The sequence below is a fragment of the Amycolatopsis sp. NPDC114478 genome, assembly GCF_055633805.1.
The window spans coordinates 217763-259028 of sequence record NZ_JBVKDO010000014.1 but is presented as its reverse complement, the minus strand read 5'-3'; the positions used below and the strand labels follow the sequence as shown (position 1 = coordinate 259028).

The window sequence follows — 41266 nt, the reverse complement described above, 5'->3', positions numbered from 1 at the left end:
CACAACTCGTCCGGCACCAGCCGCTGCGACAACTCGTCCATCACAGGCCAAGATCATGCCCGCACCTCAACCAACATCCAAGTGAGACACGCTCTGAACCAGCAGGCCGCGCACGGCGGCGTCGCCCGCCTCACGGCGGGCTATTGCTGGCGGTGGAGCGACCCGGTCGGGGAAGGAGGCGAACGGCACCTCGTCGACGACGTCCACATCGGATCCTGGAAACGGCCCTGGAACGCGAAGTCCGAGGGCAAGCGGGCGGTGCCGGGCGTTCCCGAATCGGACTTCTGGGCGACCGACAGCCGCGGCTTCGGTCAGGTCGGCTGCATCTACACCGCCCAGGGCTTCGAATACGACTGGTCCGGAGTCATCTTCGGCCCGGACCTGGTGCGCCGCGACGGAATGTGGGTGCCCAGCCGATCCGACTCGAAGGACCCGTCGGTCAAGCGCGCCGACGACCTGCACTTCGCCTCGCTGATCAAGAACACCTACAAGGTCCTGCTCACCCGGGGTATGCGCGGGACGGCCATCCACTCGACGGACCGGGAGACGCAGGAGTTCCTCGAGGAAATGACCAGCTAACCCGGTTCCTCCCGGGCAGCCGGTTCCACCCAGCGCGCGCCGTAGGCCATCCCCGGCGTGAGCCGGTGGAACTGCATGTGCAGCTCCCCGGTCGGATCGACCTCGCACCGCCGTCCCCGGAAGCCCGGGTCCGAGGCGTCGCGCTGGAAGGCCCCCTCCAGCGCCCAAACCTCACGAGGCTTGTCGGGTCCGAACCGGACCCGCAAGTCGAACAGCTCGCAGAAGTGCCGGGGCACGCAAACCATGCACGGACGCAACACCGCCGGCCGGAACAGGACAGCCAGCTCCCACGTCTCCCCGCGGGCGAGCGGCCTGGGCAGCCGCAGCTCGAACCCCCGCCGGTCGGTCGCCTCCATGCCCCGGTCCACCAGCGTCCCACCGTAGAACACCGTCGCCGACAGGTCCTCGCAGCCGGCCGGAAGCGACACCGCGAGCTCGAGCGAACTCACCCCGTCCTGGTCTGCGACCACCCGGCGTCGCTCCAGCACGGAAGGCTGCGGCTGGTCCAAGACCATCGCCACGGCGAGCGACACCGTGTGCCAGCTGTCGGCCGGAGAGGCGGGGCGAGCGTCCACCGACCCCGCCGCCAGCTCCGCCAGCAGGTCGATCGCCTCGTCCACGCGACGCCGGACCGTGCGCGGGTCGCGGTCGACGCGCATCGCCGCCCAGCGAACCCGGTCCTGGTACAGCGGCTGGTGAGCCTCCGCGTTGATCGCGAAGGCCGCCAACGCCGCCAGGCGAAGGTCCTCGGGCAGGTGCGACGCCAGTTCGGTCAGGCGCCCCGCCACCTTGGCGCGGATCGCCACCAGACCGTCATCCTCCGCAACCGCACAGGCCAACCGGAGGACCGGCCCGACCCGCTCCTCGACCCGGCCCTGCAGGCCACGTCCTTTGCGGAGGGTCTTCAGCTCCTGGACCAGCTCGGTTTGCCCGCTCACGGTCGGTCTCCTTCAGTGCGTTTCCATGACGTCTCCTTTCCGAACAGGGTGCGGGCAGCCGGTGGACGTGAAGTGGACAGAACGTGCATCACCGAGGCGATCAGCGCCGTCCCCACGCGGATACCGTCGCGGCCGAGGTACGTGCGGAACGTGCCGATGCGGCCGAGCGCGTCCGCGTCCGCGTCACCGACACCGAACGCCACGACGTGGGGGCGCCGCGCCCACGTCGGGTCGGTCAGCGAGGCGAACGCCGCCGGCCAGGTCACCGGATCGGTCGGCTGTCCGTCGGACAGGAAGAACACCACCGGACGATGGACCCGAAGGCGGTGCCGCTCGAGGGCGACGACGTCGCGCTCGACGACCTCGCGCAGGAAGGCGAACGCCGGCCCGAAGTTGGTCCCGGCGCACGCACGGGGAGGAGGGAGCTCGGCAAGCTCGTCCATCGGCAGCAGCGACTGCACAACGTGCGGGGTCTCCCCGAAGCTGACCACGCTGCAGAGCACCCTGTCGGTGACCGATGCGTCGGCGTGGACCGCGCCGCGGAACTCCCGCAACCCGGTGTTCAGCTCATCGATGTGATCGGCCATCGAAAGCGACACATCGCAAGCGACGTAGCACGGCAACACATCGGACCCCATCCCGGTTTCTCCTTCACGCCCCTGGTTCACCGGCGCAGCGTGGCAAGCCCGCGTGTATCGAACGTGGAAGAAATGCGGATTTTCGAAACCCTTACGGCCGATTGCGCGATGTCAATTGCGGACAGCAAGCTGACGCGGGGAGGCTGCGTGGAGTTTCGGATGCTCGGCCCGCTGGAGGCGTGGCAAGACGGCGCCCCGGTGCAGCTGGGTGACCAGCAGCAGCGGTTCGTCCTCGTCGTGCTGCTCCTGCACGCCAACAGGCCGGTGACTCCCGCCCGGCTCACCGAGATCGTCTGGCCCGGCCGGGAGATCAAGCCCACCCTGGTGCGCAGCTACATCAAGCGACTGCGCGACGTCGTGCAGGACGTCGGCGACGTGGGCATCGAGACGACCCCTACCGGCTACCTGCTGCGGGTCGGCGAGGACCAGCTCGACACCGTGCGGTTCGACCGGCTGCGGGCCGAAGCAGCCGCAGCCCTCCCCGGCGACCCGCACCGAGCGATCACCCTCCTACGTGAGGCTGTCGGCCTCTGGCGAGGGAAGTTCCTCGAAGACATCGACATCGACCGGGTCGGTGGCGCCGAGGTGATCTCACCGGACGAAAGCTATGCCGATGTGGTCGGCGACCTGGCCGAACTCGAGCTGGAGTCCGGCGATCACCGACCGGCGCGCGACCGGCTGCGGCCGCTCGTCCAAGCCGACCCGGCCAGCCAGAAGCACGCCGAGCTGCTGATGCGCGCATTGCTCGCCGGCGGCGACCGGATGGCTGCCCTGCGCGTCTTCCACGCCACCCTCGACGCCCTCGCCGCCGCGCGCATGGAGCCCGGGCCCGTGCTGCGCAAGCTCGCCGCGCGAGCGGAACAAGGCGATCCGCCCAGCTCTCTGCCGTCGCGGCCTGGCGGGTTCACCGGCCGCGCCGCGGAGCTCGCCGCGATCGAGGCGGCCGCGGTAGCCGGCCGCCGCGCTGTCTGGATCAGCGGCGCACCCGGCGTCGGCAAGTCCGGCCTGGCGATCGAAGCGGCCCATCGGCTGCGCGACCGCTTCCCCGACGGACAGCTCTCTGCCCGCCTGAACGGGTTCACGCCCGGTGTGGCCGCGGTCGACGTCGGTGACGCCCTGACCGAGCTGCTGATCGACCTCGGTGTGCCGGCCGAGCAGATCCCGGCCACCGTGGGCCGCAAGGTCACGCTCTACCAGATGACATTGTGGGGCACCCGCACGCTGATCGTGCTGGACAACGCCGCGTCTGCGGAGCAGATCCGGCCGTTGCTCCCCGAGGCCGAGGGGTGCCTGACGATCGTCACCAGCCGGCGGACGGGTGACCCGGACACCGGGGACCACCTCCGGCTCTCGCCGCTGCCACCCGGCGAAGCGGCCGAGCTGTTCCACACGCTGACCGACCCGCCACGGGTCCGCGGCCGTACGGCCGAAGTGGCCGCGATCGTCCGGCGGTGCGGCTTCCTCCCGATGCCCATCCGCGTGGCTGCCGCGCTGTTCCGGCGGCACGACCAGTGGCCGTTGGGACACCTGCTCCGCCTGCTCGACGAAAGCGGGCCCTGGGGCGCGGACAACGGCGAAACCGACGGCACCGCTGCCGTCCGGGTGTCGTACCAGCAGCTCGGTGAGCCCCAACGCGCCTTGTTCCGGCTGCTCGGCAGCATGCCCGGCCCGGATCTCGACGTCGCCGGCGGGGCGGCCCTCGCCGGCTGCGACGTCACTGAGGCGCGAATGCTGCTCGACGACCTTCACGAGGTGAGCCTCCTCGAGGAGGCCGCGCCGGAGCGGTACCTCATGCTGGATCCGCTCAAGGAGTTCGCCGCGGTCGAGCCGCCGCCCGACCAGGCTGCCGCAGTGGTGCGGCTGCTCGACTTCTACCTGGTCACGCTGGCCGCCGCCGTGGGCGCCGCCTACCCGTTCGACCGGGCTCAGCTCCCCGCGACGGACCGGTCCAGTCCCGTGACGCGGCTCTTCCTCGACGCGGACAGCGGCTTGCGGTGGATCGCCGCCGAGCGGGACAACCTCGTCGCTGCGATCCACTACGCAGCACGGCACGACCTACCCGAGCACACTTGGCGGCTGGCCGTGCTGCTGTGGCGCTACTTCAACACGACGAACCAGTTCGAGGACTGGATCAGCACCCTCGAACTCGCGTGGAAGACCGTCTCGGCCGATCCGGGCAACGACTACGGCCAGGCCCACGTGCTGCTGCGGCTGGCCACCGCGCACGACCGGCGCGGGCAGCTCTCGGAAGCGCTGGAGCTGGCTGCGCAGGCGTTGCCGAAATGGCATCGCCTCGGTGACCAGGGGGGCGAGGCGGCGACGTTGTGCGCACTCGCCATCCCCACGATGGAACTCGGCCGGCACGACCAGGCGATGGCACACCTCGAGGTCGCGCTGATCAAGTACGAGCAGAGTGAGGACCGGCGAGGCGAGGCCCACGCGCTGAGCATGCTCGGCTACCTCAACGAGCTGCATGGCAACCTCGACGTCGCGCTGGACCAGCACCGATCCGCGGCACGGACGCTGCGCGAGATCCGGCACGTGCAGGGCCTCGCGCACACCCTCAACAACCTCGGGTCGGTTCAAGAGCGGCTGGGTCAGCTGTCCGAGGCGCTGGCCAGCTACACCGACGCGCACGCTCACGCCGTCGAAGTCGGCGACCGCTGTGTCGAAGCCTACGCACTGAACAACATCGGCAACGTGCACCGGCAACGCGGCCGGTTTCCCGAAGCCGTGCGCTACCACGACAAGGCCAGGGAGGTGGCGGCGAACGTGCCGGACGCCGACCTGCGCACCCAGCTCTACCTCGACCGCGGCGCGACCGCACTGGCCATGGGTGCTCGGCAGGACGCGCTCACCGCCTGCCAAGCGGCTTTGGACTTGGCCGACGGCGCCGGGAACCGGGCGTACCAGGCCCGAGCGCACCGCGGGGTCGCGGAGACGCTGCACGCGTTGGGCAACCACGAAGGTGCCGTCACCCATTGGGCCGCGGCCGAAAGCGAGTTCGCCGCGCTCGACCTGCCGGAGGCCGCGCAGGTCCGCGACGAACGCGCTGCTCTGGAGTGCGCTTGCGGCCCCCGGTGAAGTCAGTGCCGGTGCAGTACGCGGCTGAGCTCGGGGTAGATCTCCCGGACGGTCTGGTGGGTGCGCCACCTGCTGAGGCACCGGCTCAGCTCCCGCAGGTCGGCGCGCACCGTCGCGGAGTCGACCTGCGCCGCGTCGCCGATCGTCCCGGCCAGGGTCCGGCAGCTTTCGTCGATTTCGCCATCCAACGCGTGGGCGAGGGACTGCCGGACGCCGAACCTCGCCCTCGTGCGGCGGTTGGTCGTCGGCACCCGCGACAGCTCCGCGTCCAGCATGGCCGCCGCCTCACCGGCCTGACCGAGGTCGGCGAGTGACCAACCGCGGGCCAGCGCGAGCGGATCCGGCGCGGTCGAACCCAGCACGGGGTAGCCGGAGTCGTCCACAGTGGATGAATAAAGCGGACCGGCCGCGCGGTCCATCGCCCGCTCGAAAGCCGCCAGGTCGCCGGCGAGCGCATGGCCCTGTGCCTCTCTCCGGGCGGCCAAGCCGAACGTTCGCGAACCGGCCCGGCCGAGCTTCTGCGCCTGCTGAGCGAGGTCGATGGTGCTGATCGCGTCCTGCCGGTACAGTGCCAGTCCAGCCTCCCGAACGTAGGCGTAGCTGACGATGTCACGATCTCCGGCGATCCGGGCCAGCTCCGAAGCGTGCCGGGTCCACGTCAGCGCGTCCTGGTCGTTGCCGGCCTCTTGACTCAGCCACCCGGTGTACTCGGCCATTCGGGCCGCGAGCAGCAGCAGCCGCGACCGCAGAGGCTCGGGATTCCCTCTACCCAGGGCATGGACCGTATTGGTTTGGGTGACGAGCGACTCGAGGATCACCGCGGGACTGGTCTGCATGCCGAGCGTGCGCAAGTGCTCGAAGGACGCGCTCAGCCCGGTCACGACGTGCTCGTCGAGGATCGGCCGCGGACCGCTCGCCAGTGCGATGCCGAGGACCGCGCCTGCGCCGCCCGTCAGCATCTGGCGGCGGTCCAGCGTATTCACGGCCTGCGTTTGCGCCTGTGTCTCACGCGCCGAGTCGATCAGCGCGCCACCGGCGTCCAGCACCCGGTCGCAGATCCGCGCGAGCATGGCGTTCGGTGGCTTGAGGTCGTTTTCGATCTTGCTGATGTAGCTCTTGCTGTAGTTGACCCGCTTGGCCAGCTCACCCAACGAGATCCCGGCAGCCGCCCGGAATTCCCGCAATGACGCACCGAATGTCCCGGCCATGCCGACCTCCATTTCCACTACATCCGAGTACACCATTTCCGCGCCTTCCACGCAATTGCCGGGCCGGTCGTGAACCTGTCACGACCGGCCCGGCGATCGTCACCCGTGCCAGGGGTTGCCGTCGGTGCCCGCCGGCGGCGGGTTGGTGGTGCTGCTGGCCGGCGGCGTACCGCCGGCGCCGTCGGCGTACGCCGAGGTGGAACCGATCACCGGAGCCGCCGCGACGATGCAGAGCGCGAGCACGGGACCGCCGATTTTGGCCAGCTTCTTGGGCAAGGACATGACGAATCCTCCTTGATGAGGGTGATTGTTCAGGGCGTTTGCCGGAATTCCGGGCCCTGCAATCAGGATTCGTCATCGACGTTTTACCGACAAGGAGTTGACCGTTTCCCACGGGATCGGTCAACAGTGCACAAAAAGAAAAGGCCGCGTTCCCCTCGGAACGCGGCCTTTCCGTCAGCGGCCGTTGCGGGCCCGGTCGAGTACCTCTTCCAGGCGCAACGGGCTGGGTGGGTGGTGACTCAGGCAGAGCGGAGCCCGCATCATGCGGAACCCGAACGTCTCGCCGGTGACGTAGAACTGCCCGCGTTCCAGCCGCGAGATGTCCCCGACGCTGCTGCCCTTGGCCCTCGCCATCTCGTTCGCCGCAGCGACCTGCGCCGGACTGTTCAGGCGGCCGAAGAACTGCGTCGTCGCGTTACCCGTGACCTGGTTGTGCAAGCCCTTCGGCGCCTGCGTTGCCAGCAGCAGGCCGAGGCCGTACTTACGAGCCTGCGAGGCGAGCAGGATGGTGCTCTGCGTGCTGGCCGTCCAGCCGCCGGACGGTGCGATCGTCTGGGCTTCGTCCATCACGAACAACCCGCCGAGGGGCCGGTCGGCCGCGGGGTGGCGCTTGATCCACGCGAACACCTCCAACTGCAGCTGGCTCACGAAGCCCTGCCGCTGCTCTTCGGACGGCAGCCCGACGAAGCTGACCACCGACAGCCTGGCCCGCTTGCCCGGCGACGGCGTCAGCAGGACGGCGGGGTCCGCGGGTTCGCCAGAGCCGCCGAGCAGTGGATCGTTGACCATCGCGGCCCGCAGCGTCTCGGCCAGGTCGGCAGCGGTCTTGGTGCCGGTGGCGAGCTTGCTGACCCCGATCGGCAGCTCGGCGAGCAGGTCGACAAACCCGGACAGGCTGCGGGACTCCTTCCGCGCGTAGTGCGTGAGCGCTTCGCGCAGCACAGCCTGCCCCCGCACAGCCGCCTTCGCACCACCGGCGACCCGGGCGTGCGGCACGAGCCGGGCCACCGCTGCCTCGACGGCCGCGGTGAACTCGTCTTCGTCGTCCCGGACGCCGGCGAAGTCCGGCAGCGGGTGAAAGCTGAGCGGCCGCCCGCCGGCCCGTCCCGGAGTCCAGATGACCACCTCCGTGTTGGCGAGGTAATCGGCGGCGCTCTGCGCGTCCCCGGGTCGCCAGCCGTCGGGCGCTGCCGGCCAGGCATCACCGAGCCGCGCGAGATCGTTGTTCGGATCGAGGACGATGGCGGACACGCCGTGCAGCGCGCACTCCTCGATGATGCGGCGTAGAAGAACAGTTTTGCCGGTCCCGGAACCGGCGAAAATCACCGCGTGCTTACGGAGGGACTCGAGCTCGATACGGATCTCGCCATCGAGGCCGAGGGTGAACTCGCCGAGCTGCTGCTCGGCTGTCTCGGCCTGCATTGGCGGCTGTTCCGTCAACGCAGGCGGCTTTTGACTCTCGGGTGACTTCTCCGGTGCCGGCGGTGGCCGGGTCTCCCGCTGGTTGCCGCGCGGCTGTCCCGCGTCGGGCAAGATCTGGCGCAGGAGGCCGGTCTTGCTCGCGGGCTTGCGGGACACCAGCCAGTTCAGCAGCTCGTAACTCTGCTTCGTGAGCATCTGGCTGAGGGCCCAGAACGCCCGGACGTCGTCCTCCTTGATCTCGACCCGAGGGCTGCCCGCGCGTGCCAAGTCGCCGACCAGCACGCGGGTCTTGCCTCCGGTCCAGCCCTTCGAACCGTGGTGGAGCAGCACCAGGTGCCGGTTTCGCACGCCGTCCCGGATCCCGGCGGCTTCCCTGGCGTCCCGTATCCGGCGCAGGATGCCGTTGCCGTGCCGAGGGGCGATGGCGCGGAACGCCCAGCGCTCGGCGATGTCCCGCTCTTCGTCTATGGTTCGGCGCAGACCGGCGTGCAGGTCGCCTGCCACGTCCGGAGGCTCGGTCTCCCACGACTTGTCGTCGTTGCCGACTTCGGTGATCCACGAGCGCAAGCCGGCGTGCAGCAGCTCCGGCATGATGTCGTCCTCGGTGTGCTGGTTCAGCGCGGCACTGACGTCGGCGCTCCTCCACAGCTCCTCGAACTGGCGGTCGAACTCCGCGAAATAGCCCGGCTCCGCTTGGACCCGCGGCGGGAGCACGACGAGATCGATCGGCTTCTCGTCGAACGAACCGAGCTCTCGGATCTCTCCGTTGAGGCACGCCTCGGCATGCTCCTGCACGCGCCTCAGCAGCTGCCTTGGCGTGTAGCTCAGCCACGATTCACCGAACGCACTGGGTGCGACCGGCCACGTGGGATGAGGCGGCGTGAAGCCCGCGCGGTCGTAGATCGTCGTCAGCCACTTCGCCACCAGTGCCTGGCCGAGCCGCGGATCGGCGATGGCACCGAGCAGCGGCGTCCTGGTGAACCGGTCGGATACCGTGGCGGTCACCACCGAGTTCAGCAGGCTCCAGGTGTCCGGCAAGCAGGCGACTATGGACAGCGTCCGTCGGGTCGTTTCCCTCAACTGCATCAAGCCGTCGGCGATGAGCGTGAGCTCGCCGGCCAGCTCCGCGTCCACCTGGTCGCCGAGCGCCGTGTGGGCCTTGTTGACGAGCGAGTCGAGCTGGTCGATCGCCACCACGCTGTGCCCGGTGAGCGCGAGCACCCGCGAAAGTTCCGCGACGAGGGCGCGGTGGGGCTTCGGATGCGGGTGGATGCCCCACGTCTGACGCTCGCCGCCGGTCCCTTCCACGACCCCGGTGAGGTAGTCGGTGCCGATCTTCATCTGCTTGCTGTCGATCGCGGAATACAGCACGAGCGCGCGGATCGTGTCCGCGCACTCGACCGCGACCTGGGCATCGATCCGCCGGAGGGCTGCGACGAAACCGTGCAGGTCGTCGACGGTCAGCGGTGTGCGCCCGAGAACGGCCGCGGCGACCGGCTCAGGCGGCTTCGCCTCATCGCACAACCGCTGCAGCAGCTTGGTCAGCTGGAGTTCGCCGTCGTCGTCTTTCCGCCACAGTTCGCTGCGCACGGCACGGGCGACGTCTTCCCAGAACGCGGCACCGGTCGTGAGGTCGATCAGGAAGAAGTAGCCACCGTCCCGTTGCACGGCCTGCCTCACCCGGCCGAGCAGGTGAGTCTTGCCCACTCCCTTCTGCCCTTGGAGGGTGAGTCCGATCGGACTCGGCCCCCGACTCGCTTTCGCGTCGGCCATGCTCGAGAAAATGCGCTGCTCGGCCCGCGTGTGCAGACCCTCGACGTGGAACGGCGACACGGCCCAGACGTCGTCCGGGGTTTCAGCGGAGTTGAACCGCACTGCGGCGAGCGCTTGGCGCAGTTCTTCGGTCATGATTCCTCGATCGCCACGAGGTGCTTGTCTTCGCTGCCGATCCGGATCGCGGCCGCGTGGTCGGCGTCGGTGAGAGCCTTGCTGTTGGCCGACTGCGCGAGGTGGACCAGACCGGTCCGGGTCATCGCCAGGAGCACCTTGTCGACTTCGCCCTTCTCCGCTCCGTTGAGCTTGGGACGCAGCTTGGCCAGCCTCACCCAGTCCTGAGGCTCGTCGGACAGTTCCGTGTAGGCCACCCGGATCAACGATTCGAGGTCGTCCGGCTCGAACACGTCGGTGAGACGAATCTCGTTCTTTCGCAGGTATTTGACGATGCCGCGCAACCACTCAAAGATGACCCTGGCCAAGGCACCGGCCCGTGGCGGCGTCTCGATGTGCTCCAGCGCCGACTCGCACCACTCGACTCCGGCCGGGGTGATCTCGTGCACCAGCCGGTTGTTCTCCTTGCGGGTGACCAGCAGCCCGGCCTTGTTCAGCTTCCCCCGGCCGGATGGGGTCAGATTGATCCCGTAGTCGTTCCTGAGCGTCGTGTTGGGCAGCTCCTTTTTGCCGACGAGCGCGAGCAGCGTCGCCTGCTCGTGCGTTCCGTACCTTTCCGCCATTCCGCACTCCTCACTTGGTGAACACGTCGATCCGGCGGTCGAGCCGGGCGACCAGCACGTCGATCCGGCCGCGTAGCCCGGCCGGCGCCGCGATCCGGGTCCCGTTCGCCCGGACTTCGTTCAGCAGCTCCAAGTCGACCGTCAAATCCTTGAGGGACGCCAGGTCGCCGTCGTCCAGCGCTGTGGTCATGTCACGGACGGTCTGCTCGACGATGGCCCACCGGCCTTGGTGGGCCAGCTCGTCGGGCACCTTGCGCAATGCCGCCGCAGCGTCCTGCAGCGCGACCTGGTCGGCGTCGGTGCGGCTCGAGGGGCCGTCCGCGATGATGTCGTACAGCTGCTGTGCCACCTGCCGCGTCCGCGTGTTCGCGTCCAGCACGAAGAGCCGGAGGTTTCGCAGGAAAGGGGGCAGTTGCTCGCGATCGGTCCGGCTCGTGAGCACGCAGAACAGCTGCCGGTCTCCGGTGTCGAGTGCGTGCCGGAGGAACCGCTCGGCTTCTGTTGCCTGCCAGCGGCTCACCTCGCCGTCGACCACCAGGCAGAGGTGTTCGGCCGGGTCGCTGTTCTGCTCGAGGAACTCGGGGTCCCCCGACAACGAGCGGTCGACCCGCAAGCCGAGCTCCCGCAGCTCCGCGATGAACTGGTTGGCGATCCGCTGCGCTGGGCGCGGGCTCGACACGAGCAGGTCCAAGCTGTACGACTGACGGTGCGAGCGAGCCGCAGCGACGTACGCGTCCCGGTTGTCGGCGAGCAGCGCGGTGCGGTCGAACTGGTGCGCAAGTACTGCGGCGACCGTCTCCAGCGAGTAGGAGACCTGGTCCGCCGACGGCGCGGACTCCTCCATCACCGGCAACTGTTCGCCGAAGCTCCAGTAGGACACGTACGGGACGGTGACGTGCCGGAGCATCTGCTCCTGCGACACGGTTTTGTCCAGCCAGTTCCGGAACAACGGCGAGGTGGCTTCCGCACACCGTTCTTGCCAGGCCTCCGCCCGTTCGTACTCGACGCGGTTGTCGAGGCGGGACAGGACCGGCAGCACCAAGTGCGGCTGCCGGTCGTACGGCAGCCGGTCGCGGGCGAGGTCGGCCAGCCGGGCGATGTCAACGACGCCGTTGACGCTCTGCTGGTTCGCGGTGAACAGCAAGACCAGCCAATCGGGCAGGTGGGCGGTGCAGATGCCGCCGCTGTCCGAGATCCCCGTGCGGCTGTCGATCAGCACGAAGTCGTAGTTCGCGGTCCACTCGGCCCGGCATCGCTCCAGGAACTCGGCGAAGCCGCGGCGGTACAGGTCTTCCCAGTCGAGGCTTTGCACACGGCCGGTGTATTTCGCGTCGTCACGTCCGGCGGCGAGCAACTCCACCGAACCGTTCTCCGCGAGCTCCAGCGGAACCGCGTAGTCGCGCGGGTGGTCGGCGCCGGCCAGGAAGTCGTCGGCGAGGTCGATCACTCCGCCTCGCGGCGTACTCGCCAGCAGGGGCCGGAAGTAGTGGTGAAGTCCCGGCGCTTCGAGATCCCAGTCGACGGCGAGCACGCGATGGCCCCACCGGGCGAGGAGCACGGCGACGTTCGCCAACGTGAAGCTGCGTCCGACGCCGCCTTTGTAGGAGTAGAACGTGACGACGGTGCCGGTCATGAGCCGAACCTCGGAATCAGCGGCGGCGGCATCAGCACCGGCTCGGGGCGCTCCACGTCCGGCCAGTCCGGCTGCCACGGCGGCACCTGCCTGATCAGCTCCGACAGATCCCGCGCGAGCTCGAGAACCGTGTGGTGGAACAGCGGCCAGTCACGGCTCTCCTGGAACACGGGTTCGGGCATGGACAGCTTTTTGAAGTCCCACCAGGACCGCCGTAGTCCCTCTTCCTCGGGAAAATTCTCCGAATCCGAATACAGGATCGGATAGATGAGGCCCTGCGGACGTTCCGGGCTCGCCAGCCCCAGCTGTCTTTCCCGGGCGCGCATGCTGCGGAGCTCCGCCATGCACCAAGCCGACTGGAAGTAGCGCGGCGTGAGCACGGCGATCATGATCTTGCTGCGGCGCAGCGCCTTCTCCAACGCGGCGGGCCAGTCGACCGCCCGCTCCATCGCCTTGTCCATGAAGATCTTCGGCGCGGACGTCATGTGGTCCGTCAGACAGTCTTCGACCTTCGGATAGAAATGGTTCTTCAGCCATTTCGGAGCACTTCCGTGACGACTGTAGCTGATGAAGACGTCGTACTCGTAGGCGGACACGCGGATGATGATAAGCAGCCAGAAGAGCCCCACACCAGGACAAAAAAGTGGTCAGTTCTCAGTGGATTGTCCAAAAAGAGGGTAAAAAGTGGACATGATCCTAAGCGGTGGCCGCGATCGACATGCCGACGAGCAGGACAGCACCGGCCACGGCGAGGGACGTCGTGGTTGTCGTCGCGTTCAGGAGGGCGCCCAGGACCGCTACGCCCAGGACCGCGCCCGTCTGGCGGGACGCGTTCAGGGCGCCGCCCGCCATTCCCGCCAGCTCACGCGGTGCCGAGCCGACCACCGCGGTCAACAGCGAGGGATCGCCAGCGAGACCCCGAAGCCCAGCAGCGCCAACGCGACCACTGACAAAGCGGGGAAGAATGCCTGGAGCAGCACACCGGACGCCATCAGCAGGAAACCCGAAATCGCCGGGAGCCGCGGGCCGATCCGGGCCACCAACCGGCCCGTGAAGATCGGGTTGAACGCCGTCGGGATCGTCAACGGCAGGAATGCCAGCCCCGTTGTCGACGGTGAATAACCACGCGATTGCTGGAAATAGAGCGACAGCACGAACAACACGCCCGACAACCCGAAGTTCACGATCGCGCCCGCCAGGAGGTTCCGGGACAGCAACGACATCGGCAGCATCGCGTCCGGACGCCGTTGCGACGCCACGAACACCGCTGCCGCCGCCAGGAACACCGGCAGCAGCCAGAACGCCGACTCCACCAGGGCGTACGTCAATGTCGACAAAGCGACCACGGCCGATACCTGGCCCACCCAGTCGACCCGGCCCGGCTTGGGCGGCGTCGGCGGAGCCGTCCGGGACAACGCCAGCGCGACCAGTGCCACCGGGACGTTCACCAGGAAGATCGCGCGCCACCCGAAGGCCTGCGTCAGGACGCCGCCCAGCAGCGGGCCCGCCACCAGGCCCGTTCCGCTCACCGCCGCCCACACGCCCATTGCCCTCGCCCGGGCCGCCGCGACCGGGTAGGCCGTCGCGATCAGCGACAGCGAGGACGGCACCAGCAGCGCGCCCGCCACGCCGAGCAACGCGCGCAGGGCGATCAGCGCGGCCGGCGACGGGGAAACCGCGGACAGCAAGGACAACGCGCCGAACGACAGCAAGCCGGCGCGGAACACGCGGCGGGCGCCGAAGCGGTCCGACCACGCTCCGGCCGTCAACAGGAATGCCGCGAACGTCAGCGTGTAGCCGTTGGAAATCCATTGCTGGTCCGGCAAAGACGGCGACAGGGACGGCAACGCCACCGTCACGATCGTCGTGTCCAGCATGACCAGGAAGTAGCCCAGCGAGAGGCCCGTGAGAAGTCTTGCCACACCAGGAAGCCTGGACGCTCCGTGACACCGGCGGAAGCGGGGAGTTACGATGGCGGGTATCGGGAACGCCGATGGGGGATCTCATGGAACTGCGCCACCTGCGCACCTTCCGCGTCGTCGCGCGGACGCTCAACCTCACGCGGGCCGCCGCCGAACTGCACTACGCGCAGTCCAGCGTCACCGAACAGATCCAGGCCCTCGAAGCCGAACTCGGGGCGAAGCTCTTCGACCGCGGCAACCGGACGCTCACCGCCGCCGGGAAACGCCTCGTCGGGTACGCCGACCAGGTGCTGGAACTCGTCGAGGAAGCCAAGGCCGCCGTCGACGACGAACGCGGCGAACCCGACGGCGACCTGACCATCGGCGCGCTCGAAACCCTCTGCGCGCACTGGGTTCCCGGCATTCTCAGCGACTACCGGACCCGGTGGCCGCGCGTCAGGCTGACCCTCAAGGAGGGTGGCCGCGGCGAGCTGTACCAAAGCGTCCGAGAGTCCGAAGTGGACGTTTGCTTCACGTTCGGCGACCCACCACGGGACCCGACTTTCGCGACCCGGAAGGTCGGCGAAACACCGCTCGCCGTCATCGTGCCACCCGGCCACCCCTTGACAGCGAAGGAAGAAATCCGTACCGAAGACCTCCGCGGGGTCGGGTTCCTCGCAACCCCGAAGGGCTGCGGCTTCCGGGAAATGCTGGACCGGATCGACGGACCGGTCATCGACACCGAGGTCGGCAGCCTCGCCGCCCTCGGCCGGTGCGTCGCCGCCGGGATGGGGTGCGGGATCGTGCCCGCTCTGGTCGACCACCCCGGCGCCGTCGCCGTTCCGCTGGCCGGCGAGACCACCGACGTCACCATGACGTGGCGACGACGCGACGAGCACAAACCCGGCATCGCCGCGCTGCTCGCTAGCGCTTGACCACGGCCAGACCGTCCGCCACCACGACTCCGTTGTGGACGACCGTCCGGTCCTTGCCCCGGTCCATCACCGCGCTGGCCGGCGTTTCGCCGTCGACCAGGACCAGGTCCGCTCGATCGCCGACCGCCAGGCCGGGGCGATCGGAAACGCCGGCCAGGCGGGGGACGTCGTGGCTCATGATCGACGCCCCACCCATCGTGGGCACGGCCACAGCCAGCTCGATGTGCTCGTCAGGGCGGAAGCCGCGGGTGAACGCCAGCTGCCACGTCCGGTCCAGCAGGTCGCAGTTGCCGTACGGGCTCCAGTAGTCCCGCTGGCCGTCCTCGCCGAGTCCGATGCGGACACCCGAAGAAACCAAGTCCAAAAGGGACAGTTGACCGGCCGCGGACGGCGCCACGGTGGTCATCGCGATGTCCAGCGCGGCGAAGTCGTCGATGACCCGGCGGCTGACCGACTCGGAGATCGAGCCCAGGTCGTACGCGTCGCGCCGGACCGCATTGCCGCGTCCAGCAGCTCGAGCGTGCCCGGTTCCCGCAGGATGCCCGCCTGCGCGAACGCCATCACCTGTACCTCTGCCTGAGAGGCGAACTTCTCCCGCGCGGCCAGGACCGCGTCGAGCTTCTCCAGCCGGCAGTCGACGTCGACCTGCGCGTAGCTGCGGACGCGAGTCGTGCCGTGGGCGATCATCCGCTCGAGCGTTCCCGCGACGCACTCGGGCAGCGGGACCTCCGCCGACCGCCAGTTCTCCCGGTCGTTCGTCATCATCGCCACCACGCCCGGGCCGCCGGTGTGCGGCCGGAACGGCAGCCCGATCCGCGTCGAGTCCAGGTGCACGTGGACGTCGCTGAACGCCGGGAACAGCAACCGGCCCCGACCGTCCAAAGAGGCCGGCCCCGGCGAGTGCGGACGGACTGCCGCGATCCGGTCACCGCTCAGCTCGACGTCACTGCGCTCGCCGCCCCAGGGGCGGACATCACTGATCAACACGACAGATACGCTACTTGCCGAGCGCGTCCACACCGGCCTGGGCGAACGCCTCGTCCTGCGCCCCGGACGGCGCGCCGGCGACCCCCACCGCCGCGATCGGCGTGGAACCCGCGGTCACCGGGACCGCGCCGGCCAGGAACAGGGTGCCGTCGATGTCCTTCAGCGTCGGGGTCTGCTGCAGGCGGCCGGCCAGTTCGGACGTCTTCGCGTTCCACGACACCGCCGTGAACGCCTTCTCCTGCGCCGAACTGTAGGACTGCGGGCCCGCGCCGTCGCCGCGCAGGGTCAGGATGGTGTTGCCGTCGCGGTCCACCACGGCGACCGAGACGTGCTGGCCGGCCTTGCCGGCGGCGTCCAAAGCGGCCTGCGCGGCCTTCGACGCGGCAGCGATCGACAGGTGCGACGTCTGGATGACACCCTTGGGCGTGGCCGGGGCGGCGGTGGCCGGGACAGCGGCGAACGAAACAGCGCCGACGGCGGCGAGCCCGGCGACGGCGGCGGCGATGCGGATGCGGGTCGAGTTCATGGTTTGCTCCTCGTCATCAAGCGGTTCGACGACTCCAGCTTCAGCCCGGAACCGGGTGGATCCGGTCGGCGTCCCGGCTGACACCGGGGTCATCCGATCGGCTGATGCGTGGCCTCCGGACCGGGTCGACGCTGGTGCCGGACGAGGAAGGAGCCAGCATGGAAGGCATGGAAGACGCCGACGCGCGATGGCTCGCCGCCGCCATGCATTCGGCGTTCCTCCTGCTGGTGCTCGGCTCGGCCGTCCGGTTCCTCACGCGCCACGACGGCACTCCCCTGGCACCGTGGGTGCTCGGGTTCACCGCCGCGCTGGTCGTCGCGTACGGCGCCGGCCTGTTCGTCGACCGGCACCTCGCCTGGCTGACCGTGGTCCTGGCGCTTTGGGTCGTGCTGGTGGTGCTCGCCCCCAGCTTCGCGTGGTCGGCGATCCCGCTGCTGGTCACCGGCCTGCGCACGCTGCCGACCGGGCAGGCGCTCGCGCTGGTCGCCGTGATCACGGCGCTCGTGGTCGTCTCGCAGAACCGGCTCGCCGACGGCTTCGACCCCAACCTCACCATCGTGCCGATCGCGATCGCCGTGGTCACCGCCGCGGTGATCACCTACATGCGCCGCCAGGCCGACCGGCTGAGCGAGTCGGAACGACGCGCCGGCGTGCTGGCCGAACGCGGCCGCGTGTCCCGGGAAATCCACGACGCGCTCGCGCAGAGCCTGTCCAGCCAGGCGATGCTGCTGCAGGCCGCCGACCAGGCGTGGGACCGGCCCGAGCTGGCCCGCGAACACCTCCGCGCCGCCGAGCGCGTCGGCGCGGCGAACCTTTCCGAAGCGCGGCGGCTCGTGCAGGACCTGGCGCCCGCCGACCTCGCCGACGCCACGGTCGAAGAGGCGTTGCGGGCCGTGGCCGGCCGGGCCGGGGTGCCGGTCGAGGTCCGTGTCGACGGCGCCGAGCCGCCACTTCCGCAGCGCGTCCAGTCCACTTTGGTGCGCATCGCCCAAGGCGCGCTGGCCAACGCGCGCGAGCACGCGGACGCCGGCCACGTCGTCCTGACCCTCACCTACCTCGACGACCAGGTCGTGCTCGACGTCGCCGACGACGGCCGGGGCTTCCTCGAAGCGGCGCCCTCCGACGGGAACCGCGGGCACGGGCTCCCGGCCATGCGCGTCCGGGCCCAGCAGCTCGGTGGCAGGCTGACCGTGGAGTCCGCGCCCGGCCAGGGCACGGTGATCTCGGCCGCGATCCCCTTGGAGACCTCGTGACGATCGGTGACAACCAGGGCTCCGCCCTGGGCCCGGGGCTCCACCACCCGGAACCGCCGACGAGCATCCGGGTCCTGGTGTGCGACGACCACGCCGTGGTGCGCGCCGGACTGCGCGCGCTGCTGGCCGGCGCGGACGGCATCGACATCGTCGGCGAGAGCGCGAGCGGGGAGGAAGCCGTCGCGACCGCCGCCGCCCTGCGCCCGGACGTCGTGCTGATGGACATCCAGCTCGGCGACGGCATCGACGGGATCGAGGCGACCCGGCGGATCCGGAGCACCCCCAGCGCGCCCCGGATCCTCGTCCTGACCACGTACGACACCGACGCGGACATCAGCCGCGCGATCGCCGCCGGGGCGACCGGCTACCTCCTGAAAGCCGGGTCCGCCACCGAGCTGTACGCGGCGATCGAGGCGGCCGCGGCCGGGCGCACGGCGGTGTCCCCGCCGGTCGCCGACCGGATGATGGCCCAGCTGCGCGCCCCGCGGCCGTCGCTCACCGGCCGCGAACGCGACATCCTCCGCCAGCTCGCCCAGGGCCTGGGCAACAAGGAGATAGCCCGCGCGCTGTTCATCAGCGAGGCGACGGTCAAGACCCACCTGAGCCGGATTTACGCGAAGCTTGGAGTCGACACCCGCGCGGAAGCGGTCGCCGTGGCCAAGGAACAGCGCCTGCTGGACTGATCGGGGATTGTCCAAGATGGACAGATCCTCTTCGGACAGTTCCAGGGTGAACGCCGGGGCGATCGGCTGGGCCGCCGCCGGCGCGGGACAAGGGCGTGAAAGTGACCGACCTCCCGCCGCCCGGTTACTGCGCGAAGCCGGTGGTTGAGGTCTTCTCAAACGCCCATCGAGGTGGAAAGCTGCTGTCCGAACGACGGGCCTGACCAAAGGTCCGCTTCTGACAACGTTGTCACCCTCCGGGAGGTGCGCCCATGTGGTCGCAGAGCAGACGGATGGCCGCCGCGGTGGCCGTGGGGGTGGTGGTCGCCGGCCTGGCGCCCGCCGTCGCGCAGGCCGCGCCCGCGCCGGCCGATCCGATCGGGCTGGTCAACCCGTTCGTCGGCACGCAGAACTTCGGCAACACGTTCCCCGGCGCGAGCGCGCCCTTCGGCATGGTGCAGGTCAGCCCGGACACCGGCGGTCAGGGCGGCTACGACTACCTGCAGAACGCGATCTACGGCTTCAGCCAGACGCACCTGTCCGGAGTCGGCTGCGGCGTCATGGGCGAGCTGCCGATCATGCCGACGACCGGCGCCGTCGACAACGTTGACAAGGACGCCTACAAGTCCGAGTACAGCCACGACGACGAGCACGCCGAGCCGGGCTACTACCGCGTCGGGCTCAAGAAGTACGGCGTGAACGCCGAGCTCACGGCGACCGCGCGCACCGGCTGGCAGCGCTACACGTTCCCCTCGACCGGGCAGGCGAACGTCCTGTTCAACACCGGTCAGGCCAACCAGTCCGTCAAGGACTCCGAGATCCACGTCGTCGGCGACCGGACGCTCGAAGGCCGCGTCCGCGCGGGCGGGTTCTGCGCCGGCCACGACGAGCACACCGTCTACTTCACGGCGACGTTCGACCGGCCGTTCAGCTCGTTCGGCACCTGGCGCGGCTCGACGCGCACCGACGGCGGCCGCGACGCCGCGGGCACCGGGAACAACGGCGCCTGGGCGAGCTTCGACGCGACCACCGACCACGACGTCGTGCTCAAGGTCGGCCTGTCCTACACCGGGCTCGACGGCGCGCGGAAGAACCTGGCGGCGGAGACGTCGAGCAGCTTCGACTTCGACTCGACGCGGGCGGCGCTGCACCAGCAGTGGGTCGACAAGCTGGGCGCGATCAAGATCGGCGGCGGCACCACCGACCGGCAGACGGCGTTCTACACCGCGCTCTACCACGCGCAGCTGCACCCGAACCTGGCCGGCGACACCGATGGCAGCTACACCGGCTTCGACGGCAAGGTGCACACCGCGAGCGGCTACACGCCGTACCAGAACTTCTCGCTCTGGGACACCTACCGGCCGCAGAACCAGCTGCTCGAAATGCTCGAACCGCAGGTCGCGCGCGATGTCGCGCTGTCCGTCGTGGCCATCGGCCGCGACGGCGGGTGGCTGCCGCGCTGGGCGCTGGCCGGGAGCGAAACCAACATCATGACTGGCGACCCGGTGACGCCGTTCCTCGTCGAGGCGTGGTCGAAGGGCCTGCTGGCCGGGCACGAAGAAGAGGCGTACGCGCTGCTCAAGAAGAACGCGACGAGCACGCCGCCCGCCGACTCGCCGTACAACGGCCGCTCCGGCGTCAACTACTACAACGACCGCGGGTACATCCCGAGCGGCCTGGAGCTCGGCAAGGACTGCGCGGCCAAGGGCGGCGACAACGACTGTGAGCACCCGGCGTCCGCGACCATGGAGTACTCGGCGGCCGACGCGGCGCTGGCGTTGATGGCCCGCGGGCTCGGCCACGGCGCCGACGCGAAGATGTTCGCCGACCGCGGGCAGTGGTACAAGAACCTCTGGGACTCCTCGATCCAGCAGTTCCGCCCGCGCACGACCGAGGGCACGTTCCTCACGCCGTACAACCCGGTCGACGCCGACCACCAGTTCCACGAGGGCGGCGCGTACCAGTACCAGTGGCTCGTGCCGCAGGACCCGGCCGGGCTCGTCTCGCTGATGGGCGGCAAGAAGACGACGGAGAAGCGGCTCGACTCCTTCTTCGCCTACGACAACCTGCTGAAGGATCCGGCCGGCACCGCGCGCAACGACTGGATCTCCAGCCCGTACGACTACTACGGCAAGGCGACCTACAACCCGAACAACGAGCCCGACCTGCTCGCGCCGTACATGTACCTGTGGGCGGGCGCGCCGGCCAAGACGGCGACCGTCGTCCGCGCGGCGATGACGTTGTTCACCACCGGCCCGGACGGCATGACCGGCAACGACGACCTCGGCACGATGTCGGCCTGGTACGTCTTCTCCTCGCTCGGGCTGTACCCGACGATGAGCGGCGCGAACTTCCTCGCGCTGTCGAGCCCGCAGTTCGAGTCGGCGACCGTCCGGATCGGACAGTACGGCCGGTCGCAGGGCGGCACGCTGACCGTGAACGCGCCGGGTGCTTCCGACGCGAACCGGTACGTGCAGAGCGTTTCGCTCAACGGCCGGAACGTCCGGGAAACGTCCCTCGACTGGTCCGCTGTGGCGCACGGCGGCGTCCTGAACCACAAGCTCGGGTCGAAGCCGTCTTCGTGGGGCACGGGTTCGGAGCCGCCGTCGGTGAACAACGCCGCCGGTGACCCGCGGCGGCACGTCGACGCGTCGCTGCGGCAGACGTCCGTCGTGATCCCGGCGGGCGCGGCGCAGCAGGTGCACCTCGACCTGGACGTCCTCGCGCAGAACCCGGCGCTGCAGCCGGTGACGGTTTCCGCGACCGCGCCGGCGGGCTGGAAGGTCCAGGTCCAGCCGGTCGACCTGATCTGGTCGGGGCGGCTGCCGGCGCAGAAGACGGTGCCGATCACGGTGACCGTGCCGGCTGGGACCGCGCTCGGGACGTACCCGGTGCAGGTCAAGGTGTCCGGGCTGGGCGCGAACAGCGTTTCCCGGTCGGCCACGGTCGAGGTCCGGACGCCGTCGGCTTGCGCGTCTTCGGGCACGTCGTGCGCGGTCGACCTGGGCCGCGACTACAACCACGACGGCACGGCGACGGTGGCGTCGTCGTCGGAGGGCAACTTCGACGGCGGCGGCTGGAGCTACGACGCGTCGCTCCTGCCGGCGGCGGGCCCGGTGACCTGGGACGGCGTCACGTACGCGGCTCCGGACGCTTCGGGGACTTCGCTCAACTTCGTGGAGGCCCGCGGGCAGTCGCTGCTGCTCCCGGCGGGTCAGCACGCGGCGTTGAAGCTGGTCGGGTCGTCGCACAACGGCCCGGTGTCGACGACGCTGACGGCGCACTACACCGACGGCACGAGCGCCGACCTCGCGGCGACGTTCGCCGACTGGGCCGGCTCGGGCGCGTCGGTGGTGCTCGACATGCCGCACCGCATCAAGGCGGGCAGCGGGGTCGACGGGCCGCCGGTCCGGCTGTTCGGCATCTCGGCGGCGCTGGATTCCGCCAAGACGCTGCAGTCGGTGAGCCTGCCGAACGACCCGCGGGTCGAGATCTACGCGCTCACCCTGGCGTGATGGTCCGGTTCGCCGGGTCCGTCCCGGCGAACCGCTCCACCAGGTCAGGGAAGCCGAACACCGTGATCCGCGCGATGCCGCCCTTGCCGAGGGTCAGGACCGCGATGCCGAACGGCTCGCCGCGGTACCAGGCCGCCGCCGCGGGCTGGCCGTTCGCCCGGGTCGGCGTCATGTGCCACTCGCCCGGCTCGCCCATTACGTGTCGCAAGAACGCGACACAAGTCGTCTTTCCGGCGAACCACGACCGGGACGGCACCGGCTCGATCACCGCGTCGTCGCGCAGGATCTGCTCCAGCGCCGCCAGGTCCGAGTTCATGAACGCGCTTATGTAGCGGTTCAGGAGTTCGCGTTGATCGGGCTCGGTCAGCTCGCCGACTTCGCCGCCCGCGTCGAGGGTCGCGCGGGCCCGTTGGAGCATGCTCTTCACCGCCGCGACCGACGTGCCCAGCAGCTCGGCGACCTCGGCCGCGGGGAACGCCAGCACCTCGCGCAGGATCAGCACCGCGCGCTGGCGCGGCGGGAGCAGCTGCAGTCCGGCGATCAGGGCGAGCCGGACGCCGTCGCGGGCCACGGCGATCTCCGCCGGGTCGTCCGACTCCGCCGTGACCAAGGCGTCGGGGATCGGCCGCGGCCACTGGTCGCCGGGCTCGGCCGGGACCGGCGGGGCATCGGGGTCGGCCGCCGGCGCGCCCAGCCCGGACGGCAGCGGCCGCCGTCCCCGCTGCTCCAGCGCGGTCAGGCAGGCGTTCGTCGCGATCCGGTAGAGCCACGACCGCAGCGACGAACGGCCTTCGAAGCGGTCGTACGCCCGGAAGGCGCGCAGGTAGGTCTCCTGCACGACGTCCTCGGCCTCGTCCGGCGTGCCGAGCATGCGGTAGCAGTGGGCCAGCAGCTCACGCCGGTAGGGCTCGAAATCCACGGTCACACTCTGGCCGACCGGCGCGGTGAGCGAAAGGAATCGGTCAGGGCGGACTTCGGGTGACTGCGGTGGCCGGCCGCGGCTCGGCTGGCGTCAGGCGACGATGCGCGGCTCGGACGCCAGCCTCGACAACGCCTCCGTGAGCCGCCGGGCCGCGACGTTCCACTCCTCAAGCGCGCTGCCCCGGCCCAACGCCGCCGTTCGCAGCGATCGTCTCAGCTCCGGGTCCGCGTACCAGCGGTGCAGCGCGTCCGCCAGCGCGAACGGGTCGTTCGGCTCCACCAGTACCCCCGGCATCTCGCCGTCCGCGTCTACGCCGAGCGCGTCGTACACCCCGCCCACCTCGGTGGCCAGTACCGGGATGCCGCGGGCCAGCGCCTGCGCGATGCACATCCCCGACGTCGGCGCGCGCGCCGGGATGACCAGCAGGTCCGCCGCGTTGTAGGCCGCGCCTAGATCCACCGCGTCGCCGGTGAGGGTGATCCGGCCGCCGAGGCCGAGCCGCTCGATCGACCAGCCGAGCTCGTCGACGTACCCCGGTTCCACCTCGAGCGAGCCCGTCATTACGCACGACAGCGCCAGGTGGTCGACCTCGCCGAGGGCTTGGACCAGCAGGTCCTGGCCGTTGCGGCGGGTGACGTCGCCGACGCAGAGCAGGCGGGAGACGCCGTCCGCGCCCGCGGCGAGCGGCGCCGCGTCGGTGCCGGGCTTGGCCACGTAGACGCGGCCCGGGTCGAGGTCATGGCGGTCGATCAGCAGCCGGGCCAGCCACGGGCTGGTCGCGACGACCATCCCGGCCATTCGCAGCGTCTCGCGCTCGCACGCGTCCAGCTCCGCCGCGTGCGCCGGGTCGAGGCCCGGCTCGTCGGCCAGGGCCTGGTGCACCAGCACGGCCAGCCGCAGCCGCCGCGCGTGCGGCACGACGATCTCGGGCACGCCGGACGCGATCACGCCGTCGAGCAGCACGACCGTCCGGTCCGGCAACGCGGCCAGGGACCGGGCCAGGCGACGGCGGGCCGTCGCGTCGGGCGTCGGCCAGTCGCCGGCGATCGGCAGCTCCAGCACGGGCTGGCCGACGGCGGGCAGGTTCTGGCACATGCGCTTGTCGTACGTGTCCGCCGCCGGCGGCACGGCCGGGAGGAGGAACACCATCGGGTCGGCAGGCCTCATCGCTCAACCTCCAGCGGGATCGACGGCGGGACGCCTCAACCGTCACACGCGGCCTGGAGCTGAACGGTTCAATTCTGGGCGTCGATCATCCAAGTGCCGTTCACCTGCACCATGGTGAAGGTGTCGTTCTCGGCCTGACCGCCGTTGTAGAGGACCCGCGCGGTGACCCGGTTCGGGCCGGCGTCCTTCACGTTGGTCGCCTCCACCGACTTGAACTGCTTCCACCAGTTCACATACCGCTCGTACGTCTGGTGGCGCGACGCCCTGAAGTTGTCCGTGAGCAGCTTCCACGCCTCCGCCGGGTTGTTCGGCAGCAGCGAGTAGTAGGCGGACAGGGCCTGGGCGGCGCTCTGGGTCGACGACACCGGCGAAACCGGCGGCGACGTCGGCGGCGTCGTGGTCGACGGAGGCTGCGAAGCCGAAGTCGCGGGGGACGGCGTCGTCGAAGGTGTCGCCGATGCGGAGGTCGACGTCTGCGGCGCCGCGGGCGGGGCGGCGTTGTCCTGCGGCGGCTGCTGGCGCACGACCAGCAGGATCGCGACGACGACCGCGATGCACAGCAGCGCCGCGCCGGCCCCGACGGCGATCAGGCCTTTGCGCGCGCCCGGTGTCACCGCCGCGACCTCGCCACCCGGCGGGACGGCGACCGTGGCCGGCACGGTCGCCACCGCGGACACCGAGGCGGCCTCCGTCTCCGGGATCGTCTCCGCGAGCACCGACTCGCCGGGCTCCGCGTCCGGCAGCAGCGCCCGCAGCTCCTGCTCGACCTCGTCCATCGACGGCCGGTCGGCCGGCTCGGTCGCGAGCATCCGCAGCAGCAGCGGGGTCAGCCGGCCCGCCTTCTCCGGCGGCTCGATCTCCCCGCTGGACGCCTTGTAGAGCAAGGCGATCGGGTTGTCCGCCGTGCCGAACGGCGACTTGCCCTCGACCGCCGCGTAGAGCGTGGCGCCGAGGGAGAAGACGTCGGCGGCGAAGCTCGCGTCCTCGCCGCGGGCCACTTCGGGCGCGAGGTAGGCGGGCGTGCCGGCGATCTCGCCGGTGGCCGTCAGCTTGACGTCACCGATCGCGCGGGAGATGCCGAAGTCGGTGATCTTCGCCGTGCCGTCCTCGGACACGAGGATGTTCGCCGGCTTCACGTCGCGGTGCACGATCCCGACGCGGTGCGCGCCGGCCAGCGCCGAGCTGATCTGCGCGCCGACGCGGACGGCGTCGTCCACCGACGCCGGCTCCTCGCCGATGACGATGGCGAAACTCTTGGACGGCAGGTATTCCATGATCAACCACGGCCGGTCCTCCTCTTCGAGGACGGCGAACACGGTGATCGCGTGGGAATGCTGGAGCCGGGCGGCGATCCGCGCCTCGCGCATCGCGCGGTTCTTCGCCTCTTCGGTGCGCGTCTCGTCGTGGTCGTGCGGGAGCAGGAGTTCCTTGATCGCCACGGTGCGGTCGAGCATTTCGTCCTGCGCCCGCCACACCGTGCCCATCGCGCCGCCGCCGATCGGCTCCAGCAGCCGGTACCGATCGCGGATCCGGCGACTTTCCACGAGCATCCACCATTCTCAAAAAGTGTGCCGACGAGATCCGGCCAGCATGCCAGGATCATCCGCCGGCCGGTACCAACGTAGCCGAAAACCTTGGACGGGCAGCGCAATCGCGCGCTGTGGCGCTGCCCACCGTGTACCCCGGAATCTTAACGAACAACCCCGTACGCGCGATCAAGTGCGTCCACGATCTCCTTGCGCAGCCCCGCGGCGACCGCGATCGTCGACGACGAACCGACCGTGTGCTCGCTGCCGTCGCGGTCCACGACGGCCCCGCCGGCCTCGCGCACGAGCAGCACGCCGGCCATGGTGTCCCACGGGTTGTTGGACAGGATCAGTGCGGCATCGAGCTTTCCGTCCGCCACCCAGGAGAGGTCGATCGCCGCGGTGCCGAGCATCCGGATCTTCTGCGCCCGCGCGCCGAGGTCCGACAGCAAACGCAGCCGGGTCGCGTTCTTCTCCTCCGCCAGCCGGCCGATCGCGAAGTCGCCGACGGCGATCATGGCGTCGGACATTTCCGTCGCGGCCGACGCGCCGACGCGCTCTCCGTTCGCGAAAGCACCTTCGCCGCGCGCGGCGGTGTAGGTGACACCGAGGTACGGCAGGGCGATCGCGGCGACCGTGCTGTGCTCGCCGTCCACCAGAGCCAAGGAAATCCCGCAGAGTGGAATTCCACGGGCGAAGTTCGCGGTGCCGTCGATCGGGTCGAGCGCCCACCAGCGGCCGCCGGCGTCACCGCTGCGGCCGCGCTCCTCGCCGAGGACGCCGATCTCCGGCGTCTCCGCGGTGAGGAACTCCCGCAGCGCGTCCTCCACCGCCGTGTCGACGTCGGTCACCAGGTCGCGATCGCCTTTCGCGGAAACGGAAAAGCTCGGGCGCGACCGGACGATCTCCGTCGCCTTCGCCACGGCTTCGCGCGCGACGTCGAGTAGTGCGGCATGCTCGCTCATGACTCCAACCTAAGTGAAGGGACGTGCTCATGACCGACCTCTTCCCGCTCGCCACCAGCGTCGACGAGCAGGAGCGGGACGCGGGGGTCGCGGTGCTGCCGGTCGGCAGCTTCGAGCAGCACGGCGCCCATCTCCCCCTCTCCACCGACACGGTCATCGCGGCGACGCTCGCGAAGGCCGTCGCCGGCTCCTACCCCGTCCTCCACCTGCCGCCGATCACGATCTCCTGCTCGCACGAGCACGCGGGGTGGGCCGGCACGGTGAGCATCTCGGCCCGCACGCTGCACGCCCTGGTCACCGACGTCGCCGCGTCGCTGAAGGCGTCCGGGATCGAGCGGCTCGTGCTGGTCAACGGGCACGGCGGCAACTACGTACTGTCCAATGTGGTCCAGGAGGCGGCCGGCGCGATGGCGCTGTTCCCCGGCGTCGCGGACTGGCAGGCGGCGCACACCGCGGCCGGCCTGCGGACGTCGCTGGACGACGACATGCACGCCGGCGAGCTGGAGACGTCGATCCTGCTGCACGCCCACCCGCACCTGGTCCGGCCGGGCCACGCGGACGCCGACCACGTCACCGACCGGGACCACCTGCTGACGCTGGGCCTGCGGGCGTACACGGAGTCGGGGGTGGTCGGCCGCCCGTCGCTGGCGACCGCGGCGAAGGGGCACGTCGTGCTGGACACGCTGGTCCAGCGCTTCGCCGGCGTCCTCGAGGCGCTAGGCGCCGGATAGATGCGGGAGCAGGTGGTCCATCCGCTCGGCTTTCGTGCGCAGGTACCGCAGGCTCTCCGGGTTCGGCGGAACCAGCAGCGGGACCCGCTCGCTGATCCGGATTCCGTAGCGGGTGAGCTGCTCGACCTTGCGCGGGTTGTTCGACAGCAGCCGCACCGACCGGACGCCGAGGTCGGTCAGGATGCCCGCCGCCGCGTGGTAGTCGCGGGCGTCGACCGGCAGGCCCTGTGCCACGTTCGCGTCGACCGTGTCGAGGCCCTCGTCCTGCTGCAGCCGCATCGCCTCGAGCTTCGCGAGCAGGCCGATCCCGCGGCCCTCGTGGCCCTGGACGTAGACCACCACGCCCGCGCCCTCCTCGACGATCCGGTCCAGCGCGGCCGCCAGCTGGTCGCCGCACTCGCAGTGGGTCGAGCCGAAGACGTCGCCGGTCAGGCACTCGCTGTGCACCCGGACCAGTGCGCCGAGCGGGGCGACGTCGCCGTGGACCAGCGCGACCTGCTCGGTGCCGGTGCGGTCGAGGTAGCCGACCGCCCGGAACGTCCCGTGCCGGGTCGGCAGCCGGGTTTCGACGACCCGCTCGACCACGGCCCGGCGCGGCAGATCCCCGAGGATTTCGCTTGCGGTCATGTCTGCAACCCCACTTCCGATTCGATCCCGGCGGCGGCCGCGGTGCGCGGAGCAGGCACGACACCGGTGTGCGGAGCGCGGGCCACGCGGAACCCGGCGACGCTCCGGACGAGCAGGACACCGGCGCCCGGCAGGCTCGCGACCAGCGTGAGCACGCCGTAGACGACAGCGACGGTGACACCTTGGGCGGCGCCCAGACCGGCCGCGCCGAAGAGCAGGGCGCAGACGCCCTCGCGCGGGCCGAAGCCGCCGACGTTGAGCGGGAGGCCCATCGCGAGCAGCGCGAGGACCATCAGGGGCACGAGCTGCCACACCGGCGCGTCGACCCCGGCGACGCGGGCGGCGACGACGAACAGCGCCAGGTGCCCGGCCAGCGTCGCGGCCGACAGGAAGCCCACGCCGGGCCAGGTCTCGCGGGTGAACAGGCCGAGCCGCAGGTCGGCGAGGGTGACGGCGAAGCCGCGGCGGAACTTAGAGGGGCTGTGGATCCAGCGTCCGCCGAACACCCGGCCGGCGACGACCGCGGCGACGGCGGCCAGCACGACGACCACCCCGGTGACCGTCACGACCTCGCGGAACGCACCCGGCACGACGTCCGGTGAAACCAGCACGACGGCGACCGCGGACGCGATCAGCACGAGCTGCCCGGCGGTGCGCTCCAGGACGACGGCGCGCACGCCGCGCGGCACGTCACCCGAGTCGCGGCCGTGCTGCACCGCGCGGTGGACGTCGCCGAGGACGCCCGCGGGCAGCACGCCGTTGAGGAACAGCGCGCGGTAGTAGTCGGCGACGGCGGTGCGCAGCGAAAGCCGCAGGCCGAGCCGCGTGGCGACGATCTGCCAGCGGCCCGCGCTGAACAACGTCGTCGCGAAGCCGATGACCAGGGCGGCGAGCACGCCGGGCACGCTGATCCGGCCGAGGCCGTCGAGGAACGCGGCGCTCCCGAGCTGCCAGACGAGGACGCCGAGGATGGCGAAGGCGCCGAAGATCCGCAGCCAGGCCAGCGCGCGCTTCACGCCGCCACCTCCCGGCTCGGCGGCAGGACCAGCAGGTCGCCGTGGTGGATCACCGCGCGCAGCTCGCCGGCGCGCGCCATCTCGAGCCGGCGCTGGAGGTAGACGTCGGCGACCGGACGCAGCTCCGGCAGCTGCTCGACGGCGGCGCCGACCCAGCCTTCGAGCCACTGCCGCTGCAGTTCCGCCTGGTCCGGGCCGAGCCGCCAAGCGCTTTCGGCGCGCCGGACCGTGGCGCCGAGCCGGCCGAACGCGGTCGCGGCGACGTCCAGCGCGTTCGGGCCGAGCAGCCGGCGGCCGCCGGTGATCCGGCGCTGGTGGGCGTTGAACGCGGCGGCGATCGCGGGGTCGAGCGGGTCGGCGGGCGAGAGCTCCACCCGGCCGGTCACCGAGAGCATCAGCAGCGCCGCGCAGCCGGCCTCGACGACCGCCTGAGCCAAGGCCGTGACCTCGTCCCGGGTCAGCAGGTCGAGCAGGGCGGACGCGGTGACCAGCGACGTCCCGGCGAGGTCGGCGGCCCGCAACGCGGTGACGTCCCGCTGCTCGGCGACGACGTCGACGGGGCTGCCGTCCAGCGCCGTGGCCGGCAGGGCGGCGCGGGCGCGGGTCAGCAGCTCGGTGTCGTGGTCGTGCAGGATCCAGTGCTGCGTGCCGGGCAGCCGTGCGGCCAGCCAGCGGCCGAGCGAGCCGGTGCCGCAGCCGAGGTCGCGGACGGTGAAGTCCTCGGGCAGGTGCGCGCGCAGCGGCTCGAGCAGCTCGGTGGCGCGGGCGGCGGCGTCGGCGGGTTCGCGCAGGTACAGCCACTCGGGGGCGAACGCGGCAGTGCTGGTTGATTCGCTCGCAGGCTCACTCATGCCGCCGCCTCCTGCCGCTGCAGGATGTCGGCGATCCGGCGGGCGGTGTCGTCCCAGCTGGTCAGCGTCCCGCGGCGCAGCTTCGCCGAGGCGCGCAATCGCGTCCGCAGGTCGGGCTCGGTGAGCCAGCGGCGCAGGGCGGCGCCGAGCGCCTCGACGTCGTCGCCGGGCACGAGCAGGCCCGGCACCGAGCCGTCCGGGGCGACGCCGACGGTGTCGGGCAGCGCGTCGACGTCGGTGGTCAGCACCGGCACGCCGCGGGCGAGGGCCTCGGTGACGACCATGCCGAAGGTCTCGGCGCGCGAAGGCAGCACGAGCAGGTCGGCGGTGTGGTAGGTCGCGGCCAGCGCCGCGCCCGTCCGGGGGCCGGTGAGCGTGAAGCGGGCGCCGAGCCGGTGCTCGCGCAGCCGCTCGACGTACTTCGTCTCGCGGCGGATCCCGCCGACGCACTCGCAGGTCCAGCGCAGGTCGGCGACGGTTTCGAGGGCCTGGGCGAGCAGGCCCTGGCCCTTGCGCGGGGTCACGGTGGCCACGCAGACCAGCCGGGACATCCCGTCGGTGCCGACGGCGGGCGGCGCGGGGTCGACGCCCGGCGGCACGGCGTGCACGCGGTGCGGGGCGAGGCCGTGGTGCTCGACCAGCCGGCGCGCGGCCCATTCGCTGGTCGCGACGACCGAGCTCGCGGCCTGGAGCGTGTCGCGCTCGAGGGCGTCGAGCTCGGCGGCGAGCGCGGGCGGCAAGCCGGTCTCGTCGGCCAGCGGCAGGTGCACCAGCACCGACAGCGAGAGCCGGCGCGCCTGCGGGACGATCACCTCGGGCACGCCGCAGGCGACCAGGCCGTCGAGCAGGACCGCGGACCCGGTGGGCAGCGCGGACAGCAGGTGGCCGAGGACCGCGCGGGCCTCGGTGTCCGGGCGCGGCCAGGTGCCGGAGACGGCGATCTCGTGGACGTCGAAACCCGCCTCGACCAGGCGATCGCACATCCGCCGGTCGTAGGTGTTGCCGCCGCTCGGGACCGACGCGTCGTCGATGTCCCCGGGGAGGACCACGTACAGGCTGGTCACAGCGCACGCTCGTAACTCGCCCAGGCGACGTGCGATTCCTTCAGCGAGACGGCGATGCCTTCGAGGCCGCGCGCGCCTTCGCCGAGGCGTCCGGCGTGGACGGCGTCGGCGAGGCGGTCGGCGATGACCTTGGCGAGGAACTCGGTCGAGGTGTTGATGCCCTTGAACACCGGCTCGTCGTCGAGGTTGCGGTAGTTCAGGTCGCTCAGCACCGCCCCGAGCTCTTCCGTGGCCTTGCCGATGTCGACGACGATGTTGTCCTCGTCGAGCTCGGCGCGGCGGAAGGTCGCATCCACCACGAAGGTCGCGCCGTGCAGGCGTTGCGCGGGACCGAAGACTTCCCCGCGGAAGCTGTGGGCGACCATCACGTGGTCACGGACGGTGATGCTGAACACCAAGACCTCCGATGCGTTCGGGTGGACGTGGTCACTGCGGCTGATACACAACACGGAGGCAGAGGGCGGAAAGTTCATTCGCGGCCAACCGGGGTAACACGGTGGGAAGATCCTCAAACATGCACTCGCCGCTGACCAGCGCTTCGAACGCCGGATCGGCCAGCAGTTCGAGGGCGAGGCCGAGCCGCTGGGCGTAGTCGCGGTCGGGCCGCGCGACCGTCCCGACCTGGCTGCTGCGGATGGTCAGCCGTCGCGAATGGAAGTTCTCCCCGAGCGGCACGCTCACCCGGCGGTCGCCGTACCAGGACATTTCGACGACCTCGCCTTCCGGCGCGAGCAGCTCCAGCGCGCGGGCGAGACCGGCTTCCGACGCGCTCGCGTGCACGACCAGGTCGCAGTCGGCCTTCGCGGCTTCGGGCGTCGAGAAGTCGACGCCGAGCGCTTCGGCGATCTCCTCGCGTGCCGGGTCGACGTCGATCAGCTGCACGCGAGTGGCCGGGAAGCCCTGGAGCAGTTTCGCGACGCTGCAGCCGACCATCCCGGCGCCGACGACGGCAATCCGGTCGCCGAGCTGCGGCTTCGCGTCCCAGACGGCGTTCACCGCGGTCTCGACGGTGCCGGCGAGGATCGCGCGGCCCGGCGGGACGGCGTCCGGCACCGGCGTCACGGCGCTCGCGGGGACGACGAACGCGGTCTGGTGCGGGTAGAGGCAGAACACCGTCTTGCCCTCGAGCTCGGCCGGGCCCCGCTCGACGACACCGACGTTGAGGTAGCCGTACTTGACCGGACCCGGGAACTCGCCCTCCTGGAACGGCGCGCGCATGACGTCGTGCTGGCTCGCCGGGACGCCGCCGCGGAAGACGAGCGTTTCGGTGCCGCGGGAGACGCCGGAGAAGAGCGTGCGGACGAGGACTTCGCCGTGTTCCGGCTCACGAAGCGTCACGGACCGGAGCTCGCCTTCGCCGGGACTTTGAACCCAGAAAGCCTGTTCCACGTGTTCTCCCTTGCAGGCGACCGGAGGCTGTGTCGCCGCCACCTTATGAGCAGCCGTGCCGATTCGCGGAGTAAAAGATGATCAAGAACGAGGTTCTCCTACGCTCGGTGGTACCCCTGTCGGTGCTCGCCGCCGGGGTCTTCGCGAGCGGTGTCCTCGCCGGGGCGACCGGGCTCGCGTACGGCGTGGCGCTGGTGCTGCTGACGGGCTGGGGCCTGCGGCGCAGCGGCCGGGGCGCGTTCGGCCCGGCGGACTGGATCACGTTCGCCCGTGCGGTCCTGGTGGGCTGCGCGGCCGAGCTGATCGCCGCCGGCGGTCACCCGCTGTGGTGGCTGGTCGGCCTGGTCGGGGTGGCCCTGGCGATGGACGGCTTCGACGGCCAGGTCGCCCGCCGCACGGGCACGGCCTCGGAGTTCGGCGCGCGGTTCGACATGGAGGTCGACGCGTTCCTGATCCTGCTGCTGTGCATCCAGGTGTCCCGGACGCTGGGGCTGTGGGTGCTGGCGATCGGCTTGATGCGGTACGCGTTCGTGGCGGCTTCGTGGGCGTTCCCGTGGTTGACCGCGCCGCTGTACCCGAGCATGGCCCGCAAGACGGTGGCCGCGGTGCAGGGTGTCGTGCTCCTGGTCGCGGTGTCCGGTTTGCTTCCCTCGGCTCTCTCGTTCGCGTTGGTCGTGGCGGCGCTGGGGTCGCTGGTCTGGTCGTTCGGCCGGGACACGGTCTGGCTGGCCCGCCACCGCGAGCAGGTGGAGCCGGGCCGGATCGTCGAGATCACCCGCGCGACGCTGGGCCGCCCGCACGGCGCCGCCTGGCGCGGCCACAACCAGGCGGCTTAGCCCGACTCGCGGGCCGCCCGGGCCCGGCGTTTGCCCTCATGCATCGCCACCACCCGGGCGATCGGGATCGTGTGCCCCTCCGCCACCAGGTCGTCCGGCAGCGCGAACGGCTCCGGCATCTCCGCCGTCCACGGGTCACCGCCGTCCAGCAAACCCGGCACGGTGTGGACCGTGAAGTCCGCGGGCTTGACGCCGTCGAGGTCGGCCCACGCGACCGGGAACGACACCGGCGCACCCGGGCGGTGGCGGGGGCTGTAGACCGACACCACCGTCGCGCCGCCCGCGCGCGTCGAATCCAGGAACACCTTGCCCTCACGGCGGTCCTTGACGAACTCCGTCGTCCCGAGCGCCGGGTCGATGCGCTCGGCGCGGGCCGCGACCGCCCGCGTCGCCGCCGCGATGTCCTCGGTCGACTGGCCGGGCGCGAGTGGCACGAACACGTGCACGCCCTTGGAACCGCTCGTCTTCACGGCGCCGTCGAGGCCGTCGTTGCGCAAGGCTTCGCGCACCAGCTTCGCGGCGCCGACGGCCAGTGAGAACGGTCCGTCTTCGGGCGGGTCGAGGTCGAGGATGAGGTGCGTCGGGCCGTTGCCGGGCTCGCCGCGGTAGAGCGACGTGTGGAACTCGATCGCCCGCTGGTTGCCGAACCAGATCAGCGTGCGGAGGTCGTTGCAGAGTGCGTAGTGGACGTCCCGTTTGGACGTCTCGGCCCACACGCTGACCCGCTCGACCCAGTCCGGCGTGTACTTCGGCAGGTTCTTCTGCATGAAGGGGCCTTGGCCGCGCAGCACCCGCAACACGGTCAGCAGCCGGTCGCGCAGCTCCGGCAGCATCCGGCCGGAGACGGCTTCGAGGTAGTCGAGCCACTCTCGCTTGGTCACCCCGGCGCCCGGGAAGACCTCCTGGTCGAGACTGCTCAACTTGACGCCGTGGCGTACCTCGTCGCTCATCGACCTACCCTCGCGCCCTCGCGGGAGGCGGTCAACTCTCAAACGAGCGGACGCCCGGCCCGCAGCCGGCGGCGCAGGTCCCAGAGGCAGGCGTTGTACGGGAACCGCCGCAGCGGGCCGGGCAGTACGCGCGTCACCCGGCCGATGGCCGCCAGGAGCGTCTCGAACCTGCTCTGATCCGCGGCCGTCCAAGGCAGGCGCATCTCGTCGCGGAAGTGCTGCGGCAGGAAGCCCGTCGTGACGAAGCGGCTGAACCGCCGGCCGAGCGCTGCCGCCGGCGACGGCAGGAACCGCAGGTCGACGAGGTCGGTGAGGTACCGGCGGATGGTGTCGTCGATGCCGGTCGCGGCGACCCCGGCGGTCCAGTACTCCTCGAAGGCGGCTCGGTCGGCCGGCCACATCTCCGGGCGGACCTGCAGCGTGGTGCCGAGCCGGGCGGCGTCCCGGTAGAACGTGGCCGGTTCGCCGCCGACGAAGGCCAGGTAGACGTCTTCGAAACCCTTGTACAGGCAGGCCGCGACCCACAGCTGGAGATCGGTGTCGAAGGCGTTGTACGCGACCGGACTGTCCGCGGTCGACCGCACCTGGGCGTGGGCGGCGTTGACGCCGCGGCGGTAGGCGGCGCGTTCGGCGTCGGTGCCCATCGAGGCGACGGCGAGGTAGGTCAGCGTGGTCCGCGTCCGCTTGAGCGGGTGCCGGAAGAGGTTCCCGCTGTCGACCTTGCTTTCGAGCACGCCGTACCCGACGGGCGCGCGGGACAGCTGCATGATCACGTTGGCGGTGCCGGCCAGCAGCCCCGCCCCGACCACGGCGTCCTCGAGCGCGGTTTCGGTCACGCCATCCAGGGAACGACACTGTTGACGACGTGTCAAGAGCGGTAGCTGCCCCGGGCGAACGCGATCAAGGCCCGGGCCGCCGGGCTGAGCGGCCCGTCGGTCCGCCACGCCAGCGCCAGCACGCCCCGCAGCCCGGGCCCGGCGATCGTCACGACCCGCAGCTCCCCCTCGTGGTAGCGGGCCAGCGACTCCGGCACCACCGCCACACCCAGGTCACGCATCGCCAGCTGCACCAGGACGTTCGGGTCGGCCGCCTCGAACGCGATCCGCGGCGTCAGCCCCTCTCGCACGAAAGCCGCGTCCAACGCCGTGCGCAGGCCCGTGCCCTTCGGCAAGGCCATCAAGGGCAGCCCGGCCAGGTCCGCGATCGCCACCTCGGCCCGGTCGGCGAGCAAGCCCGACGTCACCGCCACGAACGGCTCGTCGATCAGGACCTGCGTCGCGATGCCCGGTGGCGGGTCGGTCGCCAGCCCGACCACCGCCAGGTCGAGCCGGCCTTCACGCAGGGCCGCCAGCATCTCGTCCGAGTTCGCCTCGGAGAGGGTGATCTCGACCGCCGGGTAGCGCTCGTGGAAACGGGCCAGCAGGTCCGGCAGCTTCACCGGCCCCGCCGACGTCACCGCGCCGATCGCGACCTGGCCGCGGACCAGCCCGGCCAGCTCGTCGACGGCTTCGCGCACCCCCTTCACCGCCGCCAGCGCCGCCCGCGCGTGCGGGAGCGCGGCGGCGCCGACGTCGGTGAGCCGGACCGTGCGGCCCGACCGGTCCAGCAGCTCCTGCCCCAGCTCCCGCTCGAGCCGCTTGACCTGCGCGCTCACCCCGGGCTGGGCGACGTGCAGCCGTTCCGCCGCGCGCGTGAAGTTGCCTTCCTCGGCTACGGCGACGAAGTAGGCGAGCTGATGGAGTTCCATAAGCACTGATTCTAGTCGTCAGAAAAGCTAGATCTTGGACTTCTGATCGTCGCGGCCCGAAGCTGGAGACATGCAGACATTCCGTCCCGGCGAGAACGGTTACGCCGAAGAGATCGCGGGTTTCCAGACGTCCGTGGCCACCCAGCCCGCGGTGGTCGTCGCCGCCGAGAGCGCGGACGACGTCGTCGCCGCCGTGACGTACGCCGGCGAGCACGAGCTGGCCGTCACCGTCCAGGCCACCGGGCACGGCCGGACCGCCGGCACCGACGGCCTCCTCATCAGCACGCGCCGGATGACCGACGTCGAGATCGACACCGTCGCCAAGACCGCGCGGGTCGAAGCCGGGGTCCGCTGGGGCGCGGTGATCGAGGCCGCCGCGAAGCACGGGCTGGCCCCGCTCAGCGGCTCGTCGCCCGACGTCGGCGTCGTCGGCTACACGCTCAGCGGCGGCTTCGGGCTGATGGCCCGGCGCTACGGCCGCGCGGCCGACCACGTCCGCGCGATCGACGTCGTCACCCCCGACGGCGAGCTCCGCACGGTGACGCCGGGGTCCGAGCTGTTCTGGGCCCTGCTCGGCGGCCGTGCCGGCCTCGGCGTCGTCACGGCGCTGGAGTTCGGCCTGGTCCCGGTCACCGAGCTGTACGGCGGCGGGCTGTACTTCGACGCGGCGGACCTGCCCGCGGTGCTGCGCGCGTGGCGGACGTGGGCGGTGGCCGCGCCCGACGAGCTGACGACGTCGATCGCGGTGGTCCCGCTGCCCGACCTGCCGTTCCTGCCCGAGCCGATCCGCGGTAAGCACGTCGCGAACATCCGGATCGCCTACCTCGGCGAGGACGGCGACCGGCTCGTCGAGCCGCTGCGGACCGCCGCGCCGGTGCTGCTCGACACGCTGAAGCGGTTGCCGTACACGGATTCCGGCTCGATCGCGAGCGACCCGCCGCACCCGCACCCCTACCACGGGACGAACGCGACGGTGGAGGTCCTGAACGACGCGATGCTGGCGTCGATCGTCGAGCACGCGGGCCCGGGCGCGCCGGTGGAGACGGTGCTGATCATCGACCGGCTGGGCGGCGAGCTGGCCCGGCGCCCGGCCGGCGGCGTCGGCTGGGACGCGACGGCGGAGTTCGTGGTGCGGGCGCTGTCGGTCGTCGAGGACGACGTCGACACGATCCGCCGCGCGCACGCGAAGCTGTTCGACGCGCTGGCGCCGTGGTCCACCGGACGGCTGCTGCCGTTCCTCTACGGCGAACACTCGGCCGCGGAGCTGGCGACGGCCTTCCCGGCCGGGGACCGCGCCCGGCTGACACAGCTCAAGGCGAAGTACGACCCGGCCGGGCGGTTCGGCTGAGCGTCAGCGCTCGAGGACGACGATCGGGATGAGCCGCGTGGTCTTCGTCTCGTAGTCGGCGAAGCCCTCGGCGTGCGCGACCATGCCCGCGTACAAGCGGTCGCGCTCGGCGCGGTCTTCGATCACGGTGGCCGTGGCCTCGAACTTCTCGGTGCCGACCTCGACGGTGACCTTCGGGTTGGCGACGAGGTTGTGGAACCAGGCCGGGTTCTTCGGCGCGCCGCCCATGGAGGCGGCGATCACGAGGCGGTCGCCGTCGCGGGTGTAGACCAGCGGCGACAGGCGCTCCTGGCCGCTCTTGGCGCCGATCGTGGTGAGCAGGAGCACGTTCTTGCCCTCGAACATGCCCTTGACCACACCGCCGTTGGCCCGGAACTCCTCGACGACCTGGTTGTTGAACGCGTTCATGTCAGCTGGCGCGGTCATGGATTCCCCTGTTCTGGCCGGTACGCTCGACCGGGTGTGGAGTACGCTCGGGTCCACCCGAAGCGTTTGCTTTGCAAACAAAGCTACCGACGGGAGGCAGGCGGTGTCAACGGAGGCCGGACCGAGTGTCGAGGACGGTGTGCGCCGGCTCCTGCTGTTGATGCCGCGCCTGGTGGGCCGCGCGAAGCGGACGCCGGTGCCCGAGGAGCTCAACGGCTGCGCGCTCGCGCCCCGGCACCTGTCGCTGCTGTCGTACCTGCTCTTCGACGGGCCGATGACGGTCACCGAGCTGGCCGGCCGGCTGGAGGTCGCGCCGACGACGGCGAGCCTGATGGTCGGCGACCTGAGCCGCCAGGGCGTGCTGAACCGCGACGAGGACCCGGCCGACCGCCGCCGCACGATCGTCAGCATCACGCCGGACAAGCGCCCGGCGGTCGACGAGTGGCTGGCGCGCGGCGCGAAGGCGTGGAGCGACGCGCTGGCGCCGTTGACGCCGGCCGAGCGCCAACTGGTGATCTCGACGTTGGAGGCCTACGAACGCGGAACGTGCGAAGGGCCGGGCTGCTAGCTCAGTCCTCCGCGCGCTTTTCGCGGGCCAGCTTGCGCTGCGCCTCCGCGCGTTCGCGGCACTTGCGGAGGAACTCCTCGTCGTCGTCCGGGTTCCCGGCCGCGAACCGGCCCGGCCGGTCGTACTCCGGGTACGCCGGCGCGTTCCGCTCGTACGGCCCGCGCACCCGCGCCGCCGGCTGCGGACGGCCCGCCACCAGCCAGACGATCGACCCCACCAGCGGCACCACCAGCACGACCAGCAGCCACAAGCCCTTCGGCAGGTTTCGGCAGGACAACTCGTCCGTCGTGATCACGTCGACCAGGCAGAAGATCCACAGCCCGAGCGTGACGAAGCCCAGCAGGCCATCGAAATACAGCAATTCCCGCGCCTTCCCCAGAAGATGAACGCGGTAATTCTTAGCAGAACCCCCCGGCGTTTCGGTTCCGGGTCACCCGCAGCACAGCGGGCATCCGAAGATTCGGCGCCGGCACCCACGCCGGTTCCGCTTCTGTCAGGCGAAAACCGCGCAGCGCCTGGAGAACGCCGGTGGCGAGGGCGATCGCGTGCCGCGAGCCCGGGCATTCGCGCGGCCCGGCGCCGAACGGCGTCCCGGTCAGCTCGACGACGACGTCCTGCCCGTCCACCCGGCGGCGGGTGCTCAGCACCGGCGGCTGCGCTCCGGCGACCGCCTCCTCGGGGGTGCTTCCGTTGCGCGCCAGCAGGAGCGCGTTCCCGATCAGCCCGGCGGTGGCGTCGCACGCCTGGACGAGCAGGCCGATCCGCGCCGCCGCGAGTTCGGTCGGTCCGCCGCACCCGGAGAGCAGCCGGCCCAGCGCCTCCTCCGCGGCGGCGTCCGGCACGACGTGCGGGTGGTAGGCGGCCGCGACCGCCACCACGTCGGCGGGCGTCACCAGCAGGCCCAGCTCCCCCGCCAGCACGGCGATCGGCACCGGCCGCGCGACCACGGCCATCACGTCGACGCCGTCGCCGAGCACCCGGCTCGCGACTTCGAATGCCTTGCGCCGCAACACTTCCGGGTCAACTTGAGCCAACGCCGAAACCGCGAGAGCGCGCCGGCGGACGTGGTCGGGACCATTGCTGAACCGGGAAACCGACGCCCGCAGCCAGGCCACGCTCCCCAGCGGGACGTCGACGGGAACGGGCGGAACCGGAGCGGAAAGCGAAGTCATAGGGCGAAGGTAGCCACGGAAAACGTCGGCGACGACCGAACCTTCTACAGTGTCATCCGGGGCTTCGCCCCGGGCCGGGGGCTCCGCCACCCGGAACCCCCGAAAAGCTACTAGAGCGACGCCGGGAACCAGGTCGCTTGCGGACCACCGCACCGCGTCACCCGCGGCACCGCGTGCTCGAACCACCAGGCCTCGGTGACGCGGCCGTCCGGCAGCCGGTAGGTCGGCGGCCCGGCGACGCGCGCGAGCCCCGCGGCCTGCAGCGAACGCGCGCTCGCGATGTTGCCGACCTCGGCGCCGGCGCGGACCCGCGGCAGGCCGAGGTGGTCGTGCGCCAGCGTCAGGCCGGCGGCGAAGAGGACCCGGCCGTTGCCGCGCCCGCGGTAGTCCGGCGCGAGGTAGCCGCCGGTCTCCGGGCCGCCGTCCTCCCCGGTGTGCACGCTCACCAGGCCGACGCACCGGTTGGCCTCGACGTCGATCATCACGAGGTCGACCGACTGCGGATCGGGCGACACCCAGTCCGGGCCGGTCCCGGGCACGACGCGCAGCGCGTCGGCCCGCGCGCCCCGCGCGACGATGGAGTCGGCTTGCCAGCCGAGCCACCGCTGGGCGGCGGGATCACTGCCGCACGCGACGGCGGCGGCGTACTCCCACGCGGTCGGCGTCCGGAAGAGGAACCGCCCCTCGCGCAGCACGTGGCCCTGCCGGTCGCAGGTCCGCTTGGTCATCAGGCGCCCGCGGCGGGTGAGCCGGTCGAAGATCCCCTTGGTGGCTGGCAGCATCGCGGCGAAATCGTAGCGGAGCGATCGGCGCGCGAGTTGTTATTGTGGCCCGATGACGGGGGCTCCGGCCTCTACCAGCGGGAACGCGATGACCGTGGGACGTACGTGGGACGAAGGGCCTACTACGAGAGGCCCCAATGCGCTCCCAGACGCACCCTATCGCCCTTCGATTCTTCGCCCTCGTCGTCGCCGTCGCGGCCGTCGCCGGTCTGCTCCTCGGCGTGGCCCCCGCGCACCAGGCCGACGCCGCGACGCCGGCCTGCGACCGCGCCGCGCTCGTCGACGCGCGGCGCGGTCAGCTCGGCCGGTTCGGCGTCGAGTGGCGCGTCGGCACCACCCGGCCCGACGCCTGGGGCGTCACGTTTCCCGACGAGGGCGTCACGGTATCCGAGCTGGTGCCCTGCAACCCCGATCTGATCGTGTCCATCGTCAACCACGAGTGGATGCACACCCAGCAGCAGCGCGCGTACCCGAACTCACGGCTCCGGTCCCGCGCGTACGGCCGGTACGTCGAGACGGTCGCGGACTGCGGGTCGCTGCTGCTCGGGTCGCGGTACACCCCGTACCTCGACGAGCGGGCGCACGAGACCTGCCGGGCGGTGGTCGGGTGCACCGGGTTCGAGTACGGCGCGGCGCGCCGGCTGCTCGCGGCGGCCGGGCACGCATCCGCGGCCGACGCGTCCTGAGACGACGAAAGCCCCGTAGGTGGCCTCACGGGGCCACGTACGGGGCTTTCGTGCGCGTGCGGGACTTACTGCTGTTCCGCGGCCTCCGCCGCCTTCCTCGCCTTGCGCTTGTGCAGCCGGTCGCCGAGTGAACCCTCGGGGTACTTGCTCACGACGAGGCCCTGCGCCTCGGCCTGCCGGCGCGCGATCTCGGTCTGCTTGGCGATGTTGCGACGCTTCTTCCGGCCGAACACGGCACCTCCCTGGTCGACTACCCGCCCGACGGCGTGGTCCGCCATCGAAGTCGCCCACCTCGGGCGCGCTGTTACGGATCACGGACAACGGATCAGCGCGCCCGTGCGCCTCTAGGCTGACCGCATGGCTGTTCACCTCCTCGTGACTACGACGACCCCCGACCGCGCGTCTGCCGCGAAGATCGCC

General features: G+C 71.1%; 43 protein-coding genes (1 of these 43 only partly in view). 12 read left to right on the top strand and 31 right to left on the bottom strand.

Annotated elements, in window-relative coordinates:
• Window positions 1-81: 81 nt before the first annotated feature.
• A complete protein-coding gene (locus ACZ7OH_RS33955) occupies window positions 82-579 on the top strand; it encodes a DNA/RNA helicase domain-containing protein (protein ID WP_470284570.1) in 498 nt (165 codons plus the stop codon).
• Here ACZ7OH_RS33955 and ACZ7OH_RS33950 read toward each other — a convergent pair.
• Both ACZ7OH_RS33950 and ACZ7OH_RS33945 read right to left on the bottom strand, forming a co-directional pair.
• A complete protein-coding gene (locus ACZ7OH_RS33950; RefSeq protein ID WP_470284569.1) occupies window positions 576-1517 on the bottom strand; it encodes a hypothetical protein in 942 nt (313 codons plus the stop codon). The two genes, ACZ7OH_RS33955 and ACZ7OH_RS33950, sit on opposite strands and share 4 nt — an antisense overlap.
• A complete protein-coding gene (locus ACZ7OH_RS33945) occupies window positions 1514-2155 on the bottom strand; it encodes a vWA domain-containing protein (protein ID WP_470284568.1) in 642 nt (213 codons plus the stop codon). The genes ACZ7OH_RS33950 and ACZ7OH_RS33945 overlap by 4 nt, the downstream gene beginning before the upstream one ends.
• 147 nt (window positions 2156-2302) lie before the next feature.
• Between ACZ7OH_RS33945 and ACZ7OH_RS33940 the strand changes: the two genes are divergently transcribed.
• Window positions 2303-5239, top strand: coding sequence for an AfsR/SARP family transcriptional regulator (locus tag ACZ7OH_RS33940; protein WP_470284567.1), 2937 nt, complete (start codon window positions 2303-2305; stop codon window positions 5237-5239).
• Between the two features lie 2 nt (window positions 5240-5241).
• Here the strand turns inward: ACZ7OH_RS33940 and ACZ7OH_RS33935 are convergent, their stop codons facing one another.
• From ACZ7OH_RS33935 to ACZ7OH_RS33900, 8 genes are all read right to left on the bottom strand, one after another.
• The gene (locus tag ACZ7OH_RS33935) at window positions 5242-6447 is read right to left on the bottom strand and encodes a helix-turn-helix domain-containing protein (protein WP_470284566.1); all 1206 of its coding nucleotides are present in this window, start codon (window positions 6445-6447) and stop codon (window positions 5242-5244) included.
• Between the two features lie 99 nt (window positions 6448-6546).
• On the bottom strand, window positions 6547-6729 hold the full coding sequence (locus tag ACZ7OH_RS33930) for a hypothetical protein (RefSeq protein WP_470284565.1): 183 nt from the start codon (window positions 6727-6729) through the stop codon (window positions 6547-6549).
• A gap of 174 nt (window positions 6730-6903) precedes the next feature.
• On the bottom strand, window positions 6904-10059 hold the full coding sequence (locus ACZ7OH_RS33925; protein WP_470284564.1) for a helicase HerA domain-containing protein: 3156 nt from the start codon (window positions 10057-10059) through the stop codon (window positions 6904-6906).
• Complete coding sequence (locus tag ACZ7OH_RS33920; protein WP_470284563.1) at window positions 10056-10661, bottom strand: hypothetical protein; 606 nt, start codon at window positions 10659-10661, stop codon at window positions 10056-10058. The genes ACZ7OH_RS33925 and ACZ7OH_RS33920 overlap by 4 nt, the downstream gene beginning before the upstream one ends.
• 10 nt (window positions 10662-10671) lie before the next feature.
• Window positions 10672-12294, bottom strand: coding sequence for a CATRA system-associated protein (locus tag ACZ7OH_RS33915; protein WP_470284562.1), 1623 nt, complete (start codon window positions 12292-12294; stop codon window positions 10672-10674).
• Window positions 12291-12890, bottom strand: a complete 600-nt coding sequence (locus ACZ7OH_RS33910) for a TIR domain-containing protein (protein ID WP_470284561.1) — start codon at window positions 12888-12890, stop codon at window positions 12291-12293. The genes ACZ7OH_RS33915 and ACZ7OH_RS33910 overlap by 4 nt, the downstream gene beginning before the upstream one ends.
• A 100-nt stretch (window positions 12891-12990) precedes the next feature.
• On the bottom strand, window positions 12991-13188 hold the full coding sequence (locus tag ACZ7OH_RS33905) for a hypothetical protein (protein ID WP_470284560.1): 198 nt from the start codon (window positions 13186-13188) through the stop codon (window positions 12991-12993).
• Entirely contained in the window at window positions 13185-14216 is a 1032-nt protein-coding gene (locus ACZ7OH_RS33900) for an MFS transporter (protein WP_470284559.1), read from the bottom strand. Before ACZ7OH_RS33900 ends, ACZ7OH_RS33905 begins: the two co-directional genes overlap by 4 nt.
• A 71-nt stretch (window positions 14217-14287) precedes the next feature.
• Here ACZ7OH_RS33900 and ACZ7OH_RS33895 point away from each other — a divergent pair, with 71 nt between their 5' ends.
• Window positions 14288-15130 (top strand): LysR family transcriptional regulator, encoded by an 843-nt coding sequence (locus tag ACZ7OH_RS33895; RefSeq protein WP_470284558.1) that lies wholly within the window; start codon window positions 14288-14290, stop codon window positions 15128-15130.
• Here the strand turns inward: ACZ7OH_RS33895 and ACZ7OH_RS33890 are convergent.
• The 3 genes from ACZ7OH_RS33890 to ACZ7OH_RS33880 are packed head-to-tail and all read right to left on the bottom strand — an operon-like array spanning window position 15120 to window position 16643.
• On the bottom strand, window positions 15120-15536 hold the full coding sequence (locus ACZ7OH_RS33890; RefSeq protein WP_470284557.1) for a hypothetical protein: 417 nt from the start codon (window positions 15534-15536) through the stop codon (window positions 15120-15122). The two genes, ACZ7OH_RS33895 and ACZ7OH_RS33890, sit on opposite strands and share 11 nt — an antisense overlap.
• On the bottom strand, window positions 15533-16117 hold the full coding sequence (locus tag ACZ7OH_RS33885; protein ID WP_470284556.1) for an amidohydrolase family protein: 585 nt from the start codon (window positions 16115-16117) through the stop codon (window positions 15533-15535). Before ACZ7OH_RS33885 ends, ACZ7OH_RS33890 begins: the two co-directional genes overlap by 4 nt.
• 10 nt (window positions 16118-16127) lie before the next feature.
• Window positions 16128-16643: a GlcG/HbpS family heme-binding protein gene (locus tag ACZ7OH_RS33880; RefSeq protein WP_470284555.1), complete on the bottom strand. Its 516-nt coding sequence runs from the start codon at window positions 16641-16643 to the stop codon at window positions 16128-16130.
• 158 nt (window positions 16644-16801) lie between these two features.
• On the opposite strand from ACZ7OH_RS33880, the gene ACZ7OH_RS33875 reads away from it, so the two are divergent.
• The 3 genes from ACZ7OH_RS33875 to ACZ7OH_RS33865 all read left to right on the top strand — a co-directional run bounded on the left by ACZ7OH_RS33875 (window position 16802) and on the right by ACZ7OH_RS33865 (window position 22073).
• The gene (locus tag ACZ7OH_RS33875) at window positions 16802-17896 is read left to right on the top strand and encodes a sensor histidine kinase (RefSeq protein WP_470284554.1); all 1095 of its coding nucleotides are present in this window, start codon (window positions 16802-16804) and stop codon (window positions 17894-17896) included.
• Window positions 17897-17898: 2 nt separating this feature from the next.
• Entirely contained in the window at window positions 17899-18579 is a 681-nt protein-coding gene (locus ACZ7OH_RS33870; RefSeq protein ID WP_470284583.1) for a response regulator, read from the top strand.
• A gap of 251 nt (window positions 18580-18830) precedes the next feature.
• Window positions 18831-22073 carry a GH92 family glycosyl hydrolase gene (locus ACZ7OH_RS33865; RefSeq protein WP_470284553.1) on the top strand — a complete coding sequence of 1081 codons (3243 nt, stop codon included), beginning with the start codon at window positions 18831-18833 and terminating at the stop codon, window positions 22071-22073.
• Here ACZ7OH_RS33865 and ACZ7OH_RS33860 read toward each other — a convergent pair.
• The 4 genes from ACZ7OH_RS33860 to ACZ7OH_RS33845 all read right to left on the bottom strand — a co-directional run bounded on the left by ACZ7OH_RS33860 (window position 22060) and on the right by ACZ7OH_RS33845 (window position 26653).
• Window positions 22060-22992, bottom strand: coding sequence for an RNA polymerase subunit sigma-70 (locus tag ACZ7OH_RS33860; protein WP_470284552.1), 933 nt, complete (start codon window positions 22990-22992; stop codon window positions 22060-22062). The genes ACZ7OH_RS33865 and ACZ7OH_RS33860 overlap by 14 nt on opposite strands.
• 93 nt (window positions 22993-23085) lie before the next feature.
• A complete protein-coding gene (locus tag ACZ7OH_RS33855; protein WP_470284582.1) occupies window positions 23086-24144 on the bottom strand; it encodes a glycosyltransferase in 1059 nt (352 codons plus the stop codon).
• 86 nt (window positions 24145-24230) lie between these two features.
• Complete coding sequence (locus ACZ7OH_RS33850; RefSeq protein ID WP_470284551.1) at window positions 24231-25712, bottom strand: serine/threonine-protein kinase; 1482 nt, start codon at window positions 25710-25712, stop codon at window positions 24231-24233.
• Window positions 25713-25852: 140 nt separating this feature from the next.
• A complete protein-coding gene (locus tag ACZ7OH_RS33845; protein ID WP_470284550.1) occupies window positions 25853-26653 on the bottom strand; it encodes an inositol monophosphatase family protein in 801 nt (266 codons plus the stop codon).
• Between the two features lie 29 nt (window positions 26654-26682).
• On the opposite strand from ACZ7OH_RS33845, the gene ACZ7OH_RS33840 reads away from it, so the two are divergent.
• A complete protein-coding gene (locus ACZ7OH_RS33840; RefSeq protein ID WP_470284549.1) occupies window positions 26683-27384 on the top strand; it encodes a creatininase family protein in 702 nt (233 codons plus the stop codon).
• Here ACZ7OH_RS33840 and ribA read toward each other — a convergent pair.
• From ribA to ACZ7OH_RS33810, 6 genes are read right to left on the bottom strand one after another with little or no spacing between them, the layout of a single operon-like run.
• Window positions 27370-28011: a GTP cyclohydrolase II gene (ribA, locus tag ACZ7OH_RS33835; RefSeq protein WP_470284548.1), complete on the bottom strand. Its 642-nt coding sequence runs from the start codon at window positions 28009-28011 to the stop codon at window positions 27370-27372. The two genes, ACZ7OH_RS33840 and ribA, sit on opposite strands and share 15 nt — an antisense overlap.
• Complete coding sequence (locus ACZ7OH_RS33830) at window positions 28008-29027, bottom strand: lysylphosphatidylglycerol synthase transmembrane domain-containing protein (RefSeq protein ID WP_470284547.1); 1020 nt, start codon at window positions 29025-29027, stop codon at window positions 28008-28010. The genes ribA and ACZ7OH_RS33830 overlap by 4 nt, the downstream gene beginning before the upstream one ends.
• On the bottom strand, window positions 29024-29878 hold the full coding sequence (locus tag ACZ7OH_RS33825) for a methyltransferase domain-containing protein (protein WP_470284546.1): 855 nt from the start codon (window positions 29876-29878) through the stop codon (window positions 29024-29026). Before ACZ7OH_RS33825 ends, ACZ7OH_RS33830 begins: the two co-directional genes overlap by 4 nt.
• Window positions 29875-30942: a glycosyltransferase family 4 protein gene (locus tag ACZ7OH_RS33820; protein WP_470284545.1), complete on the bottom strand. Its 1068-nt coding sequence runs from the start codon at window positions 30940-30942 to the stop codon at window positions 29875-29877. Before ACZ7OH_RS33820 ends, ACZ7OH_RS33825 begins: the two co-directional genes overlap by 4 nt.
• Window positions 30939-31337 carry a 6-pyruvoyl trahydropterin synthase family protein gene (locus ACZ7OH_RS33815; protein WP_372663059.1) on the bottom strand — a complete coding sequence of 133 codons (399 nt, stop codon included), beginning with the start codon at window positions 31335-31337 and terminating at the stop codon, window positions 30939-30941. The genes ACZ7OH_RS33820 and ACZ7OH_RS33815 overlap by 4 nt, the downstream gene beginning before the upstream one ends.
• A gap of 31 nt (window positions 31338-31368) precedes the next feature.
• A complete protein-coding gene (locus tag ACZ7OH_RS33810) occupies window positions 31369-32331 on the bottom strand; it encodes a zinc-dependent alcohol dehydrogenase (RefSeq protein WP_470284544.1) in 963 nt (320 codons plus the stop codon).
• Window positions 32332-32408: 77 nt separating this feature from the next.
• Here ACZ7OH_RS33810 and ACZ7OH_RS33805 point away from each other — a divergent pair, with 77 nt between their 5' ends.
• A complete protein-coding gene (locus tag ACZ7OH_RS33805) occupies window positions 32409-33167 on the top strand; it encodes a CDP-alcohol phosphatidyltransferase family protein (RefSeq protein ID WP_470284543.1) in 759 nt (252 codons plus the stop codon).
• On the opposite strand, the gene ACZ7OH_RS33800 is transcribed toward ACZ7OH_RS33805, so the two are convergent.
• The 3 genes from ACZ7OH_RS33800 to ACZ7OH_RS33790 are packed head-to-tail and all read right to left on the bottom strand — an operon-like array spanning window position 33164 to window position 35864.
• On the bottom strand, window positions 33164-34117 hold the full coding sequence (locus ACZ7OH_RS33800) for a DNA polymerase domain-containing protein (protein WP_470284542.1): 954 nt from the start codon (window positions 34115-34117) through the stop codon (window positions 33164-33166). The two genes, ACZ7OH_RS33805 and ACZ7OH_RS33800, sit on opposite strands and share 4 nt — an antisense overlap.
• 38 nt (window positions 34118-34155) lie before the next feature.
• A complete protein-coding gene (locus ACZ7OH_RS33795; RefSeq protein WP_470284541.1) occupies window positions 34156-34953 on the bottom strand; it encodes an oxygenase MpaB family protein in 798 nt (265 codons plus the stop codon).
• Between the two features lie 32 nt (window positions 34954-34985).
• Complete coding sequence (locus ACZ7OH_RS33790; RefSeq protein WP_470284540.1) at window positions 34986-35864, bottom strand: LysR family transcriptional regulator; 879 nt, start codon at window positions 35862-35864, stop codon at window positions 34986-34988.
• A gap of 70 nt (window positions 35865-35934) precedes the next feature.
• Here ACZ7OH_RS33790 and ACZ7OH_RS33785 point away from each other — a divergent pair, with 70 nt between their 5' ends.
• Window positions 35935-37212 (top strand): FAD-binding oxidoreductase, encoded by a 1278-nt coding sequence (locus ACZ7OH_RS33785; protein WP_470284539.1) that lies wholly within the window; start codon window positions 35935-35937, stop codon window positions 37210-37212.
• 3 nt (window positions 37213-37215) lie between these two features.
• Here the strand turns inward: ACZ7OH_RS33785 and ACZ7OH_RS33780 are convergent, their stop codons facing one another.
• Window positions 37216-37638 carry a nitroreductase family deazaflavin-dependent oxidoreductase gene (locus ACZ7OH_RS33780; protein ID WP_400895385.1) on the bottom strand — a complete coding sequence of 141 codons (423 nt, stop codon included), beginning with the start codon at window positions 37636-37638 and terminating at the stop codon, window positions 37216-37218.
• 103 nt (window positions 37639-37741) lie between these two features.
• On the opposite strand from ACZ7OH_RS33780, the gene ACZ7OH_RS33775 reads away from it, so the two are divergent.
• On the top strand, window positions 37742-38206 hold the full coding sequence (locus ACZ7OH_RS33775; protein WP_400895387.1) for a MarR family winged helix-turn-helix transcriptional regulator: 465 nt from the start codon (window positions 37742-37744) through the stop codon (window positions 38204-38206).
• A 1-nt stretch (window position 38207) separates the two neighbouring features.
• On the opposite strand, the gene ACZ7OH_RS33770 is transcribed toward ACZ7OH_RS33775, so the two are convergent.
• From ACZ7OH_RS33770 to ACZ7OH_RS33760, 3 genes are all read right to left on the bottom strand, one after another.
• Window positions 38208-38567, bottom strand: coding sequence for a PLDc N-terminal domain-containing protein (locus ACZ7OH_RS33770; RefSeq protein ID WP_400895389.1), 360 nt, complete (start codon window positions 38565-38567; stop codon window positions 38208-38210).
• A 37-nt stretch (window positions 38568-38604) separates the two neighbouring features.
• Window positions 38605-39378 carry a hypothetical protein gene (locus ACZ7OH_RS33765; protein ID WP_470284538.1) on the bottom strand — a complete coding sequence of 258 codons (774 nt, stop codon included), beginning with the start codon at window positions 39376-39378 and terminating at the stop codon, window positions 38605-38607.
• Between the two features lie 110 nt (window positions 39379-39488).
• Window positions 39489-40160, bottom strand: coding sequence for a GNAT family N-acetyltransferase (locus ACZ7OH_RS33760; protein WP_470284537.1), 672 nt, complete (start codon window positions 40158-40160; stop codon window positions 39489-39491).
• 137 nt (window positions 40161-40297) lie between these two features.
• Between ACZ7OH_RS33760 and ACZ7OH_RS33755 the strand changes: the two genes are divergently transcribed.
• Window positions 40298-40846 (top strand): hypothetical protein, encoded by a 549-nt coding sequence (locus tag ACZ7OH_RS33755; protein ID WP_470284536.1) that lies wholly within the window; start codon window positions 40298-40300, stop codon window positions 40844-40846.
• Between the two features lie 65 nt (window positions 40847-40911).
• On the opposite strand, the gene ACZ7OH_RS33750 is transcribed toward ACZ7OH_RS33755, so the two are convergent.
• A complete protein-coding gene (locus tag ACZ7OH_RS33750; protein ID WP_470284535.1) occupies window positions 40912-41124 on the bottom strand; it encodes a hypothetical protein in 213 nt (70 codons plus the stop codon).
• Between the two features lie 79 nt (window positions 41125-41203).
• Between ACZ7OH_RS33750 and cutA the strand changes: the two genes are divergently transcribed.
• Window positions 41204-41266, top strand: partial view of a divalent-cation tolerance protein CutA gene (gene cutA, locus ACZ7OH_RS33745; RefSeq protein ID WP_470284534.1) — the beginning only. The gene runs 264 nt beyond the window's last position; 63 of the gene's 327 nt are visible here — the first part of the coding sequence; its start codon is at window positions 41204-41206; the stop codon falls past the right edge of the window.

What these genes read in the sequence shown, in the direction of transcription:
- ACZ7OH_RS33865 (WP_470284553.1), top strand. Translation starts at nt 18,831, where the DNA reads ATGTGGTCGCAGAGCAGACGGATGGCCGCCGCGGTGGCCGTGGGGGTG.
- ACZ7OH_RS33915 (WP_470284562.1), bottom strand. Translation starts at nt 12,294, where the DNA reads ATGACCGGCACCGTCGTCACGTTCTACTCCTACAAAGGCGGCGTCGGA.
- ribA (WP_470284548.1), bottom strand. Translation starts at nt 28,011, where the DNA reads ATGACCGCAAGCGAAATCCTCGGGGATCTGCCGCGCCGGGCCGTGGTC.
- ACZ7OH_RS33765 (WP_470284538.1), bottom strand. Translation starts at nt 39,378, where the DNA reads ATGACTTCGCTTTCCGCTCCGGTTCCGCCCGTTCCCGTCGACGTCCCG.
- ACZ7OH_RS33880 (WP_470284555.1), bottom strand. Translation starts at nt 16,643, where the DNA reads ATGAACTCGACCCGCATCCGCATCGCCGCCGCCGTCGCCGGGCTCGCC.
- ACZ7OH_RS33800 (WP_470284542.1), bottom strand. Translation starts at nt 34,117, where the DNA reads ATGAGCGACGAGGTACGCCACGGCGTCAAGTTGAGCAGTCTCGACCAG.
- ACZ7OH_RS33790 (WP_470284540.1), bottom strand. Translation starts at nt 35,864, where the DNA reads ATGGAACTCCATCAGCTCGCCTACTTCGTCGCCGTAGCCGAGGAAGGC.
- ACZ7OH_RS33875 (WP_470284554.1), top strand. Translation starts at nt 16,802, where the DNA reads ATGGAAGGCATGGAAGACGCCGACGCGCGATGGCTCGCCGCCGCCATG.
- ACZ7OH_RS33825 (WP_470284546.1), bottom strand. Translation starts at nt 29,878, where the DNA reads ATGAGTGAGCCTGCGAGCGAATCAACCAGCACTGCCGCGTTCGCCCCC.
- ACZ7OH_RS33750 (WP_470284535.1), bottom strand. Translation starts at nt 41,124, where the DNA reads ATGGCGGACCACGCCGTCGGGCGGGTAGTCGACCAGGGAGGTGCCGTG.
- ACZ7OH_RS33780 (WP_400895385.1), bottom strand. Translation starts at nt 37,638, where the DNA reads ATGACCGCGCCAGCTGACATGAACGCGTTCAACAACCAGGTCGTCGAG.
- ACZ7OH_RS33760 (WP_470284537.1), bottom strand. Translation starts at nt 40,160, where the DNA reads ATGCTGCCAGCCACCAAGGGGATCTTCGACCGGCTCACCCGCCGCGGG.
- ACZ7OH_RS33855 (WP_470284582.1), bottom strand. Translation starts at nt 24,144, where the DNA reads ATGGTGTTCCTCCTCCCGGCCGTGCCGCCGGCGGCGGACACGTACGAC.
- ACZ7OH_RS33930 (WP_470284565.1), bottom strand. Translation starts at nt 6,729, where the DNA reads ATGTCCTTGCCCAAGAAGCTGGCCAAAATCGGCGGTCCCGTGCTCGCG.
- ACZ7OH_RS33895 (WP_470284558.1), top strand. Translation starts at nt 14,288, where the DNA reads ATGGGGGATCTCATGGAACTGCGCCACCTGCGCACCTTCCGCGTCGTC.
- ACZ7OH_RS33805 (WP_470284543.1), top strand. Translation starts at nt 32,409, where the DNA reads ATGATCAAGAACGAGGTTCTCCTACGCTCGGTGGTACCCCTGTCGGTG.
- ACZ7OH_RS33850 (WP_470284551.1), bottom strand. Translation starts at nt 25,712, where the DNA reads ATGCTCGTGGAAAGTCGCCGGATCCGCGATCGGTACCGGCTGCTGGAG.
- ACZ7OH_RS33890 (WP_470284557.1), bottom strand. Translation starts at nt 15,536, where the DNA reads ATGACCACCGTGGCGCCGTCCGCGGCCGGTCAACTGTCCCTTTTGGAC.
- ACZ7OH_RS33840 (WP_470284549.1), top strand. Translation starts at nt 26,683, where the DNA reads ATGACCGACCTCTTCCCGCTCGCCACCAGCGTCGACGAGCAGGAGCGG.
- ACZ7OH_RS33935 (WP_470284566.1), bottom strand. Translation starts at nt 6,447, where the DNA reads ATGGCCGGGACATTCGGTGCGTCATTGCGGGAATTCCGGGCGGCTGCC.
- ACZ7OH_RS33925 (WP_470284564.1), bottom strand. Translation starts at nt 10,059, where the DNA reads ATGACCGAAGAACTGCGCCAAGCGCTCGCCGCAGTGCGGTTCAACTCC.
- ACZ7OH_RS33785 (WP_470284539.1), top strand. Translation starts at nt 35,935, where the DNA reads ATGCAGACATTCCGTCCCGGCGAGAACGGTTACGCCGAAGAGATCGCG.
- ACZ7OH_RS33755 (WP_470284536.1), top strand. Translation starts at nt 40,298, where the DNA reads ATGCGCTCCCAGACGCACCCTATCGCCCTTCGATTCTTCGCCCTCGTC.
- ACZ7OH_RS33920 (WP_470284563.1), bottom strand. Translation starts at nt 10,661, where the DNA reads ATGGCGGAAAGGTACGGAACGCACGAGCAGGCGACGCTGCTCGCGCTC.
- ACZ7OH_RS33845 (WP_470284550.1), bottom strand. Translation starts at nt 26,653, where the DNA reads ATGAGCGAGCATGCCGCACTACTCGACGTCGCGCGCGAAGCCGTGGCG.
- ACZ7OH_RS33945 (WP_470284568.1), bottom strand. Translation starts at nt 2,155, where the DNA reads ATGGGGTCCGATGTGTTGCCGTGCTACGTCGCTTGCGATGTGTCGCTT.